This is a genomic window from Nonlabens ulvanivorans (assembly GCF_000732625.1).
Lineage (GTDB): Bacteria > Bacteroidota > Bacteroidia > Flavobacteriales > Flavobacteriaceae > Nonlabens > Nonlabens ulvanivorans.
The window spans coordinates 576,715-634,385 of sequence record NZ_JPJI01000032.1 but is presented as its reverse complement, the minus strand read 5'-3'; the positions used below and the strand labels follow the sequence as shown (position 1 = coordinate 634,385).

Here is a 57,671-nt window from a genome sequence, read left to right as displayed (position 1 = left end):
TATACAAGTGCGCATTCCAGTCACTTCACCATCTTACGGAGGTAGTTTTGAAAACCGTGCCGAAGCTCAACCAGATTTCACACAACAAGGAGAAAACACACCAGATTCTAACATTTCGATTTCAAGTCTGTTTGTTCTTACTTCTCAAACTTCAAAAAGTTTTGACCCAGCAATTATAACTACAGGACAAACATCAATTTTAACGTTCACTCTTACAAACTCAGTAGGTCTGCCAGCTCAAGATAATATTACCTTTATAGATAATCTATCACCAGAGATTACACTATCTGGTAATGCATATTGGGTAGATCAAAATAATGCATCGGGAACTTTTATAGATACCATCGGTACTTCTTTAATAGGTATTCAAAATCTTAGTTTTCCAGCAGGAACGCAACAAGTAAGTTTTGCCGTTGAAGTGACCAGTGCAGAAGCTGGGTTCTACACAAACAGTTTTTTAAACTTCTCTGCACTTAATAATATTGATGTTTCTACCGCATTTGCTACTCTAGAGGTATTACCTGTTCTAGATTTAAGTGTTACTAAAACCGTTGACAATATTAAACCAGATGTGAATGGTAGTGTAACCTTTACTATTCTAGTTGAAAATTTAGGTAGCGCTACTGCTACTGAAGTTATTGTAGAAGAGTTTTTACCTAGCGGTTATAATTATTTATCGCACAATACATCCACAGGTAGTTTTGATAATTTATCTGGCTTATGGTCAGTAGGCGATATGATCGTAGGTAGCACAGCTACTTTACAAATAACTGTAGACTTTAATATACCAGGAGATTTTATTAACGTTGTCAACGTATATAGCAGCAATTTATTACCCGATATTGATTTAGAAAACAATACTGCAATTGCTTTTACCAGGCCTGATTGTTTAAAAATACCAGAAGGATTCTCACCTAATAATGATGGTATTAATGACACTCTAGTTATAGAATGTATCGAACTGTATCCAGATAGCAAACTCAAAATCTTCAATCGTCATGGAAGTATTGTTTATGAAACAACAGGATATTTAAACGACTGGAATGGAAATCCTAATAGTGGATTGTTACATAATAGTGGTAAGGTATTACCGGTAGGCACGTATTTTTGGCAGCTAGACCTCAATGATGGTAGTGAAGCTAGAGTAGGTTGGGTTTATATCAATCATTAAAATTCCGCTTTCGCGAAAGCGTATACTACCTCACCCATTTCCTAACCAAGTTACCAGTAAAATAAGAGGAAAAAAGTAAAAGCAAACCGATTAACGCAAAAGTATAGCCACCATCTTTTAAAGCTAAGTGAGCTCCCATTGCTAGTAACAAATCAAAGAAGAAGCCTGCATAGGCCCATTCTGTTAACCAGCGATTGCCTCTCCATAAAATCATTGCAACACCTGCTATTTTAAACACGGCTAATGGATAAATAATCCAGGTGGGAAATCCTAAAGATTTAAAGAAACCTGTTACCATATCATACTGCAGTAAATACATACTTGCAGACCATAGCATTAAGGCGCACAATAAACCTGTGGCAATCCAATAGAAATATTTCATAGAGGCTTAATTATCAAACTTTGCCTCGACTATTTGCATAAATCGCTCTACATAAGCATCTTTTCCTTCCCAATTATTATAATCGGGTTTTACCATCGATATGATGAAGTTTTGAGCGGCAACCTTACTTTCCATCGTATTTAATTGAGATAATACACGATTATAGTCTTGATCACTACCGTTAAACAAGTGTTTAATGAATCCTATACGATCATTCATGCCTATTTTCAAGCCTGCTTTTAAACGATCATTAATGGACTGTCCTTTCTCTGCCTGATTGTTAATTTTGCGCTCAAATTCAGGCATTTTTTCATAACCAGCAGTTAGATCTTCCATATCATTTTTCTCATAAGTAGGTTTAGGAAAATCAATTTCAATCTCTTCTTCTGGAAATTCATCCACCATTTTATGGATTGTTGAAATCCCTGGCAATTCAATCTCTTCTCTCATATCCTCATCTGCAGGGACAAAAAGGTCACTTAAATCTGGATTAGAGAAAGCATCCTCTGCATTTGACTTTGCATTTTCCATGGCTTGCTCTACCTCTTGCGTTACACTTTCTACATCTTCTTGTGCAGCGGTAAATGCCTCTTCTATCTTTTCTTGTACCTCAACAGTTCCTGCGGTAGGTTGTACATCACCAAAATGTTTTTCAGTAAAAGAAAGAATAGTCAATTTTTCATATAACTCTTTGGCTACTGACTGTAACTCGTGAATATCTTCCTTATTCTTCATTTGTAGAATGCGGTGTGCGAGACTAGTAAGATCTGCTGCTATTTTCTTTTTCATAATGGTTTAATATGCCGCTGGTTTTATTGTATTTTTGAAACTGATTTGCGAGAATCGCAATCCCAATTTTTAACGCCTGTAAATTACAAAATGTTTCTAGAAAACACGGTAAATCATAAAGAGCAATTCGGCTGGATCGAGGTGATTTGCGGTTCCATGTTCTCAGGAAAGACTGAGGAGTTGATACGTAGACTCAAAAGAGCTCAATTTGCCCAACAAAAAATAGAAATATTTAAACCGGCTATTGATGTGCGATATGATGAAGAAAATGTAGTTTCTCACGATTCAAATGAAATACAAAGCACACCTGTGCCTGCAGCAGCAAATATTCCATTACTAGCAGCAGATTGCGATGTAGTAGGTATTGATGAAGCTCAATTTTTTGATGATGAGATTGTTACCGTATGTAATGATCTAGCAAATCGTGGCATAAGAGTAATCGTTGCTGGACTAGATATGGATTTTAAAGGAAACCCTTTTGGACCTATGCCAGCACTTATGGCCACTGCAGAGTATGTTACAAAGGTACATGCTGTATGTACTAGAACAGGAAACCTAGCACAATTTAGCTATCGCAAAACCAATGATGAAAATGTAGTCATGCTGGGTGAACAACAAGAATATGAACCCTTAAGTCGTGGTGCTTACTATAAAGCAATGCTTGCTCATAAAGTAAAAGAGCTAGATGTTCAAGATCCAGAGGAAGTAGCACAAAAAAACAAATCTTAATGCCATTACAAGGTACCCGATTAGAAGTTAACCTTGCTGCACTAGAACATAATTTTCATTATTTGAAAAGTAAACTTCAGTCTGGAGTTAAGTTTATGGCTGTAGTTAAGGCAAATGCTTACGGTCATGGCGCCGTTACAATTGCACAACACCTTCAAAAATTAAATGTTGATTATTTTGCGGTTGCTTATGTGTCAGAAGCTGTCGAATTGAGAGATAATGGTATTCAAAAACCTATTCTAGTATTACACGCGCAAACCTTTATGCTAGATACATGTATAGATCGATGTATTGAGCCGGTAATTTATAGTCTAGAAATGTTAGATGCTTTTATCACAGTTGCAAAGACAAAACAACAACAATCTTACCCTATACATTTAGAGTTTAATACAGGTTTAAATAGAATAGGTATAGATTTCAAAGATATTGATGAAGTTATTTCTAAAGTAACATCTAACTCAGCTATAAAGGTTCGTGGATTACAGTCGCATCTAGCCGCAAGTGAAGATTTAAATGAGAGTAATTTCACAAATTTGCAAATCAAACTATTTGAAGAAGTTAATGCTCGATTAGAAAAAGCACTACCATACCCTTTTTTAAAACATGAGTCTAATACTAGTGGTATTTTAAATTTTAAAAATGCTCATTTCTCTATGGTCCGATCAGGTATAGGGCTTTATGGATATGGAAATGATCAAAAATTTGACGCTGAATTAATACCTATAGCTTCCTTAAAGTCTGTTATATCACAAACCAGGTGGATTGAGGCTGGAGAAAGCGTGAGTTATAATCGCAAATTCATCGCTGATGAAAGAACTAGGTATGCAGTAATTGCATTAGGACATGGTGACGGTATTAACCGTATTTATGGATATGGCAAAGCACATGTTTCAATCAATGGAAAAGTTGCGCCTACTCTAGGGATAATATGTATGGACATGTTTATGGTTGACATCACCAACATTGATTGTCATGCGGGAGATGAAGTCATCATCTTTGACAAACAGCTTACCGCAAGAGATATGGCAGAAAAAGCTGGAACCATTTCTTATGAAATCCTTACAGGTATTCAAAAGCGAGTACCGCGAACTTATACTCAGTAGTTATTTCATCGTTTTTTAAAGCACTTTCGTCGTTGCTTTTGCAGTTTTGCAAAAAATCGTTTAGAATATTTTAACAAATCACAGTTTCTATATCTAAATTGCACGTCATTAACCATAATTTATATAACATGTTAAAAGAGTTTAAGAATTTTATTATGACGGGTAACGTCCTAGATCTTGCAGTTGCAGTATTATTAGCTGGAGCAGTAGGTCTTGTAGTAAACGGATTTGTAAAGATGATTATGATGCCTATCATAGGTCATTTTGCAGGAGGAATGAGTTTTGAAGACTTAAAAATTATTTTAAGTGAAGCTCAACTAGCTGCAGATGGTTCTGTTGCAGTTGCAGAAAATGCTATCCAGTATGGAGCATGGATCAATACGATCATCAACTTAATCATAGTTGGATTTGTTCTTTTCATGATTGTTAAAGCATACAATAAGTCTAAAGCACCAGTTGAAGAGGCTCCAGCAGCACCAGCAGGTCCTTCTCAAGAAGAACTTCTTGCTGAAATACGTGATGTATTAAAAGCTAAAAACTAATAAATACTTAATCTAAGTATTTGTATTAAGCCGTTCTGTCAAAACAGAACGGCTTTTTTATTTGTCAATTTTTGAAAATATTAGGAGTCAAATCAATTCTAGGATATACTTTTGAGCAAATTAAATTTATTCACATGAAAATAGCAGTAGTAGGCGTTACCGGAATGGTAGGCCAGGTCATGTTGCAAGTTCTAGAAGAACGCAACCTTAATGTTTCAACTCTAATTCCTGTAGCTTCAGAAAAATCTGTAGGTGCTGAAATTACTTTTAAGGGTAAACAGATAAAGGTAGTAGGCATGAAACAGGCTATTGAATTAAAACCAGATATTGCGCTATTTTCTGCTGGTGGATCAGTAAGTCTTGAGTTTGCTCCACAATTTGCAGCCGTAGGCACAACAGTAATCGATAATTCTAGCGCTTTCCGTATGGACAGTGATAAGAAATTAGTAGTTCCAGAAATCAATGCTGGTTCTTTAACAAAATCAGATAAGATCATTGCAAATCCTAATTGTTCTACCATCCAATTAGTAATGGCTCTAGCACCGTTGCATGATAAATATCGCATTAAAAGATTGATCGTTTCTACCTATCAGTCTATTACAGGAACTGGCGTAAAAGCGGTACAACAACTAGAAAACGAGTACAACGGCAAAAAAGATGAAATGGCTTATCCTTACCAAATTCATAAAAATGCTATTCCACATTGTGATGTTTTTGAAGAAAATGGATATACTAAAGAAGAGCTCAAACTCATAAGAGAAACTCAAAAGATTCTAGACGATCGTACAATTGCTGTAACGGCGACTGCGGTGCGTATTCCCGTAGTAGGTGGCCACTCAGAGTCAGTAAATCTAGAGTTTGAAAAAGAGTATAATGAAAACGACATACGTAAAATCCTTGCAGATACTGATGGCGTTACTGTGCAAGATAACGTAGATGTGAACCTTTATCCTATGCCATTAATGGCTCACGGAAAAGATGATGTTTTTGTAGGCCGTATAAGAAGAGATCACTCTAGAGAAAATGCTCTTAACATGTGGATTGTATCCGATAATTTAAGAAAAGGTGCAGCAACTAATGCCGTACAGATTGCACAATATTTAATCCAACACAATTTAGTAGGATAACCTTTAAGGTATAATAGAAGTTTGACATTTTAAACTAACCGCTTTTAACTAACTTTACCTCAGTTAAAAGCGGTTTTTTATATGGTATCACGTTTACTCTTATTTTTATTTCTTACTTCATTCTATTCACAAGCACAATTCTGGACAGAAAGGTCCTCTGGTTTCCCAATAACCTCAACAGGGCTCTCAAAAATCCATATTGTTGATGATAATGTCGCATGGGCAACAGGTTATGATGGACTTAATCCCAACAATAACATACAACGTTTTTCAACCACTAGTGATGGTGGAATGACCTGGAGTGCTAGTACTGTAGATATAGGTAATAGCGCATTAGGAATTTCTAACATATCTGGTGTAAGTGCAACAACAGCATACATAGCCGTTCATCCACGTGCTTCAGGTCAGATAGGTGGTGTGTGGCAAACTACAGACACAGGTGCCACATGGACTCGTCAAACTGGAGCAGCTTTCAATAGTACGAGTAGCTTTGCAAACGCAGTTCACTTCTTTAATACCACAGATGGAGTAGCCATAGGCGATCCCGCAGGCGGCTATTGGGAAATATACACGACAACAAATGGTGGTACTAGTTATGCTAGAGTTCCTAGTTCAAACATACCTGCGCCTTTAACCAACGAGGTAGGTTATCTAGCACAGTATACTCATTTAGGGAATAACATTTGGTTTACTACTAGCGCAGGAAGAGTCTATCATTCTGCAAACATGGGAAACAATTGGAGCGTTTTTAATACACCACTTAGTGATTTCGGTGGAACAAATTTAAGTGGAGATATTACTTTTAGTACCCCAAATAAAGGAATGATTCAAGACAATTCTGGTAACTTATTTATAACACAAGATGCTGGAACCACATGGAATCCAGTAAACATCTCTGGCACAGGCTTCCCATACGGTGGTGCTATTGCTTATATCCCTAACTCTTCTAGAGTGGTGAGTACCGGCGGTGATACTGCACTAGCAGGTACCGCTTACTCTACAGATGACGGCATCACATGGACTAATGTAAGTACAGATCAACATGTTGACGTCGCTTTTTTAGATGAGGATACTGGTTATAGTGGCGGATTTAGCACTATTAGCACACAAGATGGTGTTTATGTCTATACAGACAGTGTACTGTCTACTTATGATCAATTAGCAACAGATGGTTTTTCTATTTACCCTAATCCTAGTTCAGAATTTATCAATATTTTAAGTACTCAACCCATAGAAAAAGTTGAAATTTATGATATCAATAGTAGATTATTAATGGAATATAGTAACATATCATTGATTGATGTGACTGATTTACAAAGTGGTATTTATTTTATTAAAGTTAATGCTAATACTACTTCAACCACACAGCAACTAATAAAAAACTAACTATGAAAAAAACACTTCTCGCAGCCACTGTTCTTATGGCATTGGTATCTTGTGAAGACAAAAAACAGGATTCAAAAAAAATGGAAATTACTTATCCTACCACACAAACAGTAGATCATGTTGATAATTATCATGGTGCAGATGTACCAGATCCATACCGCTGGCTAGAAGATGATCGTAGTGCAGAGACCGGTGAATGGGTTAAAGCACAAAATCAAGTTACTAATAGTTACTTAGATCAGATACGCTTTCGCGAAAGCGTTAAAAATCGACTTACAGAATTATGGAACTATGAGAAAATAGGGGCTCCTTTTATAGAAGGTGACTACTCTTATTTCTATAAAAATGACGGTTTACAAAATCAATATGTGATATACCGATTTCCTACTAACGGAAAAATGGAAGATGCAGAAGTTTTTCTTGATCCTAATCAATTTTCAAAAGATGGAACGACTTCTCTAGGTGGTACTTCTTTCACTAAAGACGGATCTCTATTTGCTTATGCCATCTCAGAAGGTGGAAGTGACTGGAGAAAAATTATCGTTTTAAACACTAAAGATTTAACTCAAGTAGGAGATACCATAAAAGACGTGAAATTTTCTGGAATGTCTTGGAAAGGTAATGATGGTTTCTACTATTCTAGTTATGATAAGCCTGACGGTAGTGAGCTGAGTGCTATGACAGATCAGCATAAACTGTATTATCATAAGTTAGGTACACCACAGAGTGAAGATCAAGTTATCTTCGGTGGTACAGCAGATCAAAAGTATAGATATGTTGGTGGTGGCGTTACTGATGATCAAAACTACTTAGTCATTTCTGCAAGTACATCTACTAATGGTGGTAAGATGTTTATGAAAGAATTAAATAAACCCAATGCACCACTAGTAACCGTTCTAGATAATTTTGATACCAACACTTATTTACTGCATAATGAAGGTTCTAAGTTATGGTTGGTAACAGATTATAATGCGCCTAATAAACGTATAGTATCGACAGATTTTTCTAATCCTACTCAAGAAAGTTGGGTAGACGTGATACCAGAAACAGAAAATGTGCTGTCACCATCTACAGGTGGTGGATACATCTTTGCAGAGTATATGGTAGATGCCGTATCTAAAATACAACAGTATAATTATGATGGTACTCTTGTTAGAGAAGTTAAATTACCCGGAATAGGAAATGTGGGCGGTTTTGGCGCTAAAGAGAAAGATAAAACACTTTACTATAGCTTTACAAATTATACCACTCCTGGAAGTACTTATTTATATGACATCGCTACTGGTGATTCAAAACTATATCGCAAACCAGAGATTCAATTTAATAGTGAGGATTATGAATCAAAGCAAGTGTTTTACACCTCTAAAGATGGAACTAAAATCCCTATGATTATTTCACATAAGAAAGGATTAGTACTAGATGGTAAAAACCCAACAATACTTTACGGTTATGGTGGTTTCAACATCTCACTTAATCCTGGTTTTTCAGTTTCAAGAGCTGCGTGGATGGAAATGGGCGGTATTTATGCCGTTGCAAATTTACGCGGTGGTGGTGAATATGGTAAAAAATGGCATGACGCTGGTACTAAAATGCAAAAACAAAACGTGTTTGATGATTTTATAGCTGCAGGAGAATGGTTAAAAGATAACGATTACACCTCTACAAAATATCTTGCCATCCAAGGTGGTTCTAACGGTGGATTATTAGTAGGTGCAACGATGACACAGCGACCAGATCTAGCCGGTGTAGCATTCCCAGCAGTAGGTGTGTTAGACATGTTGCGATATAATAAGTTTACTGCTGGTGCAGGATGGGCTTATGACTATGGAACTGCAGAGGATAATCCAGAAATGTTTGAATACCTTAAAGGATATTCCCCATTACACAATATTAAAGAAGGTGTTTCTTATCCTGCGACGATGGTAACTACTGGCGATCACGATGATCGTGTCGTTCCAGCACACTCGTTTAAATTTGCTGCTGAACTGCAATCTAAACAAGCTGGAGATGCTCCTACCTTAATACGAATAGAGACTGATGCTGGTCACGGTGCAGGTAAATCAACCGCACAAGTAATTCAAGAACAAACAGATATTTATAGTTTTGCCTTGTTTAATATGGGATTTGAAGAACTACCAGAACTTAGTACAAGAGTAAAAATGTAAATCTTAGATTTCATTAGAAGATAATTGTTAAAACCCATGCAAATAGTATGGGTTTTTTTATTGCATAACCTTTATATAATCTTTTATAAACCATCATATAAGACTTAGCTAACACCATTCAGTTATTGAAGACTTTTTTTTGTACATGCCAAAAAATCAATAAAATGAATAAAATTACTTATGCCTTAATTGCAATTATATTATGTAGTTGTAATAATGATGATGATACTAGTGATCAAATCTCACTATCTACTGAAGTAAATTTTCAAAGAGCTGCAACTATTCAAGTCGGTGGTGAAGGCAGTGCTGAAATAAGTGCCTATGATATCGTCAGTAAGAAGCTATTTGTTATAAATGCAGAGTCAAATCAGATTAATGTTTATGACTTATCAAATCCTAGCATTCCAGTGGAACAACCAGCTATTTCATTAAGTAGTGGAGCTCCTAATAGTGTAGCAGTTGGTGATGGTATAATTGCCGTAGCGGTAGAAAATGACAATAAGCAGCTTAATGGTACAGTCGTTACTTATGACATTAATAGTCAAGCCCTATTAAATAGTTATACTGTAGGCGCATTACCAGATATGGTTACTTTTACACCAGATGGTGAAAAAATTCTTGTTGCCTGTGAAGGTGAGCCTAATGATGATTATACCATTGATCCTGAAGGGACAGTAGGTATCATCACACTTTCAAATGGAGCGATACAATTAATCAATTTTGCGAGTTTAAATAATCAAGAGGCATCTTTAAAAAATGATGGCGTTCGTATTTATGGCCCAGGCGCCACTGTAGCTCAAGATTTAGAACCAGAGTACATAGTTGTATCAGAAGATGGGAATACCGCATATGTAACTTGCCAAGAAAATAATGCTCTAATGAGTATAGACGTTAATACTGCAGCTATAAATTATGTAAAAGCATATGGTGTTAAAGATTATAATAACCCTTTAAATAGCATAGATGCCAGTGATAGAGATGGTGTAACCCAATTAAAAAATTGGCCTGTACTTTCTTATTATCATCCAGATGGAATGGATATCGTTACAATAAATGGGCAAGAATTGATCGTTACAGCAAATGAAGGAGACGCTCGCGATTACGATGGATATTCTGAAGAAGAAAGAATTAAGGACCTAATTTTAGACCCAACAGCTTTTCCTGATGCAGCTAGTTTACAAATGGATGAGAATATCGGTCGATTAAAGACAACAACTGCAAACGGTGATATCGATGGTGACGGAGATTATGATGTAATTTATGGATACGGTGCTCGTAGCTTCAGCTTTTGGGACACCAATGGAAACCTTGTTTATGATAGTGGAAATAGTATAGCAGTAAACACTTTAAATATAAACCCTACACGATTCAATGATGAAGATGGACGTAGTGATGATAAAGGTGCTGAGCCAGAAGCAGTAGCTGTTTTAGAAATAAAAAGTAATACATCAAACACTAATTCTATAAACAATAGATATATACTCGCTGTAGCAATGGAACGTACAGATGGTGTTCTATTATATGATGTCACAAACCCAAATAATCCAGTATTCCTAACGTGGCTAGAGCCAATAGGCGATGAAGCCCCAGAAAGTTTATTAATGATTCCGCGAGAAGAAAGCGGCAGTGACAAAGCACTTCTAATTATCAGTAATGAGGATAGTGGTACCGTTAATATCTATCAAAACAATGTTTTAGATTAATACATCTGCTCAATAATATTAAACCCATGCAATTTGCATGGGTTTTTTAGTTTCTAGCAAATACCTTTGTAGCATGCTACATTTAAAAGACGTTCAGTTTTCTTATCCACAAGGTAAAGCCTTACATCATATCAATTTAAAAATTGAACAAGGAACACATGTGGCACTCATAGGAGAAAGCGGTTGTGGAAAAAGTACATTACTGAACTTAATTTACGGCTTACTGCAAGAAGAAAGTGGAGAGATCACTTTTGAAGGTAAAATACTAGATGGTGCAGATTTTCATCTCGTGCCAGGACATCCTATGATGAAATATGTTCCACAGGAATTTGATTTAATGCCATTCACTACCGTTTTTGAAAATGTAGGTGAACATCTTTCTATACAGATTGATGATAGAGTAACTCGCATTACAGATTTACTTCATATAGTCGATATGAGCGACTTTAAAGATCGTAAGGTTAAAACACTAAGTGGCGGACAAAAACAACGTGTAGCAATTGCTAAAGCGCTCGCTCAACAGCCTAAGGTTCTATTATTAGATGAGCCTTTTTCCAATATTGATAATTTTAGAAAAAACGATTTACGACGTAGTCTTTTTTCTTATTTGAAAAAAGAGAACATCACATGTTTGATTGCTACACATGATAAGGATGATGTATTGCCATTCACACATGAAACTGTCATCATGCGCAATGGTCAAGTCATTGATCATAGAAAAACAATTGATTGCTATCAAAAGCCCTTAAATAAGTACGGAGCTTCTTTATTCAACGAGGTTAATATCATTCCGGTAGGATGGTTCAATAATACTAAAGAAATCATATGCTATCCAGAACAGCTTACTGTTAATGAAAAAGGCGTTGAGGCAATTGTAAAGAGCGCTTATTTTAAAGGAGCAGATTATCTTATTCAAGTTACATGTCAGGATGAAACCTTGTTATTTAACTCTCTTGAGAAACTTGATCCTGGTCAAAAAGTGAAATTAGCTTTAAAGAGCAATTAAAACTTAGACAACTCAGTTTAAAAAATCAACAACTCAGTAAAAGAGAATAGTAATCAGCCTTATTTCATAGGATGTTTGTATCATCAAACCATGACCTATGAAAACTCTTTTCTTATTACTAATTATGACCTTATCAATATCCAGTCTAGCACAGACCATTGTAAGCGGTCAGGTTATAGATGAAAAAAACATACCCGTTCTAGGAGCAAATGTTTATTTAAAAGGAACTTATGATGGCACCACGACCGATATAGATGGTAAGTTCTCTTTTGAAACTGCTGAAACTTCTACAGTAACCTTAGTCGCCAGTTTTATAGGCTATGAAGATTATATCCAGCAATCTGACGTTAGAGAGCTGAATGGTGTAGAAATACGCTTCCGCGAAAGCGTAAATAGTCTTAACTCTGTGATTCTAAATGCTGGAACTTTAAGTGCTGGAGACAGTTCTAAGGCGAGCGCACTTAAACCACTTGATATAGTAACCACGGCTGGTGCAGTAGGTGATTTTGTCGGTGCATTGCAAACACTTCCAGGAACGAGTGCAAATCCAGATGATGGGCGTCTTTTTGTACGTGGTGGAAGTGGTGAGGAAACTCAAGTATTTATTGATAATAGTAGAGTATTCCGCCCTTTTGTGCCAGTTACTGGAAATATACCTACACGAGGAAGGTTTTCTCCTTTCTTATTTGATGGAATATCATTTTCTACTGGTGGTTACAGTGCAGAGTATGGTGACGCTCTATCGAGTGTATTATTATTAAACACCACTGATATACCTACAGAGGAAAAAACAGACTTACAAATCATGAGTGTAGGTGGTGGCGTGGGAAATACACAAATATGGGGAAAGAATAGTGTTAGTGTTAATGCTAGTTATATTAACCTAGGTCCTTATAATCAGTTAATACCGCAAAACAATCAGTTTGAAGATCCATATGAATCCATTAGTGGTGAAGCTGTCTATAGACATCAACTCGAGAAAGGAATGTTTAAGGCTTACAGTGCTTATTCTTATAGTAATTTTAGTATCCTACAAGAAGATATTAATATAGAGGATGGGATATTCTTTGGACTTAAAAACGGGAATTACTACGGGAATTTAAACTATGAGCAGCGTCTTAACAATGATTGGAAAATGGAAACTGGTCTTAGTCTAGCACATGATCGTAATGACATTAACGTTGCAGGTACAGATGTGGACACTAGAGAAAATGCATTACATGCAAAATTAAAATTGCGTAAGCGTTACAATAATTACTTTAAAATCCACTACGGTGTAGAACAATTTCTCATCAACTATAAAGAAGGTGTTGTTATAGAAGATAACGCTTTTGAATCATCTGTTAATTCTTCTAATTCAGGCGTTTTTACAGAGGCTGAAGTTTTTCTATCTAAAGATCTTGCCTTTAAAGCTGGTGTAAGAGCAGATTATTATGGCTTAAGTGAAGAGTTACTTATATCTCCTAGATTGAGCGCTGCCATAAGTGTATCTAAGAATTGGCAGGCATCTATTGCTTATGGGCATTTCTATCAGCAGGCTCAAAATAATATTCTTCAATATAATGAGCAACTAGCACCAGAAAGTGCAGAGCATTATATCCTTAATTTTTTATATCAAAAAGATGGTCGCATGCTACGTGCAGAGACCTACTACAAAAACTATTCTAGTCTATTAACCTATGATACTGACAGACCACAATTTGATAGTAATTTTGAGGTAAATGGAGATGGCTATGCGACTGGACTAGATATATTTTGGCGCGATGAGAAAACTGTTAAAAATTTAGACTACTGGATCAGCTACTCTTATCTAGATACTGAAAGAAAGTACCTTAATTTTCAAGAAACTGCAACGCCTAATTTTGCCAGTTCACATAACTTCAGCGCGGTAGGAAAGTATTGGGTTGAGGATTTAAAATCACAAATAGGTATTACCTACAATTATACCAGTGGTAGAACATTTACTAATCCTAACCTAGAAGGTTTTCTTAATGATAAAACTGCTTCATTTCAAAGTTTAAATTTAAACTGGGCATATCTCATCGATCAACAAAAAATCGTATTCTTATCAGTGACAAATATCTTAGGAAGAGAAAATATCTTTAATTATCAATACAGTAATACACCTGATCAGATGGGCAATTTTGATCGTAGATCGATAGGTCAGGCTGCAGACAGATTTATTTTTGTAGGCTTCTTTTGGACGCTAGGTAGTAATGACAATCAACTAGATAATCTATAAAATTTTGCTTTGCACAACTCAGTATCAAGATACGACAGTTGGGTTGATTACGCTTTCGCGAAAGCGTAATACACAGCATATTTACTATATCAACAACTTCTAAAACCTTTATTATGAAATCAATTACTACTCTTATTATTCTGTTCTTAACTCTTTCTATAAACGCTCAATCGGGCTATGAAAAAGCAATGATTAAAGGATTAGAGCTTATGAAAACAGATTTACTCGCTGCATCGCAACAATTTGAAAGAGTCGCCGCTGCCGAGTCTGATAGATGGGAACCAGCCTATTATGTGGCGCTATGTAATATAAATAGCTCTTGGGGACAAAATCCAAAAGACAAGACTGTGCTTTACATGAAAAAAGCACAAAACTATATTAACGATGCCAAGGCAATTTCTACAAATAATCCAGAATTAATGGTTTTACAAGGGCTTTTAAATACTTGCTGGATTACCTATGATGCAAAAACATTTGGAATGAAATTATCTGCAGAAACAACGGCCTTATATGAGAAAGCTTATAATATAGCGCCGGAAAATCCTAGAGTTGCACTTTCTAGAGCAGAGTGGTTGATGGGTAGTGCAAAATACTTTGGTAAAGACATCACACCTTATTGTAAACTCATTGATAAAGCTATTTTATTATTTAATGAAGAAGTAGTAACTGGCTTTACACCATCATGGGGAAAAGAACGAGCGCTAGAAGTACAAACGACCTGTAATAAATATTAATTGAATTAGCCTTCAAAAAAAGTCCCATATTACTAGTTGTAATATGGGACTTTTTAATATTTGGAAATTTACTTTTATTTCTTTGCTTCCATCTCAAAATCATTCATAAATGCTGTGGTATAATTACCTGCAACATAATCTGGATGATCCATTAGCTGTCTATGAAAAGGAATTGTAGTTTTAATACCTTCAATTACAAACTCATCTAGAGCTCTTTTCATTTTATCAATTGCTTCCTGACGTGTACGTGCAGTAGTAATTAACTTTGCTATCATAGAATCATAATTAGGCGGGATAGAATAACCTGCATAAACATGAGTATCTAGACGCACACCATGACCGCCTGGTGCATGAAGTGTAGTTATTTTACCTGGAGAAGGACGGAAATCGTGATAAGGATCCTCAGCGTTAATACGACATTCTATAGAATGTAATGTAGGCTCATAATTCTTACCTGATATCTTTACACCAGCGGCAACTAAAATTTGTTCTCTTATAAGATCAAAATCTATTACTTGTTCTGTAATAGGGTGCTCTACTTGAATACGAGTATTCATTTCCATAAAGTAGAAATTACGGTGCTTATCCACTAAGAATTCTACCGTACCAGCTCCTTCATATTTAATAAATTCTGCAGCTTTAACGGCAGCTTCTCCCATATCCTTACGTAACTTTTTAGTCATGAATGGAGAAGGTACTTCTTCCGTTAATTTTTGGTGACGACGCTGTACAGAACAGTCACGTTCACTTAAGTGACATGCTTTTCCATAAGAATCACCTACCACCTGAATTTCAATATGACGTGGCTCCTCAATGAGTTTTTCCATGTACATATCATCATTACCAAACGCAGCTTTACTTTCTTGACGAGCACTTTCCCAAGCTGCTAGTAGGTCTTCTTCTTTCCATACAGCACGCATACCTTTACCACCACCACCGGCAGTCGCTTTAAGCATGACAGGATATCCAGTTTCTAAAGCAATTTTTTTACAATCGTCAAAATCTGCAATAATACCATCAGATCCTGGTACACAAGGTACACCAGCAGCTTTCATGGTTTCTTTTGCAGTTGCTTTATCTCCCATTTTTGCAATCATATCTGGACTAGCGCCGATAAATTTGATATCGTGCTCTCCACATATACGAGAGAAATCTGCATTTTCAGAAAGGAATCCATATCCTGGGTGAATAGCATCTGCATTTGTAATTTCTGCAGCACTAATGATATTAGAAACTTTAAGATAAGATAAGTTACTAGGTGGTGGTCCTATACAAACAGCCTCATCTGCAAATTTAACATGGAGACTATCAGCATCAGCAGTAGAATAAACAGCTACAGTCTTGATTCCCATCTCCTTACAGGTTCTAATAACTCTAAGAGCTATTTCACCACGATTTGCTATCAATATTTTTTTAAACATGATACGTTTTTTATGTTAGTGTAAATGTGGTATTTACGCTTTTGCGAAAGCGTATCCACAAAAAATCCTTCTTTTTAATTAAGAAGGATCTACTAAAAATAATGGTTGGTCAAATTCTACCGGAGAAGAATCATCTACTAAAACTTTTACGATAGTACCAGAAACTTCACTTTCAATTTCATTGAAAAGTTTCATAGCCTCAATGATACAAAGTGTATCACCTTCTTTAATACTATCTCCTACTTCACAGAAAAGTGGTTTATCTGGAGAAGGTTTTCTATAGAAAGTACCAATAATAGGTGATTTTACAGTAACATATTTACTGTTATCATCTGCTGCTGGTGCTGGTGCAGCCTCTGTTGCTGGTGCTGCAGCTGGAGCCGCTGCAGGAGCTGCTTGTGGCATAGGTGCTGCTTGCATAGGCATTGCTTGTTGTACATAAGTCACTTCATTAGAGTCTGATCCAGTTCTAATTGTGATTTTAACGTCATCCATTTCTAGCTTTACCTCGCTAGCTCCAGATTTTGCTACAAACTTGATTAAGTTTTGAATTTCTTTTATATCCATAATTTAAGTGGTTATGATTAGCTATTATAAGCCCATGTTAATAAAATAGAGCCCCAAGTGAATCCACCGCCAAATGCGGCAAACACCAACTTGTCACCCTTTTTTAATTGAGATTCATATTCGTTTAATAGTAATGGTAATGTAGCACTAGTGGTGTTTCCATAGCGATCTATATTCATCATTACTTTTTCATCTGGTAAGTTGACTCTTTTAGCGGTAGCGTCTATAATACGCTTATTTGCTTGATGAGGTACTAACCAATCCACATCTTCATTAGTAAGATTGTTACGTTTAACAATTTTCTCTGCGACGTCTGCCATATTAGAGACTGCATATTTGAAAACGTTTTTTCCATCTTGAAATACAACGTGCTGGTTGTTATCTATAGTGTCATGACTTGCTGGCATCAAAGAACCTCCAGCTTCAATTTTCAAGAAGTTTCTACCTACGCCATCACTTCTTAATATTTCGTCTTCATATCCTACCTTTTGATCTTCAGTAGCTTCAAATAGAGCAGCTCCAGCGCCATCACCAAAAATGATGCATGTCGTACGATCTTTATAATCAATAATACTAGACATTTTATCTGCGCCTATAAGGAGTACTTTTTTATAGCGACCAGATTCAATATAACTGCTTGCAGTGCTCATTCCATAAAGGAAACTAGAACATGCAGCTTGTAAATCATAAGAAAATGCATTAACCGCACCTATCTCACTTGCTACATAAGCAGCCGTTGATGCTACGGGCATGTCTGGTGTCACAGTTCCTACTATGACTAAGTCTATAGATAAAGGATCTAAATCTTTTTTCTTGATAAGGTCTAGCGCCGCTTGAATAGCAAGGTACGAGGTTCCCTTATCCTTATCTTTTAAAATCCTGCGTTCTTTGATACCAGTACGAGTAGTGATCCACTCATCATTTGTATCAACCATAGTCGCTAGGATAGCGTTAGTAAGCTTGTAGTCTGGCACATAGCCGCCTACTGCAGTAATCGCCGCTTTGATGTTACTCATACAGGTGATTCTAGTAATTATTAGAGCCGTGAAAGCTACTGAAAAACTTGCAGAAATAAATAAAAATGACACGTTTTTAATTAAAACGTGTCATTTTTTATGAATTTGTAAAGAAAAGCTTTGTTTTCTACTGATTTGATAAATCAGCAAACTATGCTTCTACTTCTTCTGTTTTGTCGATTAATACATTACCGCGGTAATATAATTTACCTTCATGCCAGTGTGCTCTGTGGTAAAGGTGTGCTTCACCAGTTGTGCTATCTGTTGCAATTTGTGGAACACTAGCTTTGTAGTGAGTTCTTCTTTTATCTCTTCTTGTTTTGGAGATTTTTCTCTTAGGATGCGCCATGGCTATTTATTATTATCCGTTTGTATTTTTTTTAATGCGTCCCATCTGGGATCAGTACTTTCTTTATTGTCTTCTATAATATCAAGGTCTTTCGGCTGCAGCTCTTCCAATTTATCGAGCAAATCTGAATCTAATGATCCGTCTTCTACTCCTGGATGAACTCTTTTCAATGGAATACCTAGCACCAACATTTCATACACAAATTGACTTATGTTTAATTCATAAGCGCCATGTGGTAAAATGAGTAGCTCTTCATTATCATCATTATATTCTGGACCGAATTTAATAATGACATCCATTTCTGTTTCAATGTCCAAGTCAAATGGCTCATTAGTAACATCACAATTGACATTAATTGAACCTGAAGCTTCTAGATGCAATTCCATTATAGTGGATTTTTTATCTAATGTGGCTTCAACATTTAACTGAGAACTATTGAAGTCCTCAAAACCAAAATTTTCAAAAAACGTATTATCAACCTCATATAGAAACTGATGTTTCCCCTGCTTTAAACCAACAAAGGAAATATTAAAATCTTTGAGTTCCATAATCTTCCTCGTTAAACGAGCGGGCAAAGATAATAAAAGTTATTAAAAATACATTGTTAATATTATCTACGTTTCTTAGAAATATTTTTTAACGGGTTTGCAGATAGCTCATCATACATCTTTCTGTGCTTAAAAACAGTGACCGCAGTATGTATAGCCGCCATAAATGAAGATGGATTTGCACTTCCCTTTCCTGCAATATCAAATCCAGTTCCATGATCTGGACTAGTTCTTACATGACTTAATCCTGCAGTATAATTGACACCAGAACCAAATGTAATCGTTTTAAACGGCACTAATCCTTGATCATGATAAGATGCTAAAACAGCATCAAATTGCAAATGTTTTTTATTTCCAAAAAAACTATCTGCTGGATATGGTCCGAATATTAACGTACCATCTTTTCTCAATTCTTCTAGAACAGGAATTAATGATTCTTGGTCATCTGTGCCTATAACGCCATTATCTCCTACATGAGGATTAATACCTAGTACAGCAATTTTAGGCTTAACGATTCCAAAATCTTTCTTCAACGACTCTTTAATGGTGCCTATTTTTGTTTTGATAAGTTTTTCTGTAATTTGACTAGGAACCTCTTTTAAAGGTATGTGATCTGTAAGTAATCCTACTCTTAGATCTTCAGAAACCATAAACATTAAACTTTCCCCATCTAACTCTTGATTAAGATAGTCGGTATGACCTGGGAATTTAAACTCTTCTGATTGTATAGACTCTTTATGAATAGGAGCCGTCACTAAAACATCGATTTGATTTAATTTTAAAGCCTCTGTTGCCGCCTTTAAACTACGTACTGCTAGTTCACCAGCAATAGGATCAACTGTTCCCCAATTTACCCTAAATGGCTCTTTAATTAATCGTACTACATTTACCTTACCATCCACAACATCATCCAGCGAGGTGATGCCATGAATTTTAATATTAAGTTTTAAAGTTTTAATATAATAAGATAAAAGTTTTGTACTTGCAAAAATCACTGGAGTGTATAGCTCCAACATCTGATTATTCTCAAATGCTTTTAAAATAATCTCTCCACCTATTCCATTAGGATCACCTAATGAGATTCCTACTCTAATGTTTTGCTTTTTGTTCATGCGGTGCTTTGTTTTTCGCCGTATTTTTGAGAAGATAAAAGTAACGGTTTTTCATCACTTATGTTTACAGGAATAATAGAGTCTGCTGCAAGAGTTATTCAACTCAAAAAAGAAAATACAAATTTACACTTAACACTAGAGAGTAATATCACTAGCGAGTTAAAAATAGATCAAAGCGTTGCACACAATGGTGTCTGTTTAACGGTAGTTGCCATTGACGGTAATCAATATGTTGTTACCGCAATTGAAGAGACCTTACAGAAAACAAATATCGGTGCACTTAATATAGGTGATATTGTAAATATAGAACGAGCTATGAAAATGAACGCTAGGCTAGATGGTCATATCGTTCAAGGTCATGTTGATCAAACAGCAGTTTGTAAAGACATTATTAATAAAGACGGCTCATGGATATTTACTTTTGAGTACGAAAAGGACTTACATAACGTAACTATTGAAAAAGGTAGCATCTGTATAAATGGTGTCAGCCTTACTGTGGTTAACTCTAAAATTAATGAATTCTCTGTAGCTATAATACCCTATACGTATGAGCACACAGGTTTTAAAACATTAAAAAAGAATAACGTCGTCAATTTAGAATTTGACGTTATCGGTAAATATGTAAAAAGATTAATGGGTTTATAATGCTCTACGGCGACTTTTATAAACAGTAATAGCGCCTATAATAACAGCACTTGCTATTAACAACCATATATTTCCATCCAATGGAACGTCTCCTACAGGTGGCGGTATACCCATCTTTGGAACAGGTGGTGTTGCTTGCTGTACTAACACTGTTAGGGAAAGTGAAAGAATATTGCTCATAGTTGTTTTAACGAATGCGAAAGTAAAACTTTAATTGAATTAGCGCAAAAAAGTAATGTGAACTTGATGTAAAGTTTAAAAACAACGCTTTTCGTCGATGAAATACGGATTTTAGACTTGAAAAGAGCCTGAAATTTATCTCATATTCATTTAAAAAGGTTCGCATTTTATTCTATAACGATTCTATTAAACATTTTATTACAGAGGTAAAATCACTCGTATAAAATAAAAAACCTCAGATTTGAATCTGAGGTTTTTAAACTTGTGGGCCCACCTGGGCTCGAACCAGGGACTTTCTGATTATGAGTCAGATACTCTAACCAACTGAGTTATAGGCCCGACAACTATTTTTATGGAATAGTATGTCCTAAAAAGTCTGCAAATTTAAACTATAATTCTTGTTGTACAAACTATTCTTCAATTTCCTGACATAACTCTACTAATACACCATTGGCAGATTTGGGATGAATAAATGCAACCCATTTATTATCAGCACCTTTCTTAGGCTCGTGATTCAAAATTTTAAACCCTTCTTTTTCTAATCTTTTTAATTCTGCTTTAATATCTTTAACGTTAAAAGCAACGTGATGTATACCTTCACCTCTTTTTTCTATATATTTTGCAATAGCGCTATCTTCATGAGTAGCAGCTAATAACTCAATTTTATTCTTTCCAGATTTAAAAAATGATGTCATTACATGCTCACTTTCTACAGCCTCACTTTTGTATGGTTTCCTTCCTAAAAGTTTCTCATAGGTTTGATTTGCTTTTTCTAAATCTTTAACAGCAATTCCTAAATGCTCAATTTTTCCTAACATAACTCTTTAATTTATTTTTCAAAAATATCACAAAAGCATTTGCTTACCTTTGTCGCATGGAAGAAAGTAATAGACAGAAAAAGATTAGTGGTATTCTTCAAGAGGACATATCTTCTGTAATACAGGATTTTTTAAGAAAGAACACCGTTAAAAACTTACTAGTATCTGTAACTAAGGTTACGGTAACACCCGATCTGGGATATGCAAAAGCGTACCTGTCCGTCTTTCCTGCAGATAAGGCTGCAGCCGTTGTTCAAGAAATTGTAGAAATAGGACCAGAATTGAGACATCAAGTAGCTGCAAAGGTACGTCACCAGTTACGCCGCATGCCTGAATTACAGTTCTTTAATGATGACTCTCTTGAGTATATGGATCAAATAGATAGAGAGCTTAAAGGTCTTAACAATCCTATTGAAAATCCAAATATATTGCCGCGCAGAAAAAAATCTTAGTGAACTTTTCTTATTACATCGCAAAGCGATATCTGGTATCTAAAAATGGTAAAAACGCCATTAACATTATCAACATACTTAGTTTTATAATAACTATTGTTGGGACAGCTGCCTTATTCATTGTGCTTTCTGGATTCTCAGGATTAAAAAGTTTTAGTACAGAGTTTAGTAGTTATTTTGATCCAGACCTTAAGGTTACTCCTTTAAATGGTAAAGTTATAGAGATTCCGCTTTCGCGAAAGCGAGAACTAGAAAACATATCGGGTATCACATTGCTAAGTGCTACCATTGAGGAAAAAGCTTTTTTACATTATGATGGTAAAAACGACATCGCTTACATCAAAGGTGTCGACAGTAATTATGACCAAATCATAAAAACAGACACGATATTACTAGAAGGTAGTTGGCTAGGCAACAGTGATTTACAAATTGTCGCTGGTGCAGCAATATCTGATGAGCTTTCTTTACAAGTAGATAATTATGGTAGGTTTTTACAAATCATGGTGCCTAAACCTGGAAAAAATGCGATTAACGCTTTAAATTATAGGGATTCTTTTAGTCAGATTGATGTTGTCGCTACGGGAGTTTTTAGTATTAATGAAAATCTAGACAGTAAATATATTTTTACAACCATTGCAGCTGCCAGAAAATTATTGAATTATAATGGTGACCAGGCAAGTAGCTTAGAGATTAAAATTTCACCTGATGTTGACGAAGATCAAATAAGAGAAGAAATAGAAGCATTATTTGATGTCCCTATAGTTATTAAAAATAGACTTCAAATGAATGATGGTTTATACAAAATGCTTAATTCAGAGAACCTTGCTGTTTATCTGATCTTTACTTTAGTACTAATCATCGCGCTATTTAATGTTTTAGGGTCCATAATCATGATGATTCTGGATAAAAAACAAAACTTAAAAACCTTATTAGATTTAGGCGCTAGTGTGAAATCTTTACGTAAAATATTTTTTATTCAAGGTAGTTTAATGACGATAAGTGGTGGATTAATAGGTCTCTTTATAGGTGTTGCCTTTGTTTACCTACAGATAGAATATAGTCTTCTTTATATAGCTCCAGGACTTCCTTATCCTTTTGAAATGGTCTTAACTAATGTTGCTGTTGCCATAGGGACAACATCCATATTAGGTATTATAGCAAGTTATATCGCATCTAGACGAATCAATGAAGCGTTGCTTTCTCAAGCAAAATTATAATCCAATAGGCCTAGTAATTAAAAGAATGAGACTGATTGAAGGTTTTTCTGTCAGAAAAAATCTATATTTAGCATTAATCACTAAATCTCTTCAATGAAAAATTTAAAACTAGTCTTATTACCATTACTTTTTATGTTTAGTGTTGCTATAGCTGCGTCAGGAAATGAAAACACCACAGTTAATACGCCACAATCTAAGAACATCGATAAGAAAAAAGTACTTCATCGCATGAATTGTCATGATTCAAATTGTTCAAACTCTGCACATATAAGACGTCCTGATCAAATTCAATAAAAACGTATATCTATTATGTGTTTCAAATAAAAAGGGTTCTATTTAAATAGAACCCTTTTTATTTAATTAATTCTTATCTATAATCAAATCTATGGTTGCCAAACTTATCGAGTACTTCATTAAAGGTGTCAAAAACACCTTTAGAGTCATCACTGGTAACCATTTTCATTCGGTATTCTTTAAAATTAGGAATTCCTTTAAAATAGTTAGTATAATGACGTCTGGTTTCAAAGACACCTAAAGTTTCTCCTTTCCAAGCTATAGACATTTCTAAATGACGTCTTGCGACCTCTACACGCTCTTGCATAGTTGGTTTTGCCATATGCTCTCCAGTCTCAAAAAAGTGCTTTACTTCTCTAAAAAACCATGGATAACCTATGCTGGCACGACCTATCATAGCACCATCCAGTCCATAATCGTCACGCATTTCTAAAGCACGTTCTGGAGTATTTACATCTCCATTACCAAAAACTGGAATGTGCATGCGAGGATTATTCTTTACAGCTGCAATAGGTTTCCAGTCTGCATTTCCTTTATACATTTGGGCACGTGTGCGGCCATGAATAGATATTGCTTTAATACCTACATCTTGTAAACGCTCTGCAACCTCAACAATTTTTATAGAGTCGTCGTCCCAGCCTAGTCTAGTCTTTACCGTAATAGGTAAATCCGTATGTTTTACCATGGCAGCTGTAAGAGATACCATAAGATCTATATCTTTTAATATCCCAGCTCCAGCACCACGAGAAACTACTTTTTTCACTGGACAACCGAAGTTGATATCTATAATATCTGGTTTAGTACGTTCTACGATTTCTACAGACTGTAACATCGAGTCTAGGTTTGCACCAAAAATCTGGATTCCTACAGGACGCTCTGCCTCATAGATATCTAGTTTCATGGTGCTTTTTGCGGCATCACGTATCAATCCTTCACTAGATATGAATTCTGTGTAGACCACGTCTGCTCCATTTTCTTTACAAAGTGCGCGGAAAGGTGGATCACTTACATCTTCCATAGGTGCAAGTAGTAGTGGGAAATCGGGTAATTGTATATCTCCTATTTTAGGCATGTTGCAAAAATAAGGTATAATCTAATTTGAATTGAAGAGAATTAATGCGTTTTATAACCCTTTAGTTTTTTTACCAGTACGTTCTAATTCTTCTGAAGCTTCTGGCTCTCGATTATCTAATCTAAAGTTTCCAAATTTATAAGTAAATCCTATAGTAAATAATTGAGTTTCTGGAATGGTTAACACGCGATTATCTTGATTTGCATACCGACTTACAAAAGGCTGGTTTTGTGAAAGAAATATATCACTATACTTTGCAGTTAATATAGCTCTATCATTCCATAATCTTTTTGAAAAGCCTATACTACTGGCTAGCATATTCTCATATTTGTATGAACCGAAAAGAATGCTAGTAATATAATCTGCTTCTATCAACATATTTAATGTGCCATCCTTAGAAAGCTCAAATAAATTCTGTGTTTGAATAAAAAATCCTGTAGTATTTAATCTTTGGTTCTCACTAATTGATTGTATGGCTTTAAATTCATTTTCCATATAAAAAGCACTTACACTTGTTAAAGAAGTCCACTTTTCAGTAGGATATTTTATAAGTGTTGCATCAACACTATATTGAAATTCATAATTCAGATTAGCGCTTTGTGTGGTCAACACGTTTGTATTATTATTTTGAAAAGGTAAATTATCTAAAATACCTTTAGTATAAATGTAGTAAGCATCTACAAATAACTCATAGTCGTATGTCCACCCTAGTGTTACTTTATTAGTAAAGGCTGGTTGTAAATTAGGGTTACCAGACTCTATATTATTATCATTTATAAAATTATTAAATGGATTTAAATCACCATACCTAGGTCTTTCAATAGAGCGTTTGTAACTTAACGATAAATCATTCTTTTCATTAAGATTATGAGTAACCGATATATTAGGAAAAAAGCCGAGGTAATTTTGAGAATTAACTAAGCCTAAAGTTTCACTATCTCCCACGACATCTGTTTGTTCTAATCTTAATCCTCCGGTAAAAGACCATTTAGTCCATTCTCTTTCTAATTGCGCATATGCTGCATAAATATGCTCATCATAAGAATAGTTGTCTGATAGTGACGGGTCTATACTACTACCCATATTGGTATCAAAAAAATCTTGTTTACTCTGAGATGAAATATCAGAATATTTTAATCCAGCAGATAGTGAATAAGCACCGATCTGATTAAGGTAATCTGCTTTTGCAGTAAATATATTTATATCTTGAAAACCTACGGTATTGAAACTGTTTGTACTAGATGTAGTTTGCGTGTCATCAAAAAATGTGCTGAAAAAGTCTTGCCCATTGTCTACTTCAGTAAAAAAGTAACTTCCTTCCACACTTAATGTACCGCCATTATCATTCATAATGTTAATCCATCCTAAGTTAAGAGAACCGATAGTGGCATCGCGTCCCGTACTAGAATCCGTATTAAAACCACTAAACATAGTTCCTCCTTGTGGTAAGATTAAGGTGTTCACATCCGTATCTACCTCTCTACCATTGTCTAATCCTAGATAACCTAAAATAGATAAGCTGTTTTTCTCATTAATATTGATATCTATAATGGTATTGAATGCATGTGACTGACTGCGTGAGACACTATTTAAATCAGTAAACCAGCGAGAGCTTCTTGTTCCATCATTATTAAAAAAACCTACTTGAGATTCTTCGAGAGTCAAGTCTTTACGTGGATTAAAATTATAATTTGCGTACACGTTAAGCCAGTTATTTTTATAATACTGACTGGTACCGATATTATATTTTGCAAAAGTGTCAATTTCATACTTGCCCGTTAACGAGCCCTTATAGCCTAATGAGACGTTCTTACTAGTAACGATATTAATTACTGCGCCACCTTCTGCATCATATAGAGCAGGTGGATTATGAATAACTTCAACACTTTTTACGTTCTCACCGCTATATCCACTTAATAATTGTTCTAATTCTTCATTACTTAAATAGACACGTTTGTTATTAATGTACACTTGGGCTACACTACCTTTTACAGTATAAGTACCATTCATTTCAAACACTCCTGGTGTAGATTGTAAAATCTGTGATGCATTTCCTGTGCTTAAGGTTGTGTTTTCAACATTAAAAATAAGACGATCAGACTTGCGCTCTATAGTTGGTTTCTCTGCGATGATTGTTACAGCGTCTAGTTGCGCAGCATCTGTTTCTAAGGTGAGATTGTTAAGAGCAGTGTTTTTTTGTAGAGTCAGCTTTCGCGAAAGCGTAACATAACCCACAAAAGAGGCATTGAAATTATAATCGCCGTTAATTACATTAGGGAAAGAAAAGTTTCCTGTCTCATCAGTTGAAGTACCGTATTTAAAAGTTCCCTCTTCTACATCGAGAAGCACCACATTTGCAAAAGCAATGGGAGCACCGTCAGAATCGATAAGGTTACCTGTAAGATTAATTTGAGCAAACGTACTTAAAGAAGTGAATAGTAATAAAATGGATATCAGTTTCATGCAATAAATAAAAGAGCCTCTAAAATAGGAAAGCTCCTTAAAAAATTGGGCAAGGAATTAGATTATATTTGCAGCAGTATTTAACGGACTATGAAGAACATACGCAATTTTTGTATCATCGCACACATTGACCACGGTAAAAGCACACTGGCAGACAGACTGTTAGATGCTACCCATACGGTTACAAAACGTGAATCGCAAGCACAATTACTAGACAATATGGATCTAGAACGTGAGCGCGGTATAACGATAAAATCGCATGCGATTCAAATGGATTATACTGCACCTGATGGTGAGCAATACATTCTTAACCTGATAGATACACCAGGTCACGTAGATTTCTCTTATGAGGTTTCACGATCAATTGCAGCTTGTGAAGGCGCTCTTTTAATTGTTGATGCTGCGCAAAGTATCCAAGCACAAACAATCTCTAACCTTTATCTAGCACTAGAAAATGATTTAGAAATCATACCTGTACTTAATAAAGTAGATTTACCTAGTGCAAACGTAGAAGAGGTAACAGATGATATCGTTGATTTATTAGGATGTGATCCTAGTGAAGTAATACCTGCTAGTGCAAAAACAGGTCTAGGGATTCAAGATATTCTAGACGCAATTATAGAACGTGTTCCCGCACCTACTGGTAATGTTGATGAGCCGTTACAGGCTTTAGTTTTTGACTCACAATACAACCAGTTCCGTGGTGTAGAGACTATTTTTAGGGTTATTAATGGAACTATAAAAAAAGGACAACACATCAAATTTGTCGCTACTGGCGAGAGTTATTATGCTGATGAAATAGGTACTTTGAAATTGAATCAAGTTCCTAAAAAAGAAATAAAAGCTGGTGATGTAGGTTACTTAATTACCGGTATTAAAGAGGCTAAAGAAGTAAAGGTAGGTGATACTATAACAGATCATTCAAACCCTACTACAAATCCGATTGAAGGTTTTGAAGACGTTAAGCCTATGGTTTTTGCCGGTATTTATCCAGTAGATACTGACGACTATGAAGACTTACGTTCTAGTATGGAAAAACTACAGTTAAACGACGCATCTTTGGTGTTTGCAGCAGAAAGTAGTGCTGCACTTGGTTTTGGATTCCGTTGTGGGTTTTTAGGTATGTTACACTTAGAAATCATTCAAGAACGTCTAGAACGAGAGTTCAATATGACTGTTATCACAACTGTGCCTAACGTTTCTTATTATGCTTATACTAATAAAGAACCTGATGCTCGCATCATCGTTAATAACCCAAGTGATTTACCAGAACCTTCTACTTTAAATAGAGTTGAAGAACCATATATTAAAGCAACAATTATTACAAAATCAGATTTTGTAGGTAATGTGATGTCTTTATGTATTGAAAAACGTGGTATAGTTACTAATCAAACATACTTAACTACAGAGCGTGTTGAACTTACCTTTGACATGCCACTGGCCGAGATTGTTTTTGATTTCTATGATCGTTTAAAAACCGTTTCTAAAGGTTATGCATCATTTGACTATGCGCCTATAGGAATGCGTGTTTCTAAACTTGTAAGATTAGATGTTCTTTTAAATGCACAACCTGTAGATGCTTTAAGTGCCTTAATACATGCTGACAATGCTTATACCATAGGTAAAAAGATGGTAGAAAAGCTGCGTGAACTCATCCCTAGACAACAATTTGATATACCTGTTCAAGCTGCTGTAGGAGCAAAAATTATTGCTCGTGAAACTATTAAAGCCCTACGTAAAGACGTTACGGCAAAATGTTATGGTGGTGATATCTCTCGTAAACGTAAGCTTCTAGAGAAACAAAAGAAAGGTAAAAAACGTATGCGCCAGGTAGGTAATGTAGAGATACCTCAACAGGCATTTATGGCAGTGTTGAAATTGAATGATTAATTAAGAGCGTATTACAAATTCCGCATTTCGAGAGTACTTCGTCAAGCTCAGTGACCACCTCAATGCTCGCTGTAAACTCAAAAGCGAGGTCTAAGGTTCTCGAAGACCGATTTCTAAATATACTAAATACAAAAAACCGCATCTCTCGATGCGGTTTTTTTTGGTATAAACTAAATTGATTCTACTTAGAATTTCATCTTCACAAACTGTTTAGAATTCCATTCTCCTGTGGCGACGATTACTTCACCTTTTTCATTTAAATATGCTTTCTCAAAGGCTAGATTGTTATCATAATTCTTTTCAATAGCCTCATATTCTAAACCATTGGCTCCAAGTTTAAAAACATAGGCTTGGGATTTGATGTTTTTCAACAAAGCTCCTATTCCTTTTTTATCTCTTATTTTTTGACTGGCGCTATCTAAGTAATTAGCTGTGAAATTATTCTTATCAATCTCACTGAAATTTCCACTATTTAATAAAACATATAATTCATTGTTTTTCTCAAATGAAAACACACCAGAAGTGAATCTTGAACCAGCACCTTTTATTTTTTGGATCACCTCATTTTTCATTTTTCTATCTAGGTAATAAAAATTAGATTTATTATTAGTTATTTCACCTATTAAAACATCTCCATGGCCTTCATATTTTAGATTGTCATAAATTGCATCATTAAAAAAGTTTCCTGAGTAAATATGCTCTGCAACAAATTTGATTGAACCTGAATCATCTTTTGTTATAGTTTTTATAACATTAACGAAGAATTCTCCAGTGCTTTTTTCAATTTCATATTCTTTTGTATCAATCACTTCTTTAGTAGAAAAAGAAATCTTATCCACTTGGATAAACGATTTATCTAACAAGCCTTCTTCAAATGAAAACTCTTGAGTGATTGAAACTGCATACAAGTTTTCTTTATCAGTAATATAATTTGAACTAATAATAGCCCTTGAATCACTACCTAAATAAAGAGTCTTAGAAGCCTCATTACTATTAGGAGGTAAAAAATTAAATTTAATCTCACGAGGTAGATTTTTTTTCAAATTTCTGCTTTTTCTTGATGATTTTCCTTTAATTTCTTTTATGAAATGCGGAATAGACTGCATAATAACAGTTTTATCGTCTAAAATGGAAGATGTCTGATAGAATGTAAAACCCTCATAAAACTCAGGCGGTAAGTCGCTAGTTATTGTTTTAACTTCCAATTCATTCCATTCCTTATCTCCGATTACAAAATTTCGTTTATCCTTTAACGGCTTTCTACCTTTTGCTGTACGATAAGATTTCAAATAGTATTCTTTATTTGGAGAAAATATTGTTGCGTTAGGATTAATAATGGCATTTAACGACTTAAAAACCTTATATTTTGGAATATTGAATTCGTTTTTACTAACATCAAAAGAGGCCGTTACAAAAGTCTTCTCTGTATCTACTAAAGCCTCCAATTTATTACTATTAAATCTAATGTCACTAATAACATTTTCTTTTCTTTTAGCCTTTAAAGCATCAGCTTTCATAACATTTATGTTCTCATCAAGCTTTACCATAAACTGAACTCCACCTTCAAAATTATTCATTAAAATAATGGTATTACCTTGATCATCTTCAGTACCGTAGACTATTTGATTTGTGGACTTTTTCACCTCTACAGGTTTACTCACAATAAGCTCTGGTGCAATTTGTGAAAATGCCATTAATGAACATAATGACATCGTTAAAATGGTTATTGTTTTTATCATTTTTAAAATGGTTTAAATGAGATACCTATTTCTATGGTATCAAGGTTAGCGTTATTAAAGAAAAGTTTGCGATAGCCTACAAACACGTTTGTACTATTAAATGAATATCCTATAGTAGGATTTGCAAATCCAGCGATTGTAAAAAACCCTTCTGGTCCATTATAACTTATTCCTCCATTTACTTGAGCGTAAACAAATTCTAAAAAATAATATTTATAAGATGCTCCAAAATCTGCAAGTGGCAACTCTGCTCCACCAGCATCTTCAGATTGAAGAACGATATAATTAAGGCCAGCATAACCACCTAAATAACTATCTTCTGAGAGTTCCCACATAGGGTTTACAAAGATTCCAAAGTTGTACTGAGAAACATCAGTATCTAATGGGTAGCCTACATGTAAACCTATGGAAGTTTCATTTTCCTGCCCATAACAAAGAGCACTCAAAAACAACAGCCCAATGATTGTAAGTTTTTTCATTGTTAAAATTTTGGCAAAAGATAAGCTACAAGTTTTAAAGTTTTAAAGAAAAAATATTTTCAAAAATTTTAATGCCCGCTGTATTCTCAGATGCGAGGTCTGAGGCACTCAAAGACCGGATTTTAAAAAGAATATTTCAGTACATCGTACTCTCTATAGCCGCATTTCGAGAACCTCAATGCTCGTTTTATCCTCAAAAGCGAGGTCTGAGGTTCTCGAAGACCGGTTATTTATAAATAAGTCACTTTCTTAATCACTTACCTGTTAATTAGTTATCTTTAAAAATGACTTTTAAAGTAGGTTATACTTATATTCTAGAATGTAGCGATGGTTCTTACTATACTGGTAGTACGGTAGATATTGAATTAAGAGTAAATCAACATCAAGAAGGAAAAGGAGCTAACCACACCAAGAAACGTTTGCCTGTGGACTTGATCTATTTTGAAGAATACCATCGTGTTGATTTAGCCTTTTACAGAGAGAAACAAATACAAGGATGGAGCAGAAGAAAAAAAGAAGCTTTAATTGAAGGGAAATTTAACGACTTACCTGAATTAGCTAAAGCATATCGAGATATTGAGGATTATAAAAAGATTAGGTAATTAAAACCGCATTTCGAGTGCCTCAATGCTCGCTGTATTCTCAAATGCGAGGTCTGAAGTAATTGAAAACGAATTTCAAATAGCGAATTCATAACCAGTCATATAAAATCTAAAAAAGGGACAGAATTAATTTTCTGTCCCTTTTTGATGTTTGAAGAATTCTTAGAACTTACTTATAAAAGATTTCCTACATATTGAGTGTTGTAATGTATATTCGCGCTCAAATTAAAAAAATCTATGAAAAAATTATTATCCCTATTCATCGTCTTAAGCGTTTTATTCTCATGTAGCAGTGAAGAAGATTCGCCTACAGATAGTGGACTAACTAACCTACAGATTTCAGTGCAAAGTAAATCGACTACCAGTGTCACCTTGAGCACCACATCTGAAGGTGGCCCTAATTTTACTACTGTAACTAGTTATGCCTTATCAGGTACTGGGAACTATCAACAAACGTCATCTAACACCATTAGCGGATTAGAAAAAGGAACTAAATATGATATGTTCTTTACACGTACGAGAAATGGACAAGACTACACTAGTCCTACCCTATCCGTAACAACACTAGGTTTTACACATACACCAGGGAACCCTTTATTTTCTAGAGATACTGAAGTAAATCATCTTTATGAAGTGATTTATGAGGGCAATACAGAGTTTGGTGATTTTGCTCAACCTTTAAGTGGTTATATCATCATAGAAAATGATAGTGTACCATTATTAAATGTAACTGCTACATCAACTCAAATCGACTTTGAGGTTGGGAAAAACGTAAGAACTATACTTCCCACCACTGCAGATAATTATCAATACAATTACCCATTTGAAATAGGTCTGTTTACTAATGAGGCATATACTAGAATCACAACAGATACACAGACTAATACACTTACACAACCTAGAAGTGTCTTTAGTATTGATAATCACGTACCATATATTGAATCTGGTGTTCTTACTGGATCTATATGCTCAAATTCTGGTAAAAGAGGAATCATACAACCTAGAGGTCGTTTCTGGTTACGTGATCAAGGAACCTCAACAAATAGCGACTACAATAATCAATATAACTACAATGTAAAAATAACTAACATAGTAGACCCTACTATTTCAAGAACATATCTAGCTAGCGATATCTTCCCAATAAATACTTTAACCGGTGATTGTACGATTGAAGGAATGGCTTTAGTAGCTTCGGCAGTTAATGGTAGAAGAGGATTCCATGATGCTAATGTGTTAACCTTAAACTTAAACCGTAATTTCTTTATAGATGGAGATTATACCATCCAGTTTATTGTTGAAGATGATAATACATCATATTTTTCAAATGAATTTATGGTAACTCTAGACTAATTTTTAAGTCTAATTTTTATTAAAAAAAGGGACAGAATATTAATTCTGTCCCTTTTATATTATAATAATGTTCTCCTTTATTCCATGACCACATCACCACTCGCTTGCACTACAATTTTTTTACCTAGATAAACCAGCTTACTATCTTCTTCTACTTCCATATCTAGTGATGTAGATGGTATAATATCTATCTCATTTTTCTTTCTTATAAATAAAGGAATGATGTTTTCATCAGTTTTTGTGATTTCAATCAATCCTTCATAGTGCTCTTGTGATTTAATAGTGATTTCATGTATCTCTCCATAATAACGTGCTACTTCCATCATGTTTACATAATCATCGGTAGATGAAAACAGACCTCTAGTAGGATTTTCATCAGGATTGCTCACTTCAGTAGAGTGAACTAATCGGTATGCGCCATTTTCTCCAAAACGTGCTGTAAAACGCTCTAGTGCATAATCATTAATCTGCGAGTTACCTGTTAGCGCCATTAGAAAACCTATGTTATTAAATTCAATATCATCGGTTATGGCATCACTATAAATATCTGCCGCTACAGCGTCCAATCCTTTTTCTTTTGCAATACGCACATTATTAGTATTAGTATCTACTAGTACAACACTGCGTCCATGTACTTTTAAATAACTAGCTATTAATCTAGAGAACTTTGAAGCTCCTACGATCATAATACCATCAGATTGCTTCAAGAACACACCTACAATTTTTGCAAACAATCTGGCAGTTGTTGCATTTAATAATACGGTACCTAATACAATCATAAATACGAGCGGTGTGATATACTCTGCTCCTTCAACACCTTGTGTAACCAGTTTAGAACCAAATAGTGACGCAATACCTGCCGCTACAATACCGCGAGGCCCGACCCATGATATAAATAGCTTCTCATTAATTTTTAAACCACTATTTATCGAACTAGCAAATACACCTAATGGACGTATGATAAAGGATACTATTGCAAACAATACTGCCGTTTCCCATCTGTAGATAAGGTACAAATCTTCCATATTAATATTTGCTGCAAGAAGTATAAACAGAATCGATATCAATAAAACACTCAACGACTCTTTAAAATAAAGTAGTTCTTTAAGGTTAGGTAAATTAATATTACCCATAACCATACCCATAACAACTACAGCTAGTAAACCAGACTCGTGTGCAAATGAATCACTAAGAACAAACACTCCTAGAACAGCCGCAAGTGTAAATACATTTAATAGATAATGAGGTATCAACTTCTTCTTAATAGAAAATGCCAGTGCATGAGCAAATGAGAATCCAAAAGAGAATCCAAACAACACAATCTTACCAAATTCCTCAAGCGCTACTAATGTAAACTCTCCACCAGCATTTGCGCTTATAAATTCAAATACCAGTACCGCAAATAAAGCACCTATAGGATCAATTAAAATCCCTTCCCATTTTAAAATTGAACTCACATCTTTTTTAAGAGGTATATTTCTTAAGATAGGAGTTATAACGGTAGGTCCGGTAACTATAATTAAGGCTGAGAATAGTAAAGCGATTTCCCAACTAAGTCCAAAAATATAGTGCGCCGCAACACCGGCACCAGCAAATGTAATGATCACCGCAACCGATATTAATTTACCTATCACCGGTCCTGTATTAAGAATCTCTTCTTTCTTTAAAGTAAGTCCACCTTCAAAAAGTATGATACTAATCGCTAGCGATACAAAATAAAAAAGACTCTCGCCGGGAAATAGGCCTTGCTGTCCATTCCATATAGGTTCGATTAATTTAGATGCATCTTCTGTATATAAAGATGCAATAGGACCTACTAATAAACCTATAATTATTAAAGGTAGAATGGCTGGTATTTTAAATCGCCACGCCATCCATTGTGCAAGTATTCCTAGTATTATAATTCCAGCTAGTTCTAGCATATTCTCTATTTTGGCTGAAAATTACGACCTTTTATTAAATGATGACGTGATTTACGCTTTCGCGAAAGCGTATTTATATAACATAGGGTGATAAAAATTAAAAAATGTGCATCCTTTATAATTCATCCCGTTTATTTCAATTTAATATTATAAAAGTAGTTTAACGCAATTTCAAGACTTTTGATGTAACAAAATTTTAAATTGCACTACCTATAAAAGAGATTCATTTTATGAAAATACATTCTATAGAAGCTGGTAATTTTAAATTGGATGGTGGCGCCATGTTTGGTGTCGTCCCTAAGTCTTTATGGCAACGTACTAATCCAGCAGATTCTAATAATATGATCGATATGGCAGCACGTTGTTTGCTGGTAGAAAATGGTGATCGATTAACCTTGATAGATACCGGAATGGGAAATAAACAATCAGAGAAATTCTTTGGTTATTATTTTATGGATCATATCTATGACTTAGACAGCTCTCTTAAGAAAGCTGGTTTTTCTCGAGATGATATTACAGACGTCTTTTTAACTCACTTACACTTTGACCACTGTGGTGGTGTGATAGAGAAAAAAAAGAATGATTTTTATGAACCTGCGTTTGCAAATGCAAAATTTTGGACTAATGAAGAGCATTGGAAATGGGCTGTAGAACCTAATGCGAGAGAAAAAGCATCTTTCCTTACAGAAAACATTAAGCCTATAGAAGAAAGTGGCCAGTTAAATTTTATCAAACAAAACAGCTCTTTTGCAACACAAAACGAAATGGATTTTGACATCCTTTTTGTTGATGGTCATACAGAAAAGATGATGATACCACACATCACTATAGGTGATAAAACCTTAGTTTACATGGCAGACCTTTTGCCTACAGCAGGACACATACCTATACCTTATGTAATGGGCTATGATACCAGACCATTACTTACTCTCGATGAGAAAGCAAAATTTCTTAATGAAGCTGCCACAAAAGGTTATTATCTCATCCTAGAACACGACCCTAATAATGAAATAATTACCGTGAAACACACCGAAAAAGGTGTGCGTCTCGATAAATCCCTTACTTTTAACGACTTATTTAATTAAAAATCATGAATTACTCCTTTATTAAGAAAACAATGTTAACCGTAGCGGCAGCAGGTATGCTAGCTGGTTGTGGTAGTGGATTTACGATCGTATCTCCACCTATTGAAAACATAGACTCAACACCTATTAAAACGACTGCAATGTCTGAGGTTGAGGCAAAAAACTGGAAGGATCTAGACCTACAGACAGACACCATTCCTGGAATGAGTGTTAATAAGGCTTATACTGAAATCCTTAAAGGTCGCATGGGAACTACTACTGTGGTTGCAGTAATAGATTCAGGTATTGACATCGAGCATGAAGATCTAGATGGTGTAATCTGGACTAATGAAGATGAAATCCCAGGAAATGGTATCGATGATGATAAAAATGGATACATCGATGATGTACATGGATGGAACTTCTTAGGGAACATCGTTGATGAGAATCTAGAGTATGAGCGTATCGTAAGAGATAAAGCTATGTTACCAGCAGATATCGTAGCAAAAGCTCAAAAAGAGTATGATGCAAAACTAGCGCAAGCGACACAAAGCAAAGAACGTTTTGAAGGTATCCTACAGCAAATCGTTGAAGCTGATAAAGTTGTAAGTGCACACTTAGGCAAGTCAGACTATACACCAGCAGAGGTTGCTGCAATCAGTTCTGAAGATGAAACGGTAAACAACGCAAAAGGAACATTGAGTTTCTTCTTTGGTCAAGGTCTTGAGTCTGTTGCACAGGCAAAAGAGGTCCTAGGTGATTACATTACAGATGCCACGAACCTATTAAATGGCGAAAAGTTAAAATCCAACTATCGTGAAGATGCGATGCCAGGTAACAATCCTTATTCTTATACTCCAGGAGAAATTTGGGGAGACAACCAGTACAGCGGTCCAGACCCAGAAAAAGCAGATGCATTTCACGGTACACACGTTGCAGGAATCATCGCTTCAGAGCGTGATAACGGTCTAGGTGTAAATGGTGTTGCAAATAATGTAGAAATTATGGTACTAAGAGCCGTAAGCATGGGCGACGAGTATGATAAAGATATCGCAGCAGCAATACGCTATGCAGCAGATAACGGTGCTAAGGTCATCAATGGTAGTTTTGGTAAATACCATTCTTCAAACCCAGAATTTGTTTGGGATGCTATTAAATATGCTGAAAGTAAAGATGTACTATTTGTAAACGCAGCTGGTAATGAAGGGACAGATACAGATTTTACTCAAGTATATCCACAAGATCAAGAACTTGCAGGACCAGAGATCTCTGATAATTTCCTTACAGTAGGTGCTCTTGCTCCATCTTACGGTGCAGACATGCCAGCAAGTTTCTCTAATTATGGTAAAGCAACAGTAGACGTTTTTGGTCCTGGAGCTCAGATTTATTCTACAGCACCATTAAATGAATATCGCAATGCAAGTGGAACATCTATGGCTTCTCCAGCAGTTGCTGGTGTTGCAGCGGTAATACGTTCACAGTTCCCTAAACTATCTGCTAGTGAGGTAAAACACATCATTATGGACAGTGGTTTAACAACTATGGCACGTGTAAATGTTGGTGGTGGAGCAGATACTAAACCATTCCAAGAAATTACTACTTCAGGTAAAATGGCAAACCTTTACAACGCCTTGATTATGGCGTCTAAAATGTAAGCCGTATTTAAATAATATTGTTAAGCCTGTCCTAATATGGACGGGCTTTTCTTTTTACGCTTTCGCGAAAGCGGTATATTTATAACCTAATTACTCAACAACAATCAAATGAAAAAAATCATTTTACTACTCACCACCGCAGTTATACTTGCAAGTTGTGGATCTTCAAAAGATGTTGTAGCTAACCAAAGCACCAATGCAAACGGTTACTGGCAGCAAGCTGTAGACTATAAGATGGATGTAGATATGGATGTGGACCGTTATCAATATACGGGAAAACAGACCTTAGTTTACACAAATAATTCTCCAGAGACTTTAGACAGAGTTTATTATCATTTATTCTTCAATGCTTTTCAACCAGGTAGTGAAATGGATGTAAGATCTCGCACCATTGCAGATCCTGATAGACGTGTTGGATCTAGAATTGCTGCATTAGAACCTAATGAAATAGGTTATCTACATGTTTCCAATATGACACAAGATGGTACAACTCTTCAACCACAAGAAGAAGGAACTGTTTTAGTTGTAAAACTAGCCAAAGCTCTAGCGCCAGGACAGTCTACTACTTTAAAACTAGATTTTAACGGTCAGGTTCCTGTTCAAGTACGTAGAAGTGGTCGCAATAACAAAGAAGGCGTTGCACTATCCATGACACAATGGTTTCCTAAAATGGCAGAATTCGACGCTACCGGATGGAACACAAGTCCATACATAGGACGCGAGTTTCATGGTGTATGGGGAAATTTTGACGTAAAATTGACACTTGATAAAGATTATACTGTAGGTGGTACTGGATATTTACAAAACCCAAAAGACATAGGTCACGGTTATGATAAAGCAAACTCTGGTCCTGCAAAAGGTAAAGACGGTAAATTAACTTGGCATTTTAACGCACCTATGGTACATGATTTTGCATGGGGCGCAGATCCAGATTTTATCCATGATGTATATAATGGTGCAAATGGTGTAAAACTCCACTTTTTATACAAGGATAACGATGCGATTAAAGAAAACTGGGAAAAACTACAGCCTAAGACTAATGAAATGTTGAAATACTTCAACGAGCACATCGGTGAGTATCCTTATAAGCAATATAGTGTGATACAAGGTGGTGATGGTGGTATGGAATATGCCATGTGTACTTTAATCACAGGAGAACGCAGCTATGGTAGTTTAATGGGCGTTACGGCTCATGAGTTTGCACACTCGTGGTTCAATCACATTCTTGCTACTAATGAGGCAAAACATGAATGGATGGATGAAGGTTTTACCACTTTTATCTCTAATAAAGCTATGGCTTACATTAATGGAGAAGATGAAGGTACTGCAAATAGTGGTTCTTATAGAGGTTATCTAGGTCTAGCAAATTCTGGTAAAGAACAACCTCAAACCACACATGCAGATCGTTATGAGTATAATGGTGCATACGGTGCTAGTGCTTATAATAAAGGTGCTACTTTTTTAGCACAATTAGGCTACATTATTGGTGATGAAAAACGTGATGACGTAATTAAAGAATATTATAACACGTGGAAATTCAAACATCCAGAGCCTAATGATTTTAAACGTGTTGCAGAGCGTGTTAGCGGATTTGACCTAGAATGGTACTTACGTGACTGGACAATGACTACAAACGTTATCGATTATTCTATTGAGAACTTAAGCAGTCTAGACGGCATGAGCGTGGTATCATTAAAGCGTAATGGTTTAATGCCTATGCCATTAGATATTAAAGTAACCATGAATGATGGAAGCGAGAAATGGTTTTACATACCGTTAGAAGAAATGCGTGGTGAGAAAGCCGTACCCAATAACTGGACTGTTTTAAATGATTGGGCTTGGGCTTACCCAACCTATGAACTAGAATTAGACGGCGTGGATATGCGTTCTATAAAATCTGTTGAAATTGATCCTATGAATAACATGGCAGATGTGGATAAAGAAAATAACAACTGGTCTTTACAAGAGTAAGTTATCAGCCATTAGATTTTGAAAAAGCAGCTGTTTAATTACAGCTGCTTTTTTGTTGTCTTAAATTCAATCATAGCATTCTCTTAAAAACATATCTTTGCATCATGCGTTTCACCCTAGGAAAAGAGACTAAGCTTAAAAGTAAAAAATCTATAGAGTTACTTTTTACAGAAGGTTCTTCTATACGTAAAGGACCTATACGTTGTGTTTATAATCTCATAAACATGGATCAACCTCATAAAATAGGTGTCAGCGTTTCAAAACGATTTTTTAAAAAAGCACCAAATCGCAATCGTATTAAAAGGTTGTTGAGAGAAGCTTATCGTTTGAATCAACATGACTTAATAACTCCTGAAGGAAAAAGTATTGAAATGATGTTTCTTTTTCAATCTCCTAAAATGCCTGAATTTGAAACCGTTCAACAATTGATTAAAAAGCTAATCATCGAGTTAAACAAGCAACATCAACAATTAGAAGATTAATTGGCATTTTAATTGTATTCTATTATAAATAGCTACTAAACGGCAAGAAAATGAGTCATCTACCGTTTTTATCCTATATTTATTGCAACGCGTATAGAACCGTTAACAACTATGAAAGGTACCATTAATATTAAAAGACAGATTTTACTTCCTATTCTAGGAGCGTCTATTTTCTTTACGACAGCTAGTTTTCAAAACGACTTTTTTGAAATCGCAAAGCAGATTGAGATTTTCACAGAAATGTATAAACAGCTCAATATGAACTATGTAGATGAGACTAATCCAGCAGACTTAATGGATAACGCCATAGAAGGAATGCTGTCAGAATTGGATCCTTATACTAAATACTGGACAGAACAAGAAGTTGAGAAGTCTATCATTAATAGACGTGGCGCTTACACAGGTATAGGTGCTGTAGTAAGTACTAGAGATGATAAAGTGATTATAGTAGAACCATGGAAAGACCATCCTGCTGATGTTGCAGGACTTAAAGCTGGTGACGAGATTATAGAAATAGATGGCATCAAGCTAGCGGACTATAAAGAAAATGCCGGTGATTTATTGAAAGGTAGTGCAGATACAGAAATATCAATCGTTTATAAACGACAGGGAAAAGAGAAATCAGCAAAAGTTAAAAGACAGGCAGTTGAGGTTAATGCCGTTCCTTTTTATGAAATGGCAACACCAGAAATAGGATATGTGGTATTATCTAAATTTAATGAGAAAGCTTCTCGAGAAACTAAGGCTGCAATTTTAGCATTAAAAGAAAAAGGAGCTACTAAAATAATTCTTGATTTAAGAGGCAATCCTGGTGGTTTATTAAGTGAAGCGGTTGCTGTTTCTAATCTTTTTATAGAGAAAGACAAACTGATAACCAGCACTCAATCTGTTGTTGAACAGTATAATAAAACGTACCTAACAAAACGTCCTGCGTATGATCCAGACATACCTGTTGCAGTACTTATTAATGGACGCAGTGCCAGTGCTAGTGAAATAGTAAGTGGTAGTATACAAGATTATGATCGTGGTGTTGTAATAGGTGCTCGTAGTTTTGGTAAAGGACTAGTACAACGTCCTAAACCACTATCTTATGGTACACAAGTAAAAATAACCATCTCAAGATATTATACACCTAGTGGTCGTTGTATACAAGCATTAGACTACTGGAATCGTGATGAAGATGGTAATGCCGTCCGTACTAAAAAAGAAGATTATAATGCCTTTAAAACTGTTAATAGCGGTCGTACCGTTTACGACGGTGGTGGTGTACAGCCAGATATTGAATTAGAAAGCGCTGCTTACTCACCTATCACGACAGCCTTACTTAGAGATAACGCCATTTTTGATTATGCTACAGAGTATTATTATAATCATCAGGTAACAGATATGGATAGTTTTAGATTCACGGACACCGATTTTAATGACTTTGTTAATTGGGTTGAGAAAAAAGGATTTGATTTTAATACTGAAACAGAGTCTGCATTTGCAAAAGCATTTAAAACTGCCGAGAAAGAAGAACTAGATGATGATATTAACTCTAGCTATAAGGCCATGCAAGAAGCGATTAATAATGCTAAGAAAAAGGATATGAAAGATAAAAAGGCTGAAATCATGAGCCTTCTTACTGATGAAATCGTTAAAAGATATTTCTATCGTGACGGTTTATATAACTATCAATTAAAATTCAATCCAGAAATTTTAGAAGCTGTAAATGTTCTAGAAGATCAAAATAAATACAACAGAATTTTAAAATAAGAATGAAGCGATTACTATACATATGTGCTTTCCTTACTGCTTTTTGTGCTAGTTCACAAATCACAGTCACACATTCTGTATATTTTGATGTGGATAAAGATCAGTTCTCTTTTAGTGAAGGAAAACAACTCACGTCATTCTTTGATGATCTTATTTATAAACCCATTCTTACTGTTAAAATACTAGGCTATTGTGATGATAGAGGTAGTTATGAGTATAATTTAGACTTATCTAACAGACGAGTAGAAACCGTTTCTGAATGGTTAGAAAACCATGATATAGAACTAGAGAACATCTCTAAAAAAGTAGAAGGATTAGGAGAAGTAGCTCTTGAAGAAGAATTAGATCAAGAAGAAACTGAAGAAATAAGAGCTCAAAACCGTCGTGTAGATGTCGAATTCTCTTTAAGCGCAGATAAAACCAAACGAGTTGCCATTAAAAAATTGCGCAAACAAGAACTTACCATAGAAGAGGCAAAAGAGATACCTATCTATGAAAAGAAAGTCGTCGCTGCTATCTTAGAGAACCCGAGTAGTACAGAAGTAATTAAAACCAGTAATACAACTGAGCCAGAAGTATCTGTAGAAGTCGTCGAAGAAGATGAATTCTTAGATATCCCTACTAAACTCGATCCACCTATTGATAATACTAAAGAACCATTTAAGTCTCTTTTAAGTAAAAAACTTAAAAAGGGACAGGTCATTAGATTAGAGAATATTCTATTCTATAAAGGTCGTTCTACGATTTTAGAAGAATCACAGCCACTACTCGATCGTGTTGCAGAAATTTTAATCGCTAGAGAAGATATTCATTTTGAAATACACGGACATGTATGCTGTATCAATCCTGCCTATCCAGATGCGTATAATAGAGATACTAAAAAATCAAATCTATCCCATGCTAGAGCACTAGCTATATATAAAATATTGCGCAGTCGTGGTGTGAAACACACACGTATGAGGTTTAAGGGATATGGAAGGACTAGACCATTAGGTGGTATTGATAAACTAGACCGTAGAGTCGAACTTTACATCACTAAAATAGATCCTCCTAAAAATTAAAAGCAATTATTCTTTTTTATTTAATCACTTCATCGTAATATTGCGATGAATATGGGAACAACTAAAACTGAAATATTTACAGAGCAACAAAATCAAATGGCTCAAATGGCAAAAGCATTGGGTCATCCTGCACGCATAGCCATTGTACAATACTTATTAAAACAAGATACTTGTATATGTGGTGATCTAGTTTTAGAAATAGGACTAGCACAACCTACTATATCTCAACACTTAAAAGCACTTAAAACTGCAGGACTTATTAAAGGAAATATAGAAGGCACTAGTACTTGTTATTGTTTAGATTATGAGAAATGGGACGTCATGAAAAGCTTACTATCTCCTTTATTAAATCTTGAAACTGATAACAACACAAATTGTTGCTAAAAAAATTTGAATTTATTAATCGTAATATTACAATAAAAGAAATACTATGAAACTATCCGCATTTAAAAATCAGCTATCACAATTAGAACAAATCGCATTTAAATTACCAGATGGTAGTCTGGTACCATCACACTTTCATGTAACTGAGGTAGGTAAAGTTGTAAAACACTTTATAGATTGTGGTGGTACAGAACGTCTAGAAACTGTAGTTAATTTTCAACTATGGGAAGCAAACGATTATGATCATCGATTACATCCAGAAAAATTAGTTTCTATTATAGAGCTATCTCAGGATAAATTAGGCCTACCAGATGTAGAAATAGAAGTAGAATATCAAGCGGGAACAATTGGTAAATTTGGTATCGATTACAATGGTGAACACTTTCTACTTACCAATAAATTGACCGATTGTCTTGCCAAAGATTCCTGCGGTATACCACCAGAACAATTAAAAAAACCTAAAGTTCAACTTTCTGAAGCCCAAAATACATGTGCGCCAGGATCTGGTTGTTGTTAACTTAAAATATAAAATGATGTTTTCTACTTTAGAACAAACCATTACAGATTTAAATATTGATGGAATTACGCTTTCGCGAAAGCGTATCCTAGACCAACTTAAAGATTATATTCAAAGTCAAATTGACAAAGAACAAAAGGTCAATCTTAACTTTATTTGCACACATAATTCCCGACGTAGTCACCTCTCACAATCATGGGCACAGGCTATAGGAAGTTTTTATGGCATCAATAATTTACAATGTTATTCTGGTGGTACAGAAGCTACAGCGTTATTTCCAGAAGTTACAGAAGCTTTAAAAGATGCAGGTTTTCAAGTTGAAAAACTATCACAACATGAAAATCCTGTTTACAGCATCAGATATAATGAGACCGATCATCCTATTATAGGATTTTCAAAGAAATTCAATGCAGCATTTAATGTACAGCAGCAATTTGCAGCCATTATGACTTGCTCGAGTGCAGATCAAGGTTGTCCACTAATATTAGGTGCTTCAGCTAGAATACCTATAACTTATGAAGATCCTAAAATCGCTGATGGTACTGACCGACAAGCAGCTGCGTATAAAGAACGTAGTCTTCAAATAGCTAGTGAATTAAAATACGTCTTTTCAGAAATTAAGTTATGAGCACTAAAAAACTAAGCTTTCTCAATCAATACTTAACCCTATGGATATTTCTGGCCATGGCAATAGGTGTAGGATTAGGTTATTATATACCTACTATAGCTACTTCTATTAACAACATGAGTAGTGGAACGACTAATATTCCCATTGCAATAGGTCTTATTTTAATGATGTATCCACCGCTAGCAAAAGCAGACTATAAACTCTTACCAGTCGTTTTTAAAAACACTAAGATATTAAGTATCTCACTTTTATTAAATTGGGTAATAGGTCCCGTATTGATGTTTGCACTTGCGTTAATATTTCTTCAGAATCATCCAGAATATATGGTGGGACTTATTTTAATAGGTCTAGCACGCTGTATAGCCATGGTACTAGTATGGAATGATCTAGCAGATGGTTCTCCTGAATATGGAGCTGGATTAGTCGCTTTAAACAGCGTTTTTCAAGTTTTTGCATACTCATTCTATGCATGGTTGTTTATAACCGTATTGCCGCCTTATTTCGGCTTTGACGGTGCAATTGTAGATATATCAATTGCGACCATTGCAGAAAGTGTTGCTATCTATCTAGGAATTCCATTTTTAATGGGAATTTTAAGTCGTTACTTTCTTGTGAAAGCTCGTGGTAAAGAATGGTATGAAAACGTATTTATTCCGGCTATTTCACCTATTACTTTAGTGGCATTATTGCTTACTATTATTTTAATGTTCTCATTAAAAGGTGAGTTAATTGTTGAAATTCCGTTTGATGTGTTATTGATTGCGGTTCCTTTAATGATTTATTTCATAGTCATGTTCTTGATAGGATTTTTTATCAGTAAATATCGTGGTGCGTCCTACAGTGAAAACGCAGCAATTGCTTTTACTGCAGCTGGAAATAATTTTGAATTAGCGATTGCAGTTGCTATTGCGGTTTTTGGACTTAATTCTGGTCAGGCGTTTACAGGTGTGATCGGACCACTGGTAGAAGTTCCCGCATTGATATTACTGGTACGTGTGGCATTTTGGTTGAAGAAGAAGTATTATTAGATGAATCACCGTCATAATCATCGTTATAATTTCTCAAGTGTAGGGTTAACTCTGCGCTTGAGAAATAATAAAATATAAACCATAACAACGATATTTGCAGCACCTAAAACGTTTAGGAAAAGCATCATGACACTAGTTTCAAAAGACATCTTAAAAGCTGCCGAAATTCTCAAGAGAGAAGAACTCGTTGCTATTCCTACCGAGACCGTTTATGGACTCGCTGGAAATATCTATAGCGAGACTGCCATTAAGAAGATTTTTGAGATGAAAAAACGCCCGTTTTTTAATCCGCTGATAGTGCATATTCATAGCATGGAGCAAGTAATGGAACTGGCAGTAAATTTTCCTGATAAAGCAAAAGAACTGGCACAAGCTTTTTGGCCAGGTTCTTTAACACTTATTTTACCTAAAAAGAATGATGTTCCAGACCTCATCACTGCCGGAAAAGATACTGTTGGGATTAGAATGCCGCAGCATGAATTAACCCTAGAATTATTAAGAAACTTAGATTTCCCAGTAGCGGCACCTAGTGCAAATCCTTTTACGCATATTAGTCCTACGACGGCACAGCATGTAAAAAACTATTTTGATGGTTCTCTAGAAATGGTATTAGATGGTGGTAATTGCGAGAACGGAATCGAGTCCACCATCATAGGCTTTGAAAATGAAAAGACCGTTGTTTATAGACTAGGCTCTATATCATTAGAAGATATCACGTCCATCATAGGACCTGTCACTGTAAAAAATAATAAAGAGCAAGCACCCAATGCACCAGGAATGCTCGAGAAGCATTATGCACCACGTACGGCAACTTATCTAGTAGATGACATAAGTGAATTTATCGCTCTACATGCTGGTAAAAAAATAGGACTTCTACTCCACTCTACAGATCATCCAGATTATGCAGTAACGCAGGTAAATTATTTATCTAAAACCGGACATTTAAAAGAGGCTGCATCTAGATTATATAACGCAATGCACGAGCTAGATCAACTAGATCTAGACATGATTGTAGCACAACGATTACCAGATCACGACCTAGGAAAATCCATTAATGATCGCTTAAAAAGAGCTACTAAATAGTTCTGATTGCTTTAGTATCTTTGTCTTGTGAAAGTTATATTATTCATCTTCTCGATATATTTTCTAGGACTCAACATCATGCCTTGTAATGATGGTAATATTGAGCAGCATGATGAGGTAGAACAAACTGTAGATATCGACGACCATGATAATCACGATCATGAAGATGAATGCTCACCATTTTGCCAGTGTAATTGCTGCTCTGTTCATGTGATCTCTTTTGAATTTGAGCCACTAGAGTTTATAGTACTACCGGTAATTAATTCACAAATTTCTTTTTATATCAGTCCTGTTTATGACGGGTTTGATGGCTCTATCTTGCAGCCACCACAATTAAATAGCTAGAAACTTCAAGAGCATTGTGCTCATTTTATTTTAGTCTATTTAAACATTTTACATGAAAAAAATCATTTTATGCAGCATGTTGTTGCTGTGTTACGCTTTCGCGAAAGCGCAATCCAAAACAACCTATGATATCAACATCACTGTGGTATCTGAAGAAAATAACGAACCATTACTAGGTGCAAACGCTACCATCCAAAATCTCCAAAAAGGTGCGATGATGGATATCAACGGGAAAGGAACCATTAACAACCTAGAAGCTGGAACTTATGAACTGACCATTTCTTTTATAGGATATGAAAAACAAACCGTTACTGCTGTTATACCAGATCAACTGGATTATACATTTCAACTACACGAGGCAAAAGGCGAACTGGAAGAAATCGTCATACAGTCTACACGATCTTCTCGTAGTTTTAAACGCACACCTACTCGAGTAGAATTTATAGGTGGAGAAGAGCTTATTGAAAAAACAGCAATGAACAGTACTAATATTGCTATGGTACTGAGAGAAAGCACCGGTATACAGATGCAACAAACCTCTCAAAGCAGTGCAAATCAATCCATACGTATACAAGGGTTAGATGGTCGATATACACAGTTGTTAAAAGATGGATTTCCACTTTACGGTGGCTTTGCTGGTGGATTAAGTATCATGCAAGTACCACCATTAGATATTTCTCAATTTGAAATCATTAAAGGAAGTTCTTCTACACTATATGGTGGTGGTGCCATTGCAGGACTGGTAAATATGCAGTCTAAAACGCCAGATGATGAGGCAGAGCTAGATTTAATGTTAGTAGGGACACAAGCCCTAGGAGTTACTGGAAACGTATTTTACAGTGCACGTAATGATAAATGGGGAATGACGCTTTATGGAAGCGCAAATTCTCAAAAAGAGTATGATCCAGATGGAGATGAATATTCTAATTTACCTCGAGCGCGTACCATTTCACTAAATCCTAAAGTATTTTATTATCCTAGTGAGAAAACAACCTTATGGCTAGGTCTTAACGGTACATTTGACGATCGTAAAGGTGGAAATCTAGATGCTATAGATGGCAATAATAATGGATATCTAGAACAAAACATATCGCGCAGGTTAAGTACACAAGCGGTATGGGATACTCAACTTACAGATCATTCTAGCTTCCAGTTTAAAAATAGTATTGCTTATTTTAATAGAGAATTACTGATTCCTAATATGGATTTTAAAGGTAATCAGGTCAACACATTTACTGAGGTAAATTATAAAACTAATTCTACAAAGACTGACTGGGTTTTGGGAGCTAATTTATATACATCTAGCTTTGACGAAGACGTGCAGATTAATGAACGTGATCAAAAAGATACTACCATAGGTGCTTTTGTAAATAACATTACAGATATTAATAATAACTGGATATTAGAAACTGGTCTACGTACAGATTTTACAACAGATTGGGGTGCTTTTGTGTTACCTAGAGCATCTTTATTATATAAAAGTGATGGAAGGTTTACAAGTCGTTTAGGTGGTGGATTAGGTTATAAAATTCCAGATTTATTTACTGAAGATGCTGAAAGATTGAATTTTCAAAATGTAATGGGGATAGACAAAAATGAATTAGTGGCAGAGACCTCTTATGGTATGAATCTAGATTTTGATTATGGGTTTGCTATTACTGATCAGATTAATTTCTCGATTAATCAATTATTTTATTTAACCGCCATAGATAACGGATTATTACTCAATAGCAGTGCCACTAGTCCAGGAATGTTTGAATATTCAAATGCAACAGATTTTACCTTCAGTCGCGGTGCAGAGACTAATATTAAATTCTCTTATAAAGATTTTAAATGGTTCTTAAACTATGCACTTATAGACACTCAACTTAATTATCTAGATGGTAATCCTCAAAAACCACTGACTGCAAAACATAATGCCGGTAGCGTTATTATGTATGAAAATGAGAAATGGCGCATAGGTTATGAAACCTATTATACTGGTAAACAACTTTTATTTGATGGCTCAGATTCTCAAGATTTTTTATTGATGGGTCTGCTGGTTATGAAAAACTTTGACTGGGGAAATCTATATATGAATTTTGAAAATCTAACAGATAGAAGACAAAGCCGCTACTCTCCTACTGTCACTACAGATATTACTGGAGTACCTACTTTTAATGAAATTTATGCGCCTACAGATGGTTTTATCTTAAGTGCAGGAATCATATGGAAACCATTTGGTAATAAAAGTCATCACGGTCATGGACATCATGATGATTAAGTAAATTTTACTTTTATTAAAAGCTCAATATGATGAAGGTTTCTTTCAAAATATTGAGCTTTTTTTGTCTATTATTTACTTTTTTACTGGGCAACTATTAATCCCTAAAACTGCATATAATGGACAAAAGTTCATAAAACTAGTGGCTAATAATACACCACCTACAATTAATAAAATAATTCCTAGTGTACCTGTTATTACATTAGTAAAGAATAAAATAGATACTATTACTGCAAATAATACTCTTACTATTCTATCGATGTTTCCTAAATTTTTCTTCATTACTTATACTTTTAAAATGAGATACAATAGTAGTCTAGTGTACGTTCTTAAAAAGTGACTTAAGTCACAACTAAAGAATTTTAATAGTTTGATGTGATAAAACAAGTTTGTTATCGTTCTCTAATTTTTTTAAAACACGACTAATCACCTCTCGAGATGTAGCCAGATCGTCTGCAAGCGCTTGATGAGAGATTTTAATTATTTGAGAATTAGTTAATGCTGCTTTATCGTGCAGTAAATTTAAAATACGCTCGTCCATTTTATGAAACACCATATTCTCTATAGTGTTTAATAAATCTGCATAGCGCATCTCATATTGTGAGTTAAAAAGTAGATTTAACTCTGGATATTGCTGCAGCCATTTTTTAAGTCTGTCTGCAGGTAGTAAAAGTATTTCTGTATCTTCTAATGTCTGTGCATAAATCTCACTGGTTCCATTTTTAATACCTGCTGCAAAGGACATCACACAGCTCTCACTTGCTTTTATATGATATAGTAATAATTCTTTATCATCATGGGTAGTATAAACTCGCAACAGTCCTTTTAACACCACTGGTATCACCTTTACATACTGACCTTTGCGTAAAATCTCTTGATGATGAGGCACAGTAATAATGTCACATTCTCGATTAATAGTATCCACCAGTGTTTTATTAAAAAACGGAAACTGTTTATGAAGATCAGTAAAGGCCATATTTAAAATTCTAAAGTCATCGCTTGATGAGGAATTCCGTCTTCTAGATATTTTTCACCTGTAGCCATAAAACCTAAATCTTTATAAAATCTATCTAGATAACATTGAGCAGATATTTTAATGGATGGAAATCCTTGATTTTTACAATAATCAATACTCGCAGTCATGATTTTCTGGCCGTAGGCCGCGCCACGATTTTCTGGATTTACTACTACTCTACCTATACTAGCTTGTTTAAAATAATCACCTGGTTGAAACACACGAGTATAAGCTACAAGTTTATCATTTATATATCCTACAATATGAATAGCTTTTTGATCCTTACCATCCATATCTTGATAAACACAGTCTTGTTCTACCACAAAAACTTCAGTACGCAATTGTAGTACATCATATAATTCTTGAATATTAAAGTCAGAAAATGATTTAACTATTACTTCCATTTTTAAAATTGTTTTGGAACCACTTTGGGCTGTGGTGGCTTCACTCCTATTCTTATGTCAGTAATTATTTTCTCTAGCATATTTCCAAATTCTTCATCGCCAGTCGCCATAAATTCTTGACGTCTAGCATCTAGATCATCCAGTGTTTCTTCTCGATCTTTTTCATCAAATTCTTCAAGATCACGCCATATCTCCATCAATTTCTTTTGAGGATGAACTGCTGTTCTTAATTGATGTATTATAATAGAAGCTTCTTTTCTCATATTCACTTTACACACAGATGAAAATCACAAATCGTGACTCACCTATTTAAATTAATTATTATTTGTATAGTCTAATTATCGTACTATTTCTTACCGCGATAAATTAAAGATATACGATTGTGTTCTAATAAAAGTTGCTCGTCTTTTTGATAGCTTTTTAATAAATGGATTGCATAATCTAATTGATCCTCTGTAATATTTCTATAAGCTGGAGCTGGTACTACTTCACTCCATTTTGCAAATAAAGTATTGTCTAAAGCAATGCGCCAATAGCAATGATTATCAAATTTTAAGTGATAATATTGATTAGGTAATGCATTACCTAGATCTAGATACTCTTGCCTTTTATTAAGATTCATACTAGTAATTATAAAAATAAATACATAAGATCACTACAGTTAATGATAATATATAAAACAACAAGCCAGTAAAAATTCTATACCATCTATTTCCTATTGTTAAAAATATATACCTAAATACTAAATACCTAGTAATCAAAAATAGTATACCACTAGGTAGTATTATAAATATAAAAAGTAGTAGAAAATAATCAGCTAGTGATCCACCAGATAACAACATCATCTACTATGTTGTGGAGTATCCCGCTTTCGCGAAAGCGTACTTATGAACAAGCTATCTTATTCACACGATTTGCATGGCGTCCACCTGCAAATTCTGTATCTAAAAAAGTCTCTACCATGGCAATAGCCTGTGGTATAGAAGTGAAACGTGCTGGTATACAGATGATATTTGCATTATTATGCTCGCGTGCTAGTCCTGCAATTTCTTTGGTCCAACATACTGCGCCACGAACATTTTGATACTTATTAACGGTCATAGAGACACCTTGTGCACTACCGCAAATAACTACACCTAGATCTGCCGCGTGGTTATCAACATCCTGCCCTACCTTGTGAGCAAAGTCAGGATAATCAACACTATCTAAAGTATCTGTTCCATGATTAGTTACTTGATGACCTCTTTCTTTAAGCATATTAACAATAGCTTGTTTATAATCTGGTCCTGCGTGGTCGTTTCCTATAGAGATGTTCATAATAGCGGTGTTTTACCATACAAATTTAAGTCTAGTTATTGATAATCTAGGGTTATTAACATCGATGGTTTTACACTATTCATAAACAATAGATAACCTGTTGATATCAATTGAAAGAAAACATTAGGAAGTGAAGGTTTAATAACCCATATCCATTTAAAATCGACATAACCAAAATATAACTCATCAATTTAAGACTGACTTTTCAGACCTAAAATGATGTTCATTAACATAAAATATATAGCTAGTTTATGTACATTTTGATGTGAATAAGGGTTGTCAACAACTGTGTATAAACCTAGCTCGTTTACATTAGAAACTTACTTTACAATTAGTTAACGTTAGTATAACATGTGGATAAGTAGCGATAAGTTGTAAAAGTAACAAGTTCCTAATTATTTAGTAAAAAGATATACCGCTATTCACACTACATCATCATCATCAATTTTATTTAAATTTTTAAAAAAGAAAAAATGATATTGTTTATAATGTGGATAACGTTGAAAACGATAAAAATTCAATACGATGATTAAAGAAGAAACGAATCAATATTGTGGAACAAAAGAATTTCTTTAAAATTCTTTTTGGAATAGTAAATGCATGGTGTAGTTGATATGATTTATAAATATTTTAATAATCACTTTTAAAAAATATCGATAGATTGATTTCTAAGTTAAGTATTGAATCTAACTAGGATATAAATTGGTGATTATTTAATAAGTAATATCTAGTTAAGCACTAGTAGTCGTTGTATTTTCAATAAGAGGTGAAGATTCCTCAAAACTATCTACAGTGTGTTCTGTATCCAATGCTTTATTAACAAAAAGAACAACTAGAAGTATACCCACAAGAAAGATCCCTATGAATAGTAAAGTTGATTTTAGAGGCTTTCTAGTTTCCATTTGTTCAATTATTGTTATCGATAAGACGACTAACATCATACAAAGTTACAGCTATTTCTTAAATAATTGTTAATAACGGTATATTAAATCATTAATAATCAAAGTATAAACCAGTTATAATCTCTCAGAGTTTTAAAAGATTAACTTTGTAGAAGTATAAATAGAATATGAAGAAGAAGAAAAAAAGAAACTCAAAAACAAAGTTTCAAAACCTCAGTCAATCTGTGCTGAATGTATTAAAACAAGAACCTAATAAGGATTTTAATTATAAACAAATATGTGCAAAGCTCTCAATAACAGACGCTAGTACACGTAATCAAGTTATAAAAAGACTTCACCAATTAAAAGCCAAAGCTCAAATTGAAGAAACAGGTCGTGGTAAGTTTAAAATAATAAAAGCAATTGATTATTATACCGGTACTATAGATATCAGTACACGTGGTACTGGATATGTTATTACAGAAGAATTACAGGAAGATATTATGATTCCGCGTCGTTCATTAGGTCAGGCCTTAAATGGTGATCAGGTAGAAGTATATGTTTATCATAGAAGAAGAGGTCAACAGCCTGAAGGAGAAATTACTAAAGTAATAGAACGTAAGAAAACTGAATTTGTAGGTACTATACAAGTACATGAAAAATTTGCTTTTGTAAACGTTACCGATCCAAAAATTCAAACAGATTTCTTTATACCAGGTCGCGAGATTAATGGTGCAAAAGATGGACAAGTAGTTCTAGTTGAATTTGTAGAATGGAATGATAAGCAAGATTCACCTAACGGTAAAGTAAAAGCTGTTTTAGGAGAACCTGGTGAGCATAATACTGAAATTCACGCTATACTAGCACAATATGGTTTGCCATATGAATTCCCTACAACTGTAGAAGAATATGCAGACCAGTTAGATAAAACCATAACAGATAAAGAAATAAGTAAACGTCGCGATATGCGAGAATCGCTTACTTATACTATTGATCCAGCAGATGCCAAAGATTTTGATGATGCACTTTCTTTTGAAAAATTAGAAAATGGTCATTATGAAATAGGAATCCATATTGCAGATGTAAGTCATTATGTAAAAGAAGGAACGCCACTAGATGATGAAGCATATGAACGAGCAACTTCTGTATATCTAGTTGATAGAGTAGTACCTATGTTACCAGAGGTATTATCAAATGGTGTATGTTCTTTAAATCCACACGAGGATAAACTTTGTTTTTCTGCAGTATTTGAAATGGACGATAGTGGAAAGGTTTATAAACAGTGGTTTGGTCGTACTATCATTCATTCAGATCAACGTTTTGCTTATGAAGAAGCACAGCACATTATTGAGACTGGTAAAGGAGAAATTCCTGCAGACATATCACTTACTCAAAAAGATACAACTGCAGATCCTGCTATTGTAGAAGCAACTCTTACCTTAGACAGTATCGCAAAAAAGATGCGTAATGAACGTATGGTACAAGGTGCATTGAGCTTTGATAAAACTGAGGTTAAATTTAATCTTAATGATAACAGTGAGCCAGTAGGTGTTTATTTTAAAACCTCTAAAGATGCTAATAAGTTAATAGAAGAATTTATGCTATTGGCTAATAGAAAAGTAGCTGCATTTATAGGAAAACGTGATCCTAAACATACTTTTGTTTATCGTATTCACGATGAGCCTAATGATGAAAAACTAGGTGCACTTGCAAAAATTGTGACTCGTTTTGGTCATAAACTAGACTTAAGAGATCGCAAACATGTTACTCAATCTTTAAACAAATTATTAAGTGATGTAAAAGGGAATAAAGAGCAAAACATGGTCGATACACTTGCTATTAGAACCATGTCCAAGGCAGAGTATTCTACACAAAACATAGGTCATTACGGTCTAGCGTTTGATTATTATTCTCACTTTACTTCACCTATACGTCGTTATCCAGACGTGATGGTCCATAGACTATTACAACATTATCTAGATAAAGGAAAAAGTGTAAGTGAAGAGCTCTATGAAGAAAAGTGTCACCATTCTACTAATATGGAAATTCTAGCTACTAAGGCAGAACGTGATTCTATCAAGTACATGCAGGTTAAGTTCATGAAGGATCATGAAGACGAGCAGTTCTTAGGTGTTATTTCTGGAGTTACCGATTGGGGAATTTATGTAGAAATTATTTCTAATAAGTGTGAAGGAATGATACGTTTAGGAGATCTAGATGATGATAGTTATGAATTTGTAGAAGAAGAGTTTGCAGTGATAGGTCGCAAGACTAAAAACGCTTACAGACTAGGCGACGAGGTTTATGTAAAAGTAAAAAATGCAGATCTTGTTAAGAAACATCTAGATTTCTGGATGATAGGTAGTAAAGAAGCTGTTGAAAACTAAGCATTGTTATACCTGTAAAAAAGAAGATACAGTTATGTATCGCATACAGATTACTAAAGGCAAAGACTGGATTTTTTGTTGCAAGACCTGCACAGAAAATCACCAGTCTTTACCTTTTTATAAATATGGTGGAACCTGGAAAGGTAAAAGACACTAGTTATGAAAAGAATATTATTATTATTAACGATATGCTCACTCGTTTCTTGTAAGCGAGATTTTTCTAAAGGACCTCAGTTAAGCTGGTTACAAGGTAAATGGCAAAGAGTAGATGATAGAGATGGTAGAAGTACTTTTGAAAATTGGAGGATGCAAATCGATGGAAGCTTTTTAGGTCATGGTTTTACTCTAGAAGAAAACGACACTGTTTTTGAAGAAAAATTAGCTATCAAGCCACTTAATATACTAGTTAAAAATGATAATAGATGGGTACTTCAAGTTACAGGTGTCAATGAATCTCCTACTATTTTTGAAATTAAAGAATTTACTAGTAAAAGTTTTACAGCAGTAAATTTAGAAAATGAGTTTCCTACTCACATTAAATATTCTATTATAAACGATAGCCTTAAAGCACAAGTTTATAGTGATCAGATGTCAATCGATTATACTTTTAAAAGAAGATAAGACGGTTTTAAATTTTAATGATAATAGTAAAAACCTTTTTTACTGTATTTCATCTATGATTTTGTATTTTAATCTATAAAATGATTTTACTAACTCACATTTTAACTACCCTAGGTAAAAGGCTAGATATTTGTATCGGTTATCCTGGTTAGTTAACTAAGAAAGTGTATTTACATTTTTCCCCTGAAAAAAGTAGTACATAAAGATATTTTAGATATTCCCTAAATATCAAAATATCATTTCAAAAAAGTAGAGTTTTTTTGGTTAGTATGAAAGGTAGTTTGTCATATGATAGACTACCTTTTTTCGTTTACTGTAACAAAATCATTTGTATGACATCTTTATAAAAATGATACACATGAAAATTTCAACTCTATTTTTGTTCTTATTTGTTACGGCATTCAGTTTTTCTCAAAACCCTAGGGAAGTTGAGTTAGGTAACTTTGATACTATTAAAGTCTATGATTTAATCACTGTTAATCTTGTAAAATCTGACGTTAATAAAATTGTTATTTCTGGTCACGATGCTAGTGATGTAGAGTATGTTCACAAAAATGGAACTTTGAAAATACGCATGGCTTTTGATAAACAATTTGATGGTACAGAAACTTTTGTCCATGTTCACTACACAGATTTAAAAGTAATTGATGGAAATGAAGGTGCCTTTATCACGTCTAATGAACTTATAGAACAACCACAATTGGAGATTAGAGTACAAGAAGGCGCTCGAGTTAAAGCTGGTGTAATGGTAGAATATCTTGAGATTAAAGCCGTATCTGGTGGAATTACTGAAGTAAGTGGTACTGTAGATCAACAAATCGTTAACGTCAATACTGGTGGAATTGTAGAGAACCAAGATCTTAAATCAAAACGTACCAAAGTAAAACTTAGAGCTGGTGGAGAAGTAGAAGTATATGCCACTAACGCTGTAGATATTAATATTCAGGCAGGCGGTGATGTTATAGTCTATGGTAATCCACAAGAAATTTCTAAAAAAACTTTTGCAGGTGGACGTATTGAGATAAGGGATTAAGACAACTTATTAAGTAAAAATTCCTGTAATTACGCTTTCGCGAAAGCGTGTTAATTATCAACACACAGGTATAAGAAAACCCAACATTAATTTTTACCTTTGAGCAATAACCTTTTAATTATATGCTCGAAGATGTTCTTAGTGCAATTCCGCTGGGATTTTTAATGGCCTTTCTCATAGGACCAGTGTTCTTTGCATTACTAGAAACCAGTGCGATTAAAGGATTTAGAGCTGCGGTAGCACTAGATATAGGAGTTATTCTTGCAGATATTATTTTTTTACTAGCAGCATATTTTATGACTTCCTCTATTTTAGAGAAGTTAAAAGATGATCCTGGACTTTATATTTTTGGCGGTTCTATACTTGCGATATATGGTATCGTTTCTTTTGTAAAAACTAGAAAATCTTATCTTAAAGAGGTTGATCCTAAAGTACTTATTGTAAAGAAGAACAACTACTTTTCTTTATTTATAAAAGGTTTTTTCCTCAACTTTATCAATATAGGTGTCTTAGGATTTTGGCTAGGATTAATAGTCGTTTTTAGTCCTCAGTTAGAGAATGA

57 protein-coding genes and 1 tRNA gene (2 of these 58 only partly in view) are annotated in these 57,671 nt (G+C 34.8%); 35 read left to right on the top strand and 23 right to left on the bottom strand.

All coding sequences use genetic code 11. The features are described 5' to 3' along the window. A protein-coding gene (locus IL45_RS10000; RefSeq protein WP_036583398.1) for a T9SS C-terminal target domain-containing protein crosses the window boundary here: on the top strand, nt 1-1,171 show its final stretch. The gene continues 2,177 nt to the left of window position 1, outside the view; only the last 1,171 of its 3,348 coding nucleotides appear in the window; its start codon lies off the left edge, out of view; it ends in the stop codon at nt 1,169-1,171. 25 nt (nt 1,172-1,196) lie between these two features. On the opposite strand, the gene IL45_RS09995 is transcribed toward IL45_RS10000, so the two are convergent. Together IL45_RS09995 and IL45_RS09990 are read right to left on the bottom strand one after the other, a co-directional pair. After that, nucleotides 1,197-1,553 (bottom strand): DoxX family protein, encoded by a 357-nt coding sequence (locus IL45_RS09995; RefSeq protein ID WP_036583396.1) that lies wholly within the window; start codon nt 1,551-1,553, stop codon nt 1,197-1,199. Between the two features lie 6 nt (nt 1,554-1,559). Next, a complete protein-coding gene (locus IL45_RS09990) occupies nt 1,560-2,342 on the bottom strand; it encodes a hypothetical protein (RefSeq protein WP_036583395.1) in 783 nt (260 codons plus the stop codon). 90 nt (nt 2,343-2,432) lie between these two features. On the opposite strand from IL45_RS09990, the gene IL45_RS09985 reads away from it, so the two are divergent. From IL45_RS09985 to IL45_RS09940, 10 genes are all read left to right on the top strand, one after another. Beyond that, the gene (locus IL45_RS09985; protein WP_036583393.1) at nt 2,433-3,071 is read left to right on the top strand and encodes a thymidine kinase; all 639 of its coding nucleotides are present in this window, start codon (nt 2,433-2,435) and stop codon (nt 3,069-3,071) included. Then, nucleotides 3,071-4,174, top strand: coding sequence for an alanine racemase (gene alr / locus IL45_RS09980; protein ID WP_036583392.1), 1,104 nt, complete (start codon nt 3,071-3,073; stop codon nt 4,172-4,174). The genes IL45_RS09985 and alr overlap by 1 nt, the downstream gene beginning before the upstream one ends. A 128-nt stretch (nt 4,175-4,302) precedes the next feature. Beyond that, nucleotides 4,303-4,716: a large conductance mechanosensitive channel protein MscL gene (gene mscL, locus IL45_RS09975; protein WP_036583391.1), complete on the top strand. Its 414-nt coding sequence runs from the start codon at nt 4,303-4,305 to the stop codon at nt 4,714-4,716. Nucleotides 4,717-4,850: 134 nt separating this feature from the next. Beyond that, complete coding sequence (locus IL45_RS09970) at nt 4,851-5,843, top strand: aspartate-semialdehyde dehydrogenase (RefSeq protein ID WP_036583388.1); 993 nt, start codon at nt 4,851-4,853, stop codon at nt 5,841-5,843. A gap of 81 nt (nt 5,844-5,924) precedes the next feature. Next, the gene (locus IL45_RS09965; protein WP_036583386.1) at nt 5,925-7,229 is read left to right on the top strand and encodes a T9SS type A sorting domain-containing protein; all 1,305 of its coding nucleotides are present in this window, start codon (nt 5,925-5,927) and stop codon (nt 7,227-7,229) included. A 2-nt stretch (nt 7,230-7,231) separates the two neighbouring features. Beyond that, nucleotides 7,232-9,394 carry a prolyl oligopeptidase family serine peptidase gene (locus tag IL45_RS09960; RefSeq protein WP_036583384.1) on the top strand — a complete coding sequence of 721 codons (2,163 nt, stop codon included), beginning with the start codon at nt 7,232-7,234 and terminating at the stop codon, nt 9,392-9,394. A 164-nt stretch (nt 9,395-9,558) separates the two neighbouring features. Beyond that, nucleotides 9,559-11,097, top strand: coding sequence for a choice-of-anchor I family protein (locus tag IL45_RS09955; protein WP_036583381.1), 1,539 nt, complete (start codon nt 9,559-9,561; stop codon nt 11,095-11,097). 73 nt (nt 11,098-11,170) lie between these two features. Beyond that, nucleotides 11,171-12,103: an ABC transporter ATP-binding protein gene (locus IL45_RS09950; RefSeq protein ID WP_036583378.1), complete on the top strand. Its 933-nt coding sequence runs from the start codon at nt 11,171-11,173 to the stop codon at nt 12,101-12,103. Nucleotides 12,104-12,200: 97 nt separating this feature from the next. Further along, nucleotides 12,201-14,345, top strand: a complete 2,145-nt coding sequence (locus tag IL45_RS09945; protein WP_036583376.1) for a TonB-dependent receptor — start codon at nt 12,201-12,203, stop codon at nt 14,343-14,345. Between the two features lie 113 nt (nt 14,346-14,458). After that, nucleotides 14,459-15,079 (top strand): hypothetical protein, encoded by a 621-nt coding sequence (locus IL45_RS09940; RefSeq protein ID WP_036583374.1) that lies wholly within the window; start codon nt 14,459-14,461, stop codon nt 15,077-15,079. Between the two features lie 74 nt (nt 15,080-15,153). Here IL45_RS09940 and accC read toward each other — a convergent pair whose 3' ends face one another. From accC to pdxA, 6 genes are all read right to left on the bottom strand, one after another. Continuing rightward, nucleotides 15,154-16,500 (bottom strand): acetyl-CoA carboxylase biotin carboxylase subunit, encoded by a 1,347-nt coding sequence (gene accC, locus IL45_RS09935; protein WP_036583371.1) that lies wholly within the window; start codon nt 16,498-16,500, stop codon nt 15,154-15,156. Nucleotides 16,501-16,578: 78 nt separating this feature from the next. After that, nucleotides 16,579-17,067 (bottom strand): acetyl-CoA carboxylase biotin carboxyl carrier protein, encoded by a 489-nt coding sequence (gene accB / locus IL45_RS09930; protein WP_036583368.1) that lies wholly within the window; start codon nt 17,065-17,067, stop codon nt 16,579-16,581. A gap of 17 nt (nt 17,068-17,084) precedes the next feature. Further along, the gene (locus tag IL45_RS09925) at nt 17,085-18,083 is read right to left on the bottom strand and encodes a beta-ketoacyl-ACP synthase III (RefSeq protein WP_036583366.1); all 999 of its coding nucleotides are present in this window, start codon (nt 18,081-18,083) and stop codon (nt 17,085-17,087) included. 151 nt (nt 18,084-18,234) lie between these two features. Next, complete coding sequence (gene rpmF / locus IL45_RS09920; protein ID WP_036583364.1) at nt 18,235-18,432, bottom strand: 50S ribosomal protein L32; 198 nt, start codon at nt 18,430-18,432, stop codon at nt 18,235-18,237. Nucleotides 18,433-18,434: 2 nt separating this feature from the next. Next, nucleotides 18,435-18,980: a YceD family protein gene (locus tag IL45_RS09915; RefSeq protein ID WP_036583361.1), complete on the bottom strand. Its 546-nt coding sequence runs from the start codon at nt 18,978-18,980 to the stop codon at nt 18,435-18,437. A gap of 62 nt (nt 18,981-19,042) precedes the next feature. Beyond that, entirely contained in the window at nt 19,043-20,092 is a 1,050-nt protein-coding gene (gene pdxA, locus IL45_RS09910) for a 4-hydroxythreonine-4-phosphate dehydrogenase PdxA (protein ID WP_036583359.1), read from the bottom strand. Nucleotides 20,093-20,152: 60 nt separating this feature from the next. Here pdxA and IL45_RS09905 point away from each other — a divergent pair, with 60 nt between their 5' ends. Continuing rightward, nucleotides 20,153-20,737, top strand: coding sequence for a riboflavin synthase (locus tag IL45_RS09905; protein WP_036583356.1), 585 nt, complete (start codon nt 20,153-20,155; stop codon nt 20,735-20,737). On the opposite strand, the gene IL45_RS09900 is transcribed toward IL45_RS09905, so the two are convergent. The 3 genes from IL45_RS09900 to mce form a co-directional block, all read right to left on the bottom strand. Then, on the bottom strand, nt 20,732-20,917 hold the full coding sequence (locus IL45_RS09900) for a hypothetical protein (RefSeq protein WP_036583354.1): 186 nt from the start codon (nt 20,915-20,917) through the stop codon (nt 20,732-20,734). The two genes, IL45_RS09905 and IL45_RS09900, sit on opposite strands and share 6 nt — an antisense overlap. A 265-nt stretch (nt 20,918-21,182) precedes the next feature. Beyond that, nucleotides 21,183-21,256, bottom strand: a tRNA-Ile gene (locus IL45_RS09895). Between the two features lie 71 nt (nt 21,257-21,327). Further along, nucleotides 21,328-21,735: a methylmalonyl-CoA epimerase gene (gene mce, locus IL45_RS09890; protein ID WP_036583352.1), complete on the bottom strand. Its 408-nt coding sequence runs from the start codon at nt 21,733-21,735 to the stop codon at nt 21,328-21,330. A gap of 56 nt (nt 21,736-21,791) precedes the next feature. Here mce and rbfA point away from each other — a divergent pair, with 56 nt between their 5' ends. From rbfA to IL45_RS09875, 3 genes are all read left to right on the top strand, one after another. Next, nucleotides 21,792-22,187, top strand: a complete 396-nt coding sequence (rbfA, locus tag IL45_RS09885) for a 30S ribosome-binding factor RbfA (RefSeq protein ID WP_036583349.1) — start codon at nt 21,792-21,794, stop codon at nt 22,185-22,187. Next, nucleotides 22,187-23,404, top strand: coding sequence for an ABC transporter permease (locus IL45_RS09880; RefSeq protein ID WP_036583346.1), 1,218 nt, complete (start codon nt 22,187-22,189; stop codon nt 23,402-23,404). Before rbfA ends, IL45_RS09880 begins: the two co-directional genes overlap by 1 nt. A gap of 93 nt (nt 23,405-23,497) precedes the next feature. Further along, nucleotides 23,498-23,698, top strand: a complete 201-nt coding sequence (locus IL45_RS09875; protein WP_036583344.1) for a hypothetical protein — start codon at nt 23,498-23,500, stop codon at nt 23,696-23,698. Nucleotides 23,699-23,771: 73 nt separating this feature from the next. On the opposite strand, the gene dusB is transcribed toward IL45_RS09875, so the two are convergent. Together dusB and IL45_RS09865 are read right to left on the bottom strand one after the other, a co-directional pair. Further along, entirely contained in the window at nt 23,772-24,770 is a 999-nt protein-coding gene (dusB, locus tag IL45_RS09870; RefSeq protein WP_036583341.1) for a tRNA dihydrouridine synthase DusB, read from the bottom strand. 51 nt (nt 24,771-24,821) lie between these two features. After that, complete coding sequence (locus IL45_RS09865) at nt 24,822-27,233, bottom strand: TonB-dependent receptor domain-containing protein (RefSeq protein WP_036583339.1); 2,412 nt, start codon at nt 27,231-27,233, stop codon at nt 24,822-24,824. A 90-nt stretch (nt 27,234-27,323) separates the two neighbouring features. Here IL45_RS09865 and lepA point away from each other — a divergent pair, with 90 nt between their 5' ends. Then, nucleotides 27,324-29,123: a translation elongation factor 4 gene (gene lepA / locus IL45_RS09860; protein WP_036583336.1), complete on the top strand. Its 1,800-nt coding sequence runs from the start codon at nt 27,324-27,326 to the stop codon at nt 29,121-29,123. 185 nt (nt 29,124-29,308) lie between these two features. Here lepA and IL45_RS09855 read toward each other — a convergent pair whose 3' ends face one another. Together IL45_RS09855 and IL45_RS09850 are read right to left on the bottom strand one after the other, a co-directional pair. After that, the gene (locus tag IL45_RS09855) at nt 29,309-30,862 is read right to left on the bottom strand and encodes a hypothetical protein (RefSeq protein ID WP_146128636.1); all 1,554 of its coding nucleotides are present in this window, start codon (nt 30,860-30,862) and stop codon (nt 29,309-29,311) included. 2 nt (nt 30,863-30,864) lie between these two features. Continuing rightward, nucleotides 30,865-31,341, bottom strand: a complete 477-nt coding sequence (locus IL45_RS09850; protein WP_036583332.1) for a hypothetical protein — start codon at nt 31,339-31,341, stop codon at nt 30,865-30,867. A 284-nt stretch (nt 31,342-31,625) separates the two neighbouring features. Between IL45_RS09850 and IL45_RS09845 the strand changes: the two genes are divergently transcribed. Together IL45_RS09845 and IL45_RS09840 are read left to right on the top strand one after the other, a co-directional pair. After that, entirely contained in the window at nt 31,626-31,943 is a 318-nt protein-coding gene (locus IL45_RS09845; RefSeq protein ID WP_036583329.1) for a GIY-YIG nuclease family protein, read from the top strand. Between the two features lie 237 nt (nt 31,944-32,180). Further along, nucleotides 32,181-33,293: a hypothetical protein gene (locus IL45_RS09840; RefSeq protein ID WP_036583327.1), complete on the top strand. Its 1,113-nt coding sequence runs from the start codon at nt 32,181-32,183 to the stop codon at nt 33,291-33,293. Between the two features lie 77 nt (nt 33,294-33,370). Here IL45_RS09840 and IL45_RS09835 read toward each other — a convergent pair whose 3' ends face one another. Continuing rightward, the gene (locus IL45_RS09835) at nt 33,371-35,215 is read right to left on the bottom strand and encodes a cation:proton antiporter (protein ID WP_036583325.1); all 1,845 of its coding nucleotides are present in this window, start codon (nt 35,213-35,215) and stop codon (nt 33,371-33,373) included. A gap of 230 nt (nt 35,216-35,445) precedes the next feature. On the opposite strand from IL45_RS09835, the gene IL45_RS09830 reads away from it, so the two are divergent. The 13 genes from IL45_RS09830 to IL45_RS09770 all read left to right on the top strand — a co-directional run bounded on the left by IL45_RS09830 (nt 35,446) and on the right by IL45_RS09770 (nt 49,451). Next, nucleotides 35,446-36,300, top strand: a complete 855-nt coding sequence (locus IL45_RS09830; RefSeq protein ID WP_036583322.1) for an MBL fold metallo-hydrolase — start codon at nt 35,446-35,448, stop codon at nt 36,298-36,300. A gap of 5 nt (nt 36,301-36,305) precedes the next feature. Then, nucleotides 36,306-37,934 carry a S8 family peptidase gene (locus IL45_RS09825; protein ID WP_051788709.1) on the top strand — a complete coding sequence of 543 codons (1,629 nt, stop codon included), beginning with the start codon at nt 36,306-36,308 and terminating at the stop codon, nt 37,932-37,934. A 108-nt stretch (nt 37,935-38,042) separates the two neighbouring features. Then, nucleotides 38,043-39,905, top strand: a complete 1,863-nt coding sequence (locus IL45_RS09820; RefSeq protein WP_036583320.1) for a M1 family metallopeptidase — start codon at nt 38,043-38,045, stop codon at nt 39,903-39,905. Between the two features lie 104 nt (nt 39,906-40,009). Then, nucleotides 40,010-40,387 carry a ribonuclease P protein component gene (gene rnpA / locus IL45_RS09815; RefSeq protein WP_036583319.1) on the top strand — a complete coding sequence of 126 codons (378 nt, stop codon included), beginning with the start codon at nt 40,010-40,012 and terminating at the stop codon, nt 40,385-40,387. Nucleotides 40,388-40,498: 111 nt separating this feature from the next. Further along, nucleotides 40,499-42,142, top strand: a complete 1,644-nt coding sequence (locus IL45_RS09810) for a S41 family peptidase (protein WP_036583318.1) — start codon at nt 40,499-40,501, stop codon at nt 42,140-42,142. A gap of 2 nt (nt 42,143-42,144) precedes the next feature. Continuing rightward, on the top strand, nt 42,145-43,203 hold the full coding sequence (locus IL45_RS09805; protein WP_036583315.1) for an OmpA family protein: 1,059 nt from the start codon (nt 42,145-42,147) through the stop codon (nt 43,201-43,203). A 51-nt stretch (nt 43,204-43,254) separates the two neighbouring features. Beyond that, nucleotides 43,255-43,587, top strand: coding sequence for an ArsR/SmtB family transcription factor (locus IL45_RS09800; protein ID WP_036583313.1), 333 nt, complete (start codon nt 43,255-43,257; stop codon nt 43,585-43,587). Between the two features lie 46 nt (nt 43,588-43,633). Beyond that, nucleotides 43,634-44,104 (top strand): DUF6428 family protein, encoded by a 471-nt coding sequence (locus tag IL45_RS09795; protein ID WP_036583311.1) that lies wholly within the window; start codon nt 43,634-43,636, stop codon nt 44,102-44,104. A gap of 13 nt (nt 44,105-44,117) precedes the next feature. Then, nucleotides 44,118-44,732, top strand: coding sequence for an arsenate-mycothiol transferase ArsC (locus IL45_RS09790; protein ID WP_316930416.1), 615 nt, complete (start codon nt 44,118-44,120; stop codon nt 44,730-44,732). Beyond that, on the top strand, nt 44,729-45,760 hold the full coding sequence (arsB, locus tag IL45_RS09785) for an ACR3 family arsenite efflux transporter (protein WP_036583306.1): 1,032 nt from the start codon (nt 44,729-44,731) through the stop codon (nt 45,758-45,760). Before IL45_RS09790 ends, arsB begins: the two co-directional genes overlap by 4 nt. A 126-nt stretch (nt 45,761-45,886) precedes the next feature. Next, nucleotides 45,887-46,843 carry an L-threonylcarbamoyladenylate synthase gene (locus IL45_RS09780; protein ID WP_036583304.1) on the top strand — a complete coding sequence of 319 codons (957 nt, stop codon included), beginning with the start codon at nt 45,887-45,889 and terminating at the stop codon, nt 46,841-46,843. Nucleotides 46,844-46,870: 27 nt separating this feature from the next. Continuing rightward, nucleotides 46,871-47,188: a DUF6660 family protein gene (locus IL45_RS14815; protein WP_152550768.1), complete on the top strand. Its 318-nt coding sequence runs from the start codon at nt 46,871-46,873 to the stop codon at nt 47,186-47,188. Between the two features lie 52 nt (nt 47,189-47,240). Further along, nucleotides 47,241-49,451 carry a TonB-dependent receptor gene (locus tag IL45_RS09770; RefSeq protein WP_036583302.1) on the top strand — a complete coding sequence of 737 codons (2,211 nt, stop codon included), beginning with the start codon at nt 47,241-47,243 and terminating at the stop codon, nt 49,449-49,451. A 75-nt stretch (nt 49,452-49,526) separates the two neighbouring features. On the opposite strand, the gene IL45_RS09765 is transcribed toward IL45_RS09770, so the two are convergent. The 7 genes from IL45_RS09765 to IL45_RS15155 all read right to left on the bottom strand — a co-directional run bounded on the left by IL45_RS09765 (nt 49,527) and on the right by IL45_RS15155 (nt 53,089). Then, nucleotides 49,527-49,733: a YgaP family membrane protein gene (locus IL45_RS09765; RefSeq protein WP_036583299.1), complete on the bottom strand. Its 207-nt coding sequence runs from the start codon at nt 49,731-49,733 to the stop codon at nt 49,527-49,529. A 70-nt stretch (nt 49,734-49,803) separates the two neighbouring features. Then, nucleotides 49,804-50,427, bottom strand: a complete 624-nt coding sequence (locus tag IL45_RS09760; protein ID WP_036583297.1) for a Crp/Fnr family transcriptional regulator — start codon at nt 50,425-50,427, stop codon at nt 49,804-49,806. A gap of 2 nt (nt 50,428-50,429) precedes the next feature. Further along, a complete protein-coding gene (locus IL45_RS09755; RefSeq protein ID WP_036583294.1) occupies nt 50,430-50,870 on the bottom strand; it encodes a GNAT family N-acetyltransferase in 441 nt (146 codons plus the stop codon). 2 nt (nt 50,871-50,872) lie between these two features. Then, nucleotides 50,873-51,133: a hypothetical protein gene (locus tag IL45_RS09750; RefSeq protein WP_036583292.1), complete on the bottom strand. Its 261-nt coding sequence runs from the start codon at nt 51,131-51,133 to the stop codon at nt 50,873-50,875. Between the two features lie 83 nt (nt 51,134-51,216). After that, nucleotides 51,217-51,492 (bottom strand): hypothetical protein, encoded by a 276-nt coding sequence (locus IL45_RS09745; RefSeq protein WP_036583290.1) that lies wholly within the window; start codon nt 51,490-51,492, stop codon nt 51,217-51,219. Between the two features lie 263 nt (nt 51,493-51,755). Next, complete coding sequence (locus IL45_RS09740) at nt 51,756-52,187, bottom strand: RpiB/LacA/LacB family sugar-phosphate isomerase (RefSeq protein ID WP_036583289.1); 432 nt, start codon at nt 52,185-52,187, stop codon at nt 51,756-51,758. A gap of 731 nt (nt 52,188-52,918) precedes the next feature. Beyond that, nucleotides 52,919-53,089, bottom strand: a complete 171-nt coding sequence (locus tag IL45_RS15155) for a hypothetical protein (RefSeq protein ID WP_160165400.1) — start codon at nt 53,087-53,089, stop codon at nt 52,919-52,921. Nucleotides 53,090-53,256: 167 nt separating this feature from the next. Between IL45_RS15155 and rnr the strand changes: the two genes are divergently transcribed. The 4 genes from rnr to IL45_RS09715 all read left to right on the top strand — a co-directional run. Continuing rightward, nucleotides 53,257-55,455, top strand: coding sequence for a ribonuclease R (gene rnr / locus IL45_RS09730; RefSeq protein WP_036583287.1), 2,199 nt, complete (start codon nt 53,257-53,259; stop codon nt 55,453-55,455). Nucleotides 55,456-55,614: 159 nt separating this feature from the next. Continuing rightward, nucleotides 55,615-56,076 (top strand): DUF6265 family protein, encoded by a 462-nt coding sequence (locus IL45_RS09725; RefSeq protein WP_036583286.1) that lies wholly within the window; start codon nt 55,615-55,617, stop codon nt 56,074-56,076. A gap of 358 nt (nt 56,077-56,434) precedes the next feature. Then, complete coding sequence (locus IL45_RS09720) at nt 56,435-57,109, top strand: head GIN domain-containing protein (RefSeq protein WP_036583285.1); 675 nt, start codon at nt 56,435-56,437, stop codon at nt 57,107-57,109. 122 nt (nt 57,110-57,231) lie between these two features. Continuing rightward, nucleotides 57,232-57,671: the 5' portion of a LysE family translocator gene (locus tag IL45_RS09715; protein WP_036583282.1), read on the top strand. It continues 304 nt past the right edge of the window; the window shows 440 of its 744 coding nt (coding positions 1-440); it begins with the start codon at nt 57,232-57,234; its stop codon lies beyond the right edge, outside the window.

What these genes read in the sequence shown, in the direction of transcription:
- IL45_RS09995 (WP_036583396.1), bottom strand. Translation starts at nt 1,553, where the DNA reads ATGAAATATTTCTATTGGATTGCCACAGGTTTATTGTGCGCCTTAATG.
- IL45_RS09990 (WP_036583395.1), bottom strand. Translation starts at nt 2,342, where the DNA reads ATGAAAAAGAAAATAGCAGCAGATCTTACTAGTCTCGCACACCGCATT.
- IL45_RS09985 (WP_036583393.1), top strand. Translation starts at nt 2,433, where the DNA reads ATGTTTCTAGAAAACACGGTAAATCATAAAGAGCAATTCGGCTGGATC.
- alr (WP_036583392.1), top strand. Translation starts at nt 3,071, where the DNA reads ATGCCATTACAAGGTACCCGATTAGAAGTTAACCTTGCTGCACTAGAA.
- mscL (WP_036583391.1), top strand. Translation starts at nt 4,303, where the DNA reads ATGTTAAAAGAGTTTAAGAATTTTATTATGACGGGTAACGTCCTAGAT.
- IL45_RS09970 (WP_036583388.1), top strand. Translation starts at nt 4,851, where the DNA reads ATGAAAATAGCAGTAGTAGGCGTTACCGGAATGGTAGGCCAGGTCATG.
- IL45_RS09965 (WP_036583386.1), top strand. Translation starts at nt 5,925, where the DNA reads ATGGTATCACGTTTACTCTTATTTTTATTTCTTACTTCATTCTATTCA.
- IL45_RS09960 (WP_036583384.1), top strand. Translation starts at nt 7,232, where the DNA reads ATGAAAAAAACACTTCTCGCAGCCACTGTTCTTATGGCATTGGTATCT.
- IL45_RS09955 (WP_036583381.1), top strand. Translation starts at nt 9,559, where the DNA reads ATGAATAAAATTACTTATGCCTTAATTGCAATTATATTATGTAGTTGT.
- IL45_RS09950 (WP_036583378.1), top strand. Translation starts at nt 11,171, where the DNA reads ATGCTACATTTAAAAGACGTTCAGTTTTCTTATCCACAAGGTAAAGCC.
- IL45_RS09945 (WP_036583376.1), top strand. Translation starts at nt 12,201, where the DNA reads ATGAAAACTCTTTTCTTATTACTAATTATGACCTTATCAATATCCAGT.
- IL45_RS09940 (WP_036583374.1), top strand. Translation starts at nt 14,459, where the DNA reads ATGAAATCAATTACTACTCTTATTATTCTGTTCTTAACTCTTTCTATA.
- accC (WP_036583371.1), bottom strand. Translation starts at nt 16,500, where the DNA reads ATGTTTAAAAAAATATTGATAGCAAATCGTGGTGAAATAGCTCTTAGA.
- accB (WP_036583368.1), bottom strand. Translation starts at nt 17,067, where the DNA reads ATGGATATAAAAGAAATTCAAAACTTAATCAAGTTTGTAGCAAAATCT.
- IL45_RS09925 (WP_036583366.1), bottom strand. Translation starts at nt 18,083, where the DNA reads ATGAGTAACATCAAAGCGGCGATTACTGCAGTAGGCGGCTATGTGCCA.
- rpmF (WP_036583364.1), bottom strand. Translation starts at nt 18,432, where the DNA reads ATGGCGCATCCTAAGAGAAAAATCTCCAAAACAAGAAGAGATAAAAGA.
- IL45_RS09915 (WP_036583361.1), bottom strand. Translation starts at nt 18,980, where the DNA reads ATGGAACTCAAAGATTTTAATATTTCCTTTGTTGGTTTAAAGCAGGGG.
- pdxA (WP_036583359.1), bottom strand. Translation starts at nt 20,092, where the DNA reads ATGAACAAAAAGCAAAACATTAGAGTAGGAATCTCATTAGGTGATCCT.
- IL45_RS09905 (WP_036583356.1), top strand. Translation starts at nt 20,153, where the DNA reads ATGTTTACAGGAATAATAGAGTCTGCTGCAAGAGTTATTCAACTCAAA.
- IL45_RS09900 (WP_036583354.1), bottom strand. Translation starts at nt 20,917, where the DNA reads ATGAGCAATATTCTTTCACTTTCCCTAACAGTGTTAGTACAGCAAGCA.
- mce (WP_036583352.1), bottom strand. Translation starts at nt 21,735, where the DNA reads ATGTTAGGAAAAATTGAGCATTTAGGAATTGCTGTTAAAGATTTAGAA.
- rbfA (WP_036583349.1), top strand. Translation starts at nt 21,792, where the DNA reads ATGGAAGAAAGTAATAGACAGAAAAAGATTAGTGGTATTCTTCAAGAG.
- IL45_RS09875 (WP_036583344.1), top strand. Translation starts at nt 23,498, where the DNA reads ATGAAAAATTTAAAACTAGTCTTATTACCATTACTTTTTATGTTTAGT.
- dusB (WP_036583341.1), bottom strand. Translation starts at nt 24,770, where the DNA reads ATGCCTAAAATAGGAGATATACAATTACCCGATTTCCCACTACTACTT.
- IL45_RS09865 (WP_036583339.1), bottom strand. Translation starts at nt 27,233, where the DNA reads ATGAAACTGATATCCATTTTATTACTATTCACTTCTTTAAGTACGTTT.
- lepA (WP_036583336.1), top strand. Translation starts at nt 27,324, where the DNA reads ATGAAGAACATACGCAATTTTTGTATCATCGCACACATTGACCACGGT.
- IL45_RS09855 (WP_146128636.1), bottom strand. Translation starts at nt 30,862, where the DNA reads ATGATAAAAACAATAACCATTTTAACGATGTCATTATGTTCATTAATG.
- IL45_RS09850 (WP_036583332.1), bottom strand. Translation starts at nt 31,341, where the DNA reads ATGAAAAAACTTACAATCATTGGGCTGTTGTTTTTGAGTGCTCTTTGT.
- IL45_RS09845 (WP_036583329.1), top strand. Translation starts at nt 31,626, where the DNA reads ATGACTTTTAAAGTAGGTTATACTTATATTCTAGAATGTAGCGATGGT.
- IL45_RS09840 (WP_036583327.1), top strand. Translation starts at nt 32,181, where the DNA reads ATGAAAAAATTATTATCCCTATTCATCGTCTTAAGCGTTTTATTCTCA.
- IL45_RS09835 (WP_036583325.1), bottom strand. Translation starts at nt 35,215, where the DNA reads ATGCTAGAACTAGCTGGAATTATAATACTAGGAATACTTGCACAATGG.
- IL45_RS09830 (WP_036583322.1), top strand. Translation starts at nt 35,446, where the DNA reads ATGAAAATACATTCTATAGAAGCTGGTAATTTTAAATTGGATGGTGGC.
- IL45_RS09825 (WP_051788709.1), top strand. Translation starts at nt 36,306, where the DNA reads ATGAATTACTCCTTTATTAAGAAAACAATGTTAACCGTAGCGGCAGCA.
- IL45_RS09820 (WP_036583320.1), top strand. Translation starts at nt 38,043, where the DNA reads ATGAAAAAAATCATTTTACTACTCACCACCGCAGTTATACTTGCAAGT.
- rnpA (WP_036583319.1), top strand. Translation starts at nt 40,010, where the DNA reads ATGCGTTTCACCCTAGGAAAAGAGACTAAGCTTAAAAGTAAAAAATCT.
- IL45_RS09810 (WP_036583318.1), top strand. Translation starts at nt 40,499, where the DNA reads ATGAAAGGTACCATTAATATTAAAAGACAGATTTTACTTCCTATTCTA.
- IL45_RS09805 (WP_036583315.1), top strand. Translation starts at nt 42,145, where the DNA reads ATGAAGCGATTACTATACATATGTGCTTTCCTTACTGCTTTTTGTGCT.
- IL45_RS09800 (WP_036583313.1), top strand. Translation starts at nt 43,255, where the DNA reads ATGGGAACAACTAAAACTGAAATATTTACAGAGCAACAAAATCAAATG.
- IL45_RS09795 (WP_036583311.1), top strand. Translation starts at nt 43,634, where the DNA reads ATGAAACTATCCGCATTTAAAAATCAGCTATCACAATTAGAACAAATC.
- IL45_RS09790 (WP_316930416.1), top strand. Translation starts at nt 44,118, where the DNA reads ATGATGTTTTCTACTTTAGAACAAACCATTACAGATTTAAATATTGAT.
- arsB (WP_036583306.1), top strand. Translation starts at nt 44,729, where the DNA reads ATGAGCACTAAAAAACTAAGCTTTCTCAATCAATACTTAACCCTATGG.
- IL45_RS09780 (WP_036583304.1), top strand. Translation starts at nt 45,887, where the DNA reads ATGACACTAGTTTCAAAAGACATCTTAAAAGCTGCCGAAATTCTCAAG.
- IL45_RS09770 (WP_036583302.1), top strand. Translation starts at nt 47,241, where the DNA reads ATGAAAAAAATCATTTTATGCAGCATGTTGTTGCTGTGTTACGCTTTC.
- IL45_RS09765 (WP_036583299.1), bottom strand. Translation starts at nt 49,733, where the DNA reads ATGAAGAAAAATTTAGGAAACATCGATAGAATAGTAAGAGTATTATTT.
- IL45_RS09760 (WP_036583297.1), bottom strand. Translation starts at nt 50,427, where the DNA reads ATGGCCTTTACTGATCTTCATAAACAGTTTCCGTTTTTTAATAAAACA.
- IL45_RS09755 (WP_036583294.1), bottom strand. Translation starts at nt 50,870, where the DNA reads ATGGAAGTAATAGTTAAATCATTTTCTGACTTTAATATTCAAGAATTA.
- IL45_RS09750 (WP_036583292.1), bottom strand. Translation starts at nt 51,133, where the DNA reads ATGAGAAAAGAAGCTTCTATTATAATACATCAATTAAGAACAGCAGTT.
- IL45_RS09745 (WP_036583290.1), bottom strand. Translation starts at nt 51,492, where the DNA reads ATGAATCTTAATAAAAGGCAAGAGTATCTAGATCTAGGTAATGCATTA.
- IL45_RS09740 (WP_036583289.1), bottom strand. Translation starts at nt 52,187, where the DNA reads ATGAACATCTCTATAGGAAACGACCACGCAGGACCAGATTATAAACAA.
- IL45_RS15155 (WP_160165400.1), bottom strand. Translation starts at nt 53,089, where the DNA reads ATGGAAACTAGAAAGCCTCTAAAATCAACTTTACTATTCATAGGGATC.
- rnr (WP_036583287.1), top strand. Translation starts at nt 53,257, where the DNA reads ATGAAGAAGAAGAAAAAAAGAAACTCAAAAACAAAGTTTCAAAACCTC.
- IL45_RS09725 (WP_036583286.1), top strand. Translation starts at nt 55,615, where the DNA reads ATGAAAAGAATATTATTATTATTAACGATATGCTCACTCGTTTCTTGT.
- IL45_RS09720 (WP_036583285.1), top strand. Translation starts at nt 56,435, where the DNA reads ATGAAAATTTCAACTCTATTTTTGTTCTTATTTGTTACGGCATTCAGT.